This window comes from Acidobacteriota bacterium (genome assembly GCA_016716435.1).
In the GTDB taxonomy this organism is placed as follows: Bacteria; Acidobacteriota; Blastocatellia; order Pyrinomonadales; family Pyrinomonadaceae; genus OLB17.
This window is the reverse complement of sequence record JADJWI010000001.1, coordinates 1-57,671: the sequence shown is the minus strand read 5'-3', so window position 1 is coordinate 57,671 and position 57,671 is coordinate 1. Positions and strand designations below refer to the sequence as shown.

Sequence of the window (57,671 nt, the reverse complement as noted above, 5' to 3'; positions counted from 1 at the left end):
AGCAAATCCTTGTTTTGACCTCGGGAACCAGACCGAGGTGTAGGCAATGCCGATCGAAAAACTTACACCGACAAGCCCAAATCCGAAACTACACAGAGCGAAACCAGTAAATGAATCGACCTTTGAAAGAAGAAACATTGGGACCGCACAGAGGAGCAAGGTCGCCGTCATTACTGGTTTGCCACCAAACTTGTCGGTTAGCATACCCGCAGGCAGACGAAAAATAGAGCCTGCAAGAACCGGTATTCCCATCAGCCAACCGATCTCAGAGGCGGTCCATTTGTAGACCTGGTTTACCGAAAGAAAAGTAACAAGAACGCCGTTTAACATCCACGCCGAAAAACATACGGTGAACGCGAGTGTATTTAATATCAGTATCCGGATTGCCCCAGGAGGCGTGCTCGTTTCCATAATCGCAAAGAACTTCGCAGAGAATGCGGACAAATCGCCGCACAAAGGTAATGGTCTAATACCGTGTCCCTTCTTTGTCCCTTAGAACGTCTCTAAACCACTCTCGGTATCGTATGAAGAAATCAGTGCGCGGCAGCTGTAGCGAGCAGGGTTTTTCCATTTTTAAGCGACAGTTGCCCTTGGCGTGTAAAATTCACAGATTCGCCTAAGATCCTTACCGCCTCGGCGGGAGCGTGAAAACCCATTGAGTTTTCGGCCTCGACAAAATCGAGATAAAACTGTGCTTTCCGCTGAAAGTCTCGTGCCGCTGCGAGGTCTTCGTCTGTCGCGCCCCTTTCCTTCGCTTTCCTAAGATCGTCAATGAGCTGCACAAGAGCGTCCATGGCAATGTTTCGCATATTGAAAGTGCGTTCCTGGATCGCCTCGGCCCGGAATTTGAGCTCCGCTTCGCTCGTACTGTGACAAGTTTGGCAGCTCTGGCTAATGTTCAGGAGCGGGCTCCGAACATGATGGTCGCTGATTTTCATTGCCCCTTCACGTTTATACGGCATGTGACAATCGGCACAGGAAACACCTGCCCTTGAGTGAATTCCCTGGTTGAACATCTCAAATTCAGGGTGTTGAGCTTTCAGAACTTCGGCTCCAGTTTGCTTGTGTGACCAATCTTTGTGTTTTACCTCATCATAGTAGGCCATAATGTTTTCGACTTTTAGCCCCTTTTCCCAAGGATAGGTCAACTGCTTATCGGCTCCCTTGAAATAGTATTCTACGTGGCACTGACCGCAGACGTAGCTCCGCATTTCCTGCCGAGTTGCATCACGATTTACATCATAATTTTGGATCCCTTGAGACGCCTTATACGCTTTTATCCCGTCCATGAATGCGGGCCTGGTAATTCGTAATGCCATCGTTTGTGAATCGTGGCAGTCTATACAAGCAACCGGGTGTGAAATTTCTTTCTTTGCTTCAAAATACGGCAGTTTGTTGAGTGCTTGAAACCCAGCTACGATGTCGCCACCTCCGAGTTTCTTGTAAGCAGCGTACGCGGAGGCGTGACAATTAATACAACTACCAGGCTGTTTAACAACATTCTGCCTTTCAGTAAACATCTGGTCTTCCAGCATGAAAGCGTGGCCCCGCTCTTCCCGAAAGTCGACAGCAAAAGCATAGCCATCCCACATCGTTTTTAATCGAGGGTCCTCTTCCAGACGCGACTGGGCTACCATCGATCGCGGGTCAGAGTCCTTTGGCGTTTTGTGAACCGCCTCACTGCCGCCAAAACGAGTTCGTACCTGATCGACGGTCTTTTTGTAACCATCATACTGGAGAGGAAAATTCTTACCCCAGACCTCTGGGTCGGTCGTATCGTCGGTCAATTCAACCACACGAAAAAAAGGGTTCTTAGCCTCATTTTTCCGCTCAAGAATATTTGTTAGAAGCCCAAGGCCAAGAATGGCCGCGGCAAACGCTAGAAACGCGACCGATACCACGACCTTTCCTCCGTACAACCTCGATTTGGCCGGTGCTTTTTTAGACACCGTGTTTTCTTCGTTTTCCATGCTACCTTCTCCTAGTATTACAACTGAGCCAATTTTTTAATGTAAGTGCCCCACTGAACGATGGCACCTGAGACAAGACACCTCATCCGTATGCTTTTTATCTAATGAAACGGTTATTGCATCAACCATATTCTGATGACAGTGCCGACAGGATTCTTCGGTGATCTGCCGGCTTCGCTCGGTCAACTGAATCGGTTCATGAAAAGTATTAGTGGTGAAATAATAGGAATGCCAAAAGCCGTTCGAGGCTTTGGTCATATATTTTCCAACGGTATCGTGGGGCGTGTGACAATCATTACAGGTCGCGACGTTCTTATGGCTACCCTTCTGCCAACCATCAAATTGTTCATTCATGATGTGGCAATTAGCGCAGTTTCCAGGGTCGTTCGAAAGATACGAATATCCCTTGGCGTACACAAAGGTGTAAACCCCGATCGCAAGTGCTCCGCCTACCGCGATGCCTAAAACGGCTAGTTTTAAGAATTGAAGGTTAATAGCGTCTACCTCCTTCGCCGGCGGGGCGCCACCACAGAAAGATGCTCAGAGCGATCAGCCAGCATATTCCCGATGCAATAACGAGCGGTGCCAACTGCCCATACGACTGAGCAAGAGCCGCCTCGACCGCTGCCGATAGGATCCAGAGCTGAGCCACGTTGATCATTACAAGCATCGCGAGCCGGGCCTGCCAAACGGCGGCAAGTCCGCGGCTCTGGGGTCTTCTCGGCTTGGCGTTATCCTTCATTGCCACGCACCTCTCTTTTAACTGCAAAAATTTCACCATTGATCGTCTCAAGCTCAATTCTGTCGAGCGGACGCGGCGGCGGGCCATACAATACCTCGCCTGTCTTGGAGCTGAAACCACCATTGTGACACGGGCATTCGAGACGGTCGTTTGCTTGTGAATAGTAGACCGGGCAAGACAGATGCGTGCATTTCTGCCCAAAGGCAGCATAGGTGCCGTCGGTGTCGCGTATCAGGATCGCGGTATCTTCCTCCGAGGGGTACGCGAAATTCAAGGCTGATCCGGGTTCGATGCTCATTGCACCATCGATCTTCGCTGGCGTAAAGGTTCTTGGCGATCGGGCATCATACGCAGATTTCCCTGCAAATCCAGCCGCGCCCAAAAACAGTGCACTCGACGTCAAAAAGAGAAAGTTGCAGAACTCCCGCCTTGTGACCTGAGCTTCGCTGTCTCGTTCGTAAGGGAACTCGGCCTGAAACGGAGCCGACGCTGTGCGGACATTTACTTCATCCGATATTTCATTATCCGCGGCCAGTATCTTATTGATCGTATCTTGATGGAATGCTTTAGAATTCATTGCTCTTATTGGATTCCTCCACTTGAGTATCTATCCACGATTCTTCGCTTACGTTAGCTCCGTCAAGCGCTATCTGTCCCTCGAAAACGCCGCACCCGTCGACGCTTACCTCATCAGCATCAGTCGGCAGCATCATGTAGACTTTTGTCTTAACGCTTTGATTGCCAAAAACGTGAGCATTGACGGGCTTAGTTCTACGTAGCGGAACGATCTGTTCATAAGTACCGAACGAAATTGCTCCTGTCGGACAGACGCTTGCGCACATTGGCTTGAGACCCTCGCTCGTTCGGTCGTAGCACATGTCGCATTTCATCTGCAGATGCATCGCGGAATTGTATTTCGGCACACCGAAAGGGCACGCGTTCACACAATTGCGGCAATCGAGGCATCGTGGCTTCAGTGCAGACATGACCACGCCATCTTCATTTTGTTTGATCGCGTCCGCGGGGCAAACCAGCGCACAAGTCGGCTCTTCGCAGTGCATACATATGGTGGGCATGGTAGCGGTCGTCTCGCTGCGGTCGATATAGTCGACAAAGATCATCGAGTAGCCCTTGTGTGTCGAGCACTCGCGGCATGCGGCTACACAGGACCTACATCCTATGCATCGCTGCGGGTCGATAAACATCGTTTCATTCATGCTCTATTTTCCTTTCTGCACTTCATTTTGCGACGTTCCCTTTCGCACCTCGCCCAGTATCGGCAATTCTCTCGTGTGTATTTTCTCTAGACGAGCAGCACATGCTTTGAATTCCGGTATTTTCGAGGTCGGGTCGAGTGCTGCGTTGGTTATCTGATTTGCCGCGAGTTCCTCGCCCCAGTGGTACGGGATAAAGATCGTATCGGGCCTGATGGTTTTTACTACCAGAGCGGGGAATATACCTTCACCGCGACGCGAGATCACCTTGACCCGCTCGCCATCGTTGATCTTGTATCTCATTGCGGTTTCAGGATGCATCTCAACGAATGGCTCCGGACACTGCTGAACAAGAAAGCCAATACGCCGGGTCTGATTGCCCGACAAATACTGGTGAACGATACGACCGCTGGTAAAGATGAGCGGGTACTCCTCATCGGGCTTTTCCGCAGCCCCTTTGTACTCGATCGCGTGAAATCTTGCCTTGCCGTCATCGTGAGCGAAACGTTCCTCGAAAAGACGCGGCGTCCCCGTGCTTTCCTCGGTTGGGCATGGCCAGAACACGCCGTCCTGTTTGTCGATCTTTTCGTAAGTGACCCCGAAATAATCTGCCTTCCCACCCTTGGAAGCGACTCGGAGCTCGTCAAATATCTCCCGAGGAGACTCAAATTGAAAGTACTTTCCGCGACCCATCCTATGAGCGATCTCCTGGAGGGCGCGCCAATCGTGGCGAGCCTCACCGGGCGGGTCTATCGCTTGATTGATCTTTATCACGCGGCCCTCGCCGCTGGTGGTCGTACCTTCGTCTTCGGACCATGTTGTACCGGGGAGGACAACGTCGGCATAACGGGCGCTCTCGGACATAAAGAAGTCGATGCAGACGTTAAATTCGAGTCCCTCGAGCGACTTCCGCACCTGATTGGTATCCGGCAGCGAGACCATCATGTTGCTGCATATCGAGAGAAGGCCTTTGATCTCGCCTTCCCGCATTTTGTTAAACAGCTCGACGGCGGATACGCCAGGTTCAGGCATTTCAGATTCGTCGATGCCCCAGACTTCGGCAATGTACTTCCGATGTTCAGGATTGAGCATCGACCGATAGCCTGGAAGTTGATCGGCCTTCTGTCCATGCTCACGGCCGCCCTGGCCGTTGCCCTGACCGGTGATCGTGCCGTAACCGCGGCCTTCCGAGCCGATCTTACCGGTCGCAAGTGCGATATTGATGTAACTCAGCACGTTCTCCGTCCCGTTCGAATGATGCTCGATGCCGCGGGCATGCATGATCATTCCGGTCTTTGCACGACCGTAGAGGCGAGCGGCCTGAATGATCTTCCCCGCCGGGACACCGGAGATCTCTGAAGCGACATCGGGTGGATAATTCAATGCCGCCGCCCTGGCCGCTTCCCAGTCATTAGTGCGGCTGTCGATAAATGCCTGATCGATGAGGTTCTCATTTATGAGGACATTCAAGATGCCGTTCGCGACGGCGACATCCGTTCCGGGCTTGAGCTGTAAATGCAGATCGCCTTGACGAGCTGTCGCGGTCTCGCGGGGATCGATTACGATCCAGACGCCGCCGTTATCACGTTGTTTCCAAAGAAATCCGTTAAGGATCGGAAACGTTTCGGCACAATTTGCTCCGGCGATTATCAGAACCTCGGCGTGCGGTATATCGCTCCATGGATTTGCCGCCCGGTCGATGCCGAACGCCTTGTTATTGCCGCCTGCAGCGGACGCCATGCAAAGCCGTCCATTGTAATCAATGTATCTGGTCTGCAAACCAAGGCGGGCGAATTTACCGACGAGATATGTCTTTTCGGTCGTCAGCGACGAGCCTGAATAAACAGCGATTGAATCCTTTCCGTATTTTTCCTGCAGCCCCTTAAATTTCGCCACGATCAGATCGAGAGCCTCGTCCCAGCTCGCTCGCTCGAAATTGCCATTTTGTTTTATCAGCGGGTATTCCAGCCGATCGGGATGATGTGTCTGTAGATACGCCGTCACTCCTTTTGGACACAATCGGCCCTCGTTTACCGGAAAATCGTAACGCGGTTCTACGCCAACAACATGATTCTTCTCGACGAGCAGATTCATTCCGCACTGCATTCCGCAATACGGACAGTGGGTGGGCACCATCTTGTCGACTTTTCGTTCGGCGCTCCAACCGCCTATAGGCTCATCGTGCAAATGAGGGCCGAAACGATCAATGATACTTGCGAGATTCTCAACTTTTGACATTATTTGCTATTCGGTGCCGGAGCGTGAGCCGTGAAAGACCTTATCGGGGCGATCCATTAGGACGGAGTATGCAAGGCCCCGGATTACACGTTTGCAACGCGGACAATAATCCTGCAACTTCTCACCATTTTCCATTGTGTAGTCAAACCCGACTTTTTCGACGACGCTCTTCAGATCGCCGAGCCACATAACAGACGCGAATTCTACGCCGCACCGCCGACATTTCGCCTGCTCCATTTCTTTCGCTCGCTGTTGATAGAGCTCAACGCCGATCGACGCCGGACGCTGAACAATATGAAATAGCTTGCCAAACGGTAGGAAGAAAAGCGTCATTATCACTATCGCTTGATGGGTCAGGGCAATGAACGAGTACATATACCCACCGAAATATGTACTCGATGCCGTTAGCATAAGTCCCGAAACACAGATCGCGATCAACAAAAGATGGGGAACAAAATCCAAAAGAAATTGCTGGACCGCAATTGCTCCGCGGTCTTTTAATCGGCGATGGATCGCAATAGCACAGCCCGCTAGCACCATGAGAGCCGTGAAATTGAGAGCCTTGAACGTGAAAAATGCCAGTACGCTGTGGACGTCCATCGATTGCATTGGAAAGCCGAATACGTAGGCCTTGTAGCCTGTTTCGCTCTCAAGTTTGAAGTGTATCCAGCCCCATACCAGCGGGAAGGTGATGGCCGCTGACAAAATACAGCCCCACATGATCAGAAAATGCATCAGCCATCTTGATTTGGCCCGTTTGAAGATAAACTTCTGGGCGAGCATGTTTATGCCAACCGTTTTTGTGGCATCTAGTGTGTTGCGTGCAAATTTCTTTCGCTGGAAAAAAAGCTTCAACCCTCTGGAAAAATATGCCCGCGTCGCCGGACGCTGGAGCCAAAGTGCATAGCGGAAAAATATTGCGCCGAACGCGACGATACTCGCGATCAGATACCCGAATAAAGCCGAATCGAAATGTTCAAGATTTCGCGAACCGACAATAACAAGTGCCGTCAGAGCCATTGATGCCCCGAGCCCGATCAAGGTCGGGTTGCGATAATTAATCGAAGTAGCTGGCTTGGTGATCTCGATGGGCATTCGTTTTTTCTATAGGGCAACCATCTGTCGTCTGCAAAATGAGTGCCAACCTAAAAGAGAATATGGTGCGTACAACTAATGAGCAATTCCTTGGGCTTAGATAGTTATCATATATTCGAAACGTTACAGGCGAAAATACCAGTGCGCGTATTTATGCGGATCGGCAGCGTGAAAACTCGCGGTCAAAGAAGATCCGGATCGATAGCGAGTAATGTAAAAATGAGTAGAAGGCCCTTCGTAAACGGGATAGATCACAGTCGAATTTCCTGTTAGTAAAAGTGTACGGAGAAAATACTTCATGTGAGTCCCCTCGTGCTCCCTTATTAAATATCAAATTCCGGCCGTTCGATTTATGATTTGGCTCATGAAATGTAACTATTGTTTTGGGAATCGCTGGGGGGCTTCATACGTTCATGAGTCAAATATCCGACCATTTTAGTGCCGAACTAACAGAAGGTCTCTTTGCTATTGGACGCAGACGTTCGTTCGGTGGCGGCGAGCACGTTTTTTTCGAGGGTGATCCGGCCACATTTTTGCCGATCATATTGGCTGGAAAGATCAAAATGGTTCGCTATCCTGAGGCGGGTAAGGAGATCATCATTGGCACGTTTCAGGCTGGCGAGATATTCGCAATTCCGCCGGCGATGGACGGAAAGCGATTTCCCGCAACAGCCGTTGCAATCGAGAACAGCTCGCTTCTAATGGTCCCGCGGGGTGAGTTTCTTGCTTTAATGGAATCATCGTCCGAATTTTCTTCCCTGGTGCTTAACCGAATGTGCGGCATTCTCCGTGACCGTGCCGATACCGTTCAGATTTTGGCCACGCCATCCGCCGAGCAGCGTGTTGCGAGCATTATTTTGAGGCTTACGGGTGAAATGAATGCCGGCGAAGTTAAGAAGATCACCCATCGACGGCAAGATATAGCTGAGATGGCAGGGCTTTCGCTCGAGACCACGATCCGGACTATCCGAAAACTCGCGGAAAAGGGATATCTGAAAATAGTCGGCGGAAGAATATTCGTCGAAACGACTGAGCATCTTCGCACTCTTATCCGTTAGCCATATGCAAAAAAAGTGATCTGGATCATATTTCGGCGACCGTGCTTCGTGTTACGTTCCTTATTCTAAGACTTGCGTTGAGGATGGATCATGAAACTTCGAATTAGAGAAAACACTCTTCGTTTTCGGTTGGCCCGTTCCGAAGTCGAGACTTTTGATCAAACAGGAACCATCGGGGACAACGTGCGGTTTGGGCTAGGAAAAAACGACTTTGGTTACTTGCTCGAAAAGACGCCCAACAGTAATTTTTCGGCCTCTTTTGCGGACGGAATAATCGTGGTTCGCGTACCTGCCTCCGACGCCAATAGCTGGGCCAACTCCGACGAGGTTAGCCTTGCCGGAACGTTTCTTGCGGACGAACAAACCGAACTCAGAATATTGATCGAAAAGGACTTTGTTTGTCTAAATGCCCACAACGACGAAGACCAGTCTGACCGCTACCCTCACCCCAAGGGCGACGCCGCGTGCTAAGCCGCATGATACGACCATCTGAGGTAACAACGGATTTTTCCCGGTCCGACCATTGCGGCCCGGCGATTGACCGAATTGCGTTTTTACTGATGAGTTTGATTAGTTTTTGCCCGCTTTGCGCGCGGTTTCGGATTTCAACCAGATGGAAATGATCTGATCGGCTAATCGAGTATTTTTCAACTGTCTGAATCTTAATAAAGTTTCGGAGGCAGGTTGGGGGTTTGTCAAAAATGAAGAGAATTTTGTTTTTAACTGTAGTTTTAGGAGTTGCTCTGATGATTACGTTCATCGGTTTTAATGTCAATAGTCAGGAAAGAAATATGCAAAAGTTGAATTTACAAACTAAAATCGGCGACGGCAAAGATAAAGAGGTTACGCCGCTTTTTGATGGTGATCGCCGAAAAATCGTCCAAATCACGCTACGCAATAAAGCCATTTTGGATGCTCATAAAGCCGCCGAACCGATTACGATTCAATGTGTTGCGGGAAAAGGCCTATTAATTGTCGGCGAGGAAAAGGAAGAGGTTGAACTAAAAGTAGGTGTGTTGGTTACGATCGAACCAAATGTCGTTCACGAAATAAGAGCTTTATCAAAAGTTTCCGTATTATTGACCAAATTCAAGGAGAAGTGATTTTTCGAAAGAGCTTACTGGAAACGATGAGCAGTTAATGAAAGGCGGATACACAAAATCGTTCTTGAGAGTCCTTTTGGCAGTAGGATTTTTGGCTCTGGCCGGGGGGCTTTTGTGGTTTTGGCTGCGCCCGCCACAAGTTACGGTTACAGAAATATCGGAGAGGAGAATCACGCCATCGATTCAAGGCATTGGAACGGTTGAATCAAAAATCGTTGTAAATATTGCTTCGAAAATACCTGGGCGATTAATTTCAATTGACGTGGATCAAGGCGATACGGTCTCAAATGGACAGGTTTTAGCGACGCTCGAAGATTCTGAATTACGGGCTGAAATGGAGCGTGCCGAATCCACATTGCAGCGTTCAAGGTCAACTGCGGAAGTTCGTCGGGCGGAGATTCAACGGGCGCTATCCGCCGTTGAAGTTCAGCGAGCATCTGTTCAACGAATAATGACTAATAGGGAAGTTCCAAGAGCGTCTTTGCGTCGGGCGAAATCTGCCGTAACCTCATTCGATTCAACCATTTCAAAATTACGAACTCTTCGCCTCCAAGCACAAAACAACGCTAGTCGGTGGCAAAAACTTTACCAATCCGGCGATGTTTCAAAAATGGACTTGGAAGAACGTCTGACGCAGGAGAAAGCCGCTGACGATGATGTAAAAAATGCCGAAGCTCAACGAAATACAGCATTGGAAGATGTGAAAAACATCGAGGCTCAAATCAATACAGTCGGCGAAGATGTTAAGCAGGCTCAAGCCCAACTGAAAGTTGCAAATGACGATGTCGCAACGCTAAGAACCGGGTTGAAAGTAATTGAGCAAGATATAAGTGTTGCCGAAGCTGCACTTGCATCAGCAGATGCGCGGAAATCTGAAGGTGTGATCGTCAGTCAAATAAGCGGATATGTGGTCAGTCGTGAACTAGAACCCGGTGCAGTAGTAAATCCCGGAACCCCGATACTCAAAATTGCCGACCCAACAACAATTTGGGCGACTGTTTTTATTGATGAAAGCAATTCAAACTCTTTTGAAGTTGGTGATCTTGCCGAAATTACTTTGCGTTCGATGCAGACGGGGAATTTGCAGGGAAAAGTAACACGGATTCAGCGTGAAAGTGATCGCGTAACCGAACAAATTGCCGTTGATATTTCGTTTGAGCGAATACCCGAACATATCAGGCTTGGCGAACAGCTAGAAGCAATAATTCGACCAAAAACAAGGACTTTGAAGGTTATTCCCGCATCTGCATTGATTCGCTCAAAAGAAGGAATCGGCGTTTGGCTGGTGATTGAAAATCGTTTGCATTTTAGAAAAATACAAACTGGAATGGTTGATGCAAGCGGCTGGGCGGAAGTGATTTCAGGACTTGATAGTGGAGATAAGGTTGTCGTTTCGCCGGGTAAATTATCCGATTTGAGCAATGAAGGTCGGCGAGTTTCAAGCGCTGCCGAAGAAAGTAAAGAAGAGCCGCAGGTGAAACAATGAACCTCGCACTCCATGATGTTGAATATCGGTTGGGTCGGTTTATTTTAACTGCTGTAGGTCTCGGTTTGCTGCTCACAACAGTGATGGCGATGAATGGAATTTACGCGGGTATGGTTGAAGACGCGTTGAGCATTGTTCGTGCCCCCAAAGTTGATTTATGGGTTGTGCAAAAAGATACCAATGGTCCATTTGCGGAAAGTTCTCGGGTTCCCGAAGATCTCTATCGCAATATCCTCACGGTTTCGGGTGTGAGCGAAGCTAGTCCTGTTGCTTATCAATTGTTGCAGATCGAACATCAGGAGAAAATCCTGCGGCTTCAGGTCATCGGTTATCGTTTGGGTGGTCTCGGCGGTCCTCCCGCAATCGCTGCGGGGCGCCCAATTCTGAAGAACCGATATGAGATGGTAGTTGACCGCAAAGCCGGTGTTTCGCTTGGAACTCAATTCGAATTCGGACGAATAACTTTAGAGGTTGTCGGATTGACGGAAGGCGTTGTTTCAAATTCGGGAGATTCAGCAGCGTTTATCACGCTTGAAGATGCACAGGAGCTTCAGTTTCTTAAATCCAATGAAGCGATTCGTAACGACCGGGCACGTCTGCAATCGGATTTGTCAGAAAATCCCAAACTTGCCGGTGTTTCTGCCGATAATCTTTCTTCGTTACTCCAAAGTTCACATATCGCCAATGTTATTTTGGTTCGGCTGGAATCCTGGGCAAATGCCGAAGAAGTGGCAAAAAATATAGCACGCTGGACGCATTACAATGTTTTGACAACCCAGCAGCAAGAAGATTTTTTAGCGAAAAATGTAATCGAAAGAGCGAGACAACAAATCCTTCTATTCCGCATAATTCTCTTGGTCGTGGCGGCTGTGATCATCGCCCTCATCATTTACACGATGACACTTGAGAAAACCAGAGATATTGCAACCCTGAAAATTATCGGGGCCCCAAACTCAAAAATAGTCGGTTTGATTTTGCAGCAATCATTGATCTTGGGATTCCTTGGATTTGTATTCGGAACCATAATTATTAGTTTGACTTACGAGTATTTTCCGCGTCGTCTCGTGTTGCTGGTCAGCGATCAAATAATGGTTTTTGGAATCGTAATTGGTATTTGTATCGCGGCCAGTGGGATTGGCATACACAAAGCTCTGAGTATTGACGCGACGACGGCCATGGCGGGGTAAAATACTCACGCAAATTTCAGACTTTTCGGGCTTGTTGGAGAATAATGCAGCAGGTTTCGGCTCAAAATTTAACCAAGATTTTCGGGGAAGGTGATACGGAGGTTATCGCTCTCAAAGATGCGAGTTTGGATGTTGAAGCAGGTGAAGTGGTCGCCTTAATGGGACCGAGCGGATCAGGAAAGACCACACTTTTACGGGCTGTTTCGCTGATTGATCCACCAACCAGCGGAAAAATCGAAATTGCCGGAGAGACGATTTTTGAAGGAAAGAAAGTGTTGATTGATGATCGATTGCTGCGGCGACAGCGAATGGGAATCATTTTTCAATCCTACAATCTGATTCCGTTTCTAACGGTTGTCCAAAATGTTGCTCTTGTCTTAACCCTCAACGGCGTTTCAAATCGAGAAGCTCTAAAACGCGCCAGAGCATTATTGGAAAGACTTGATTTAGCTCATCGGGCAGATATTTACCCAGCCACGCTTTCCGGTGGTGAACAACAGCGAGTAGCGGTTGCCCGTGCCGTCGTCAACGACCCGGTAGTGATTCTCGCCGATGAGCCAACCGCCGCACTTGATTCCGAAAGAGGCAAAGCCGTTATGGATTTATTACGGCAACTCGGACACGAGAAACGAGCAGCAGTCATTGTCGTAACTCATGACGAGCGCATGGTTAAAGGCTTCGACCGCATTTATCACTTGAACGATGGAATTCTTACGGTTGAACATTTGAATTCTAAAGAAAAGAACGGACATTCGGCGATGGAATGATTTTGCCGAAAATTGAAGAATTATTGATGGCTGTGAGTTGGGGATTGTCCAATATAACAAACGGCGTTTCTTTTAGGGTCGTGTCAGACGGCGAGTGAAGGCCAGTCTGACCGATACCCCCACCCCCAAAGGCGACGCCCCATGCCCCACTCAATGAGTTTTGGAACATGACCGAGATCATATTTCCCCCTGTAAACATAGGCGACAATTATGCTGGAGTATACATTTGGAGGATTAATTAATGATCAGTGTTCAAGGTAAGACAGTACGCGAAATAGCACTTGAGATGCCGTTGACGACCCGCGTCTTTGAGGAATTCAAGATCGACTATTGTTGTCATGGAGACACGCCGTTCGATGACGCCTGTCGAAACGTCGGGGCGAGTCCGGAAATAGTCAAGGAGAAGATCGATGGCGTCCTGGGTGGATCAACAAATAGTGATCAAGAATCGTTCTCCAAAATGGACTTGAGCGATCTCGTCGATCATATTTTGGATAAACATCACGTCTATACACGCGACGAAATGAGCCATTTGACACCGTTGATGGCCAAGGTCGCTAGCCGTCACGGCGATCACCATCCGTATCTCCTTGAGTTAAAAGAGTTTTTTCAGGCACTCTGTGATGATCTGGATCCTCACATGGTGAAGGAAGAAATGGTTCTTTTCCCATACATACAAAAACTGGAGCATAGTTATTCGAATCATCTGAACGTTGCGTTTCCGCCATTCGGAACGGTTCAGCATCCGGTAAATATGATGAACATCGAGCATGAAGAAGTCGGGGAACTACTTGTTAAAATGCGTCGAGTTACGAATGACTACACTTTGCCGGCGGAGGCGTGCCCGAGTTTCACCGCTCTTTATCACAGGCTCGGGGAATTTGAGCGTGATCTGCACCAGCATATTCACCTTGAGAACAACCTGCTCTTTCCACGTGCTATCGAACTCGAACAAAAGGCTCGAGCCTAAGTTCGCTCGGAATGAACCAAAGTATGTCGACTGCCGCACCGATAACAGCACCAATTAGAGTTGTTCGAGTGCGGCAAGTCGCTCTTCCGGTCGAACACGGTGGATGGGTATTTTTGCTCGAACCCATAATCGCCGGTCTGGCGATCGCGTTTTCAACCGGAGCTCCTTGGATCGCCTGTCTTACTATCGGTGCGTTTCTCACACGGCAACCGTTAAAGGTCCTGATCGCGGACCGCTTTGGCATGCGGAACAGGGAGCGTGCGAGCCTGGCCTTTCGATTTTTGCTCTGCTACGGTGCGATATTCTCCATTGGACTTGCTGGTACGCTCCTTTCGGTTGGCGTCCAGTCGTTACTCCCATTTATCTGGGTCTTGCCGCTCGCTATTTTTCAGATATACATTGATGCCTCTAGACAAAGCCGCAAGTTGATACCTGAGTTGACGGGAGCTATCGTTATGTCGGCTTCGATCGCGGCGATCGGACTGGCAGCTAATATGCCGTTGGTAAACGCCGCCGCTCTATGGGCGATCTTTGCGTCAAGGTCAATTGCCTCTATCCTGTATGTTCGCGAGCGACTTCGTCTGGAAAAAGGTAACCGGTACTCCCGGATTATCCCGACACTCGCCCATGTCGCGGCTCTTCTTCTAGTATCAATGTTAGCTTTCTACGGCCTTAGTTCGTTTTTGACGATTATGGCTATGTCGGTATTGGCCTATCGAGCTATAGCCGGGCTATCAGCGGGTCGGAGTAAAATGAAAGCGATGCAGATCGGCGTTTGGGAGATCATTTACGGCGTGCTGGTTGTATTATCGGTCGTGATCGGACATTATTCCGGCTTCTGATAAATAGCTACATTGTAAGACGGCTCCGATCCTCAAATTTATGCACAATGTAGATATCGATCTTGTCGAGATGTCGCTTGATGTTATCAAATACGCGATTGGCCGTATTTCTGATACCGATCCTAAGCTCGGCTTTCCAAAAAAAGCAGAGGAGTTACACTCCCTTGTTGGCGACACGATCACGCCCAAAGGCATTGGCGGCGAGAAGGCATTTGCACTATTCAAGGACGTTTTGGTCAAAGCGAGTGTCCCGATCGATCACCCTCGGCATCTTTCCTTCGTACCCGCATCTCCAACCCGTGCGGCGGTGATGTTCGATCTCGTCACCTCGGCAACCAGCGTTCATGGGGCATTCTGGCTCGAGGGAGCCGGTTGTATTTTTGCTGAGAACCAGGCGATGGCGTGGCTGGTGTCACTGACCGGAATGCCCGCTGGCGCTTTCGGTGTTTTTGCAAGCGGAGGCACTGAGGCAAATCTTTCAGCAATGGTCACCGCCCGCGAATATTGGCGAGACCGGGACGAACGCAATTCTAAAACACGCGGTATCGTCATCGCCTCAAATGGAGCACACTCGTCGATCAAGGCGATGGCGAAGGTCATCGACGCTGACGTCCTTCTGATCGAAACGGAGCGCCGCCTCGAAAGCTCTCATTTGGCTGAAACCCTTGCGGTGATGTCAGCTGAAGATCGCGGCAGGGTCTTTGCTGTGATCGCAACCGCCGGGACGACCAACGCGGGAATAATCGACGATCTCGCGGGAATCGCAGCTATTTGTAAATCCGAGGGCATCTGGTTTCACGTTGATGCCGCCTACGGTGGCGGAGCATTGGCGGCCCGTTCGGTCCGGCATCTTTTTAATGGTATCGAACGAGCCGACAGTGTCACGATCGATCCCCACAAGTGGTTATTTTCACCATACGATTGCGGTGCGGTCATCTACCGGGACCCGGAACTCGCAAAAAAGGCCCACGCTCAGGAAGGTTCCTACCTCGATATCTTCAGCGATGAAGGTGCACAGGGATTTAATCCGTCGGACTATCAGATACAACTAACGCGACGCGTTCGAGGCCTCCCGTTGTGGTTCTCATTGGCATACCACGGCACGGATCGGTACGAAAAAGCCATCGAACGCGGGATCGAACTAGCTCAGATCGCAGGGCGATTGATCACTGAAGCCGAACATACAGAGCTGGTTCGCGAACCTAGCCTGTCCTGCGTTCTGTACCGTCGAAAAGGATGGCAGCCGGAAGACTACCGCGCGTGGACCTACAAGAATCACAAGTCAGGATTCGCTCTGGTCGCTCCCACCAAATGGAGAAACCCGGAAGGTCCTGAAACTGTATCGCGATTTTGTTTCATAAATCCCGACACTACCGAACAAGATATCACTGACATTCTGGCAACGATGGCCTAATCGATCTCTTTCTCCGAATTCGCCGAAACCGATCAGTCGGCGAAACTGATTTCGCCGGCCAATTGCGTCCCTTCGTCCTTAAACTCCGTTACGGGAACTTTTGCACAATGTATCTCAGTCACCTTTCTAAAGTGATAACCCATTGCCGCGAGGGCGATCCCGTTTCCGAGACTGCGCGGGTAAAGCCTGACGACGCGGAATAAATACTTCCAGAATCGAAGGCGTTCCCGGTCGCGTACGCCGAGCCTCAACACGATTTTTATGAAGGATCTGAGAACGCCGGTAACGCTGACTCGCTGCAATGCTGCCGCATCGTTACTTACGCGCGATAAACAAGCGATTGCGCGCTGATAGAATTCCTCCGAGCTGTAAATGGTCCTTAGAATGCGTTTGTATCCCTCGACCAGGCGCCCGCGATCCATTTTTGGAACAAAGTTTAATGAACAATCCGTGTTGTTTCCGCTGCTCTCGTGAACAAGTCGGCCTTCACGCTCTAATCGCTTCCAAAGCTGCGTGTCGGGAAGGGCGGTCAGGAGCCCGACCATTGCAAGCGGAATTGCACTTTCGCGGATAAAGTTGATTTGCCGCTCGAAAATATCCTCCGGGTCGTTATCGAATCCTACAATAAAACCGGCCATGACCTCGATTCCATAGCTTTGGATCTTTCGCACCGATTCAAGCAGGTCGCGTTTTGTATTCTGAGATTTGTTGGCTTCTTTCAGACTTGCGGGCGCGGGCGTCTCAATACCGAGAAATACACGGTGAAAACCGGCGGATTGCATCATCTCGAGTAAAACATCGTCTTCGGCGAGGTTTACGCTTGCCTCCGTCAAAAAAGAGAATGGAAAATTATGTCGCTCAGACCATGCAATAAGATCCGGCAGGAATTTTCTAACCTCACGTTTGTTGCCGATAAAATTGTCGTCAACGATAAATACCGTTCCGCGCCAGCCAGCGACTCGCATCGCCTCTATTTCAGCTAGCATCTGTTCGCTTGATTTGGTACGCGGCGAGCGCCCGTAGATCTCAATGATGTCGCAAAACTCACACGAAAACGGGCAGCCGCGTGAAAACTGGACATTCATGGAGGCGTAATGGTTTATGTCGATCAAACCGAAATCCGGCACCGGCGTGGACAAAAGCGAGGGCCGCTCGGCCGCTTGATAAATGCGTTTGGGTGAGCTGCTTTTCAAATCGTCGATAAACTCCGGCAAGGTCGTTTCGGCTTCACCTACGAAAATGAAATCCGCATCCGGTACGAGATTCGAGCTGGTAGAGACATACGGGCCTCCGACTGCGACTCGCGTGCCAAGTTCCTTGCATAATTTTACGACCTGATCGAGCGACTCCCTCTGGACGATCATCGCGCTGAGAAAGACGATATCCGCCCACTCGATATCGCTCGGGGTTAGCGGCTCGACATTCATATCTACGAGACGCCGTTGCCAGGTTTCCGGCAGCATGGCGGATACGGTCAACAGCCCGAGTGGTGGAAACGCGGCCTTCTTGCCGACAAACGACAGTGCGTGGCGAAAGCTCCAGTAAGTTTCAGGGAAAACAGGATAAACAAGTAATACTTTCACGATTGATGAGGCCTCCCACGGAAAGCCGACTCCTGATTTCAGGACAGCTCTCCCGATTCGAAAACGTCGGGCTTTTCCGTAAGCGTTTTCTTTCCGTAATTCAAATGTTATCAGCTATTTGCGGGGACCGATGTAAGAGTTGTGTAATAGGTAAGAGAGGGGGGTAAACGACAAGAGAGCGCAACGAAAGGCCGTTCCCGACAAGCTTGTCGAACGCAATTAAAACCGGCGTCAGGCTGCCGCGTTCCGAATCGAATCAAGAAGCAGTCCAGCCGCATTCAAGCGTGGACTCGTTCTCTTCGTCGAGTACAGGGAGAAAGATCTGCTTTGATTTGTCCTGATCGGGCCCGACTCGCGCGAACAAAGCGGCTCCTGCCAGATTCAGATATTCGATTCCGGACGCGGCGAGCAATTTGGACAGTTTCTGAGCGTATTTGGAAAGGTGATCGTCGATAAAAGTTACTGAGGCCTTTGAGGTCACATCGGCACTTTCGTTGTCGCCGTTTTCCAAAGCATAAAGTTCTTTTAATCGCAGGTAAGCGACGAATCCGGTCTCGACAGCGACGTGATCAGGCACCTCGTTGGTCGTTGGTTTATACGAGAATGCGTCGTAGAAACTATTCAATTCCGCCAACATGTAACCCGGTTGAACCCAGCCGCGATAACTGACCTCGCGACCCGGGGCTGGTCCGCCCGGCCCGAAGATAGAATGAAATAATCCTTCACTTGCTTGTTTCTGAGCGGCCTTTGCAGCACGTTTCAGTTTCTTGTCGGTGACAGGACCTGCGAGATCTTCGACCTGTCTTAGCCAGTCATTTGACGGACAATCGAATAGTAGGCTAATTAGCCGCCATTCTGCCGCTTCGGCGAGCAGATCTCTAGTACTGTTTCTTTTGGTTTTCATAATGGCCCCATAGTCAATGTCTTTCCCCGCGAAGCCGAACGCGTACGAGCATCTCGTACTTTTCTTCGTCGGCTAGTAGGGCATCCAGTATCGGATAAAGGTAGTCGGCCTCACGCCGGTCGTGATGGCTGCAGAGGCGAAGGTAAAAGGCTTCGCGATCCAGAAGCTGAAGCATGACTCGGTCCAACTCAGGTTCTGAGGGCATGTCGCGGACCGTTTGCTTAAAAAGCCCAAGATGCGAACGCATCTTGGCGTGATCGTCATAGTAGAGCTTTGGAGCTCCAGCCGCCGGGAAGTCGGCCCGCTTTTCGTAAACCGGCAGCAGAATATTTTCTTCGTCAGCCATATGGCTGAAAAGAGTTGACTCATACGCTTTAAGAAGGCCAAGTGCCTTTTCGAAATTAAAATGAAGCAATGCCCGCTGGTGCTCGAAGAACAATCCGTCGATCACCTTATGAACCTTCATAAGATCACTGATCACCGCCATAGTTTCTCCCGATCACTTTAAGATCAACGGCACCCAACCGGTTCGCATCTTTCTTGCTCCAACCTCGATGTGGGAGCCTTCCCAGACAGCAAACGCGATCTGCGATGGCGTCACTGCTGAGAAACCGGCGGGCATCGGCCGCGAGATGACGACGGCCCACCCTTTAGGCGTTTTGACGCCTTTTCCCTTTGAGACAGAGTTCGGGGCCGGCGACAATGTGCTCGGCCCTTCCGCTATCAGGTCTTCGACTGGTTGCTCGCGTGGTCCGGAGCGCCGGCTTCCAAGTGCACGGGCCGGAGCGTACCGAGCCGCAGCCTCGGCCTGAGCCTGCGGGTTATTCTCGAGGGGCTTCGCCTCCGCCGGGTAATGGTCGATCGATGCATTTGGATAGATCGCGTTGATATTATCGGCTCGCCCCTCAACGATCGCCTGCCAATCGGCACGCCAGTATGAGATCTCAACTGTTTTCCCGACCTCACCCATCTGCGGGGCCGGGACATTTGGATCGACCTTTGAAGGAAGCTGTACGGCACAACCATCAATGAAATGTTTAGGCCCTGGAAGATCGCTTTGGCTTTCGTCCAGCCACTCGAGCCTGAATGCTATTTCGCTGCCGTTGGTGATCGCCTTGACCATCACCTCAGACGTCGACGGTTCTAAAAGACGCGGCTCTACGAGATCCTGCAGGATCATTTTCGATGCGTGGAGCGAGACTGCATCCCAGACGGCCGCATTTGGGTCAAGCGAGATCTCCTTGACCTGGGCGACATTGACCTCGGGCGTCGGGACCTGAACCTTATTGCACGAAGTCGCGCATAAAAGAGCCAAAATAGTGAGCGACGTTACGAATCGCATAATGAACCTCCTCACGGACAATTGGTGCGCGTGATCTGATAGAGCTTGTCGTAGGCCGGTCGAATGTGGACCGGTTCCTTGAACGGTACATTGACCAGCTCTTTTCCATTCTCATCCATTCCGATAGCCTTATCGCCGACACGTTTCCATTTGCGCATTATCGCCTCGGTCGAGCCGAATAGGCCTAATAAGCTGGTCAGGTCCGGATCGTTCGGTGCGTTTCGGTAGATCTCGACGGCCTTGTCTGTACCGGGGCCGAACATCTGGCGGGTAAAGGCCGTCGGCACGTGGATCGGCGGAATGTAGTAGACGTTTGGCTCAAGTCCGAACTGCGGGAAGAGCGGCAACGCAACTTTTTTGATATGAACTAGGTAATCGATCGGGTTATCAGCCTCGGCCTTGTCTGGCGTATTGATAAATCCGGCAACGCGGATCTTCCCAATGCAATTTGCGAAACACTGTGGTGACAGCCCTTGCTCGATCTTCGGGTAACACGCGATGCATTTTTCCGATGTCGACGTCATCGGGTTGAAAAACACCTTCTTGTACGGACAGCCGCGAACACATTCCTGATAGCCGCGGCAGCGGTTTTGATCGACGAGAACGATGCCGTCCTCGGGCCGCTTATAGATCGAACCGCGAGGGCACGATGCCAGGCAGCCCGGATAAGTGCAGTGATTGCAGATACGGGCGAGATAGTAGAACCACGCCATCTGATGCGGGATATCGATGCTCGCTCCGTGTTCGATGCCGCCGGCACAGTCGTCTTCGCCAACGTTCGGATAGGCGTAATCTTCATCCTCCGGCCGCCAGCCGAGAACGCGTTCGCCGGCCGGTGCTGACTCAAAAATGGTGCTTCCTTTATAGACAGATTCGCCATTTTCCTCGCCCCAGTTTTGACCATCGAGCAAACTCAATAGATTTAGATCCCAGGCGAGCGGATACGAACCATACGGCTTGCTTTCGACGTTGTTCCAAAGCATGTACTCTTGGCCTTTGCCGGAGGTCCAAGTCGTTTTGCAGGCCAGCGTGCAGGTTTGGCACGCAATACACTTATTTGTATCGAACACGGCGGCAAATTGCTTTTGCGGACGGCTTTCCGGATACCAATAGGACATTTCTCGTCCGAGCTGCCAGTTATTTACGCGTGCCATATGTTTGTTCTCCGTGTCGTTGGTTTGTCGATAACTTCATTGTTTTTGTTCATCAGTAATTTCAATTCCTTACCTTGCTATTGGGGCATCCACCGAGTGAATGGACCTGCCAAGATATGCCGTTCGTGCCGTGAGGCCGACCGATGCGAAAGAGAGCAAAAAGACGATAATGATGAGCCATTTCGTCAGAGCTTTTTTCCGCATCAGGTTGATCAACCCGAAAAGAGCAAAAATGCCGTTAGCCTCGATCACTGCAAAGGCCGGTAGGGCCGATGCCTGGTGGCCCTGAATATTTGTCCACACCTGGCCGATCAAGAGTTCAGAACCCCTTTCCCGCAGCCTCACCCGTCCCGAAAACAACGAGTGTCAGAATCGCCGTCAAGATCAGGATCCCGAGGCCTATCTTTTGAGCCTTCTCACTCCGCCGTCGTGTTCCATAGATCAGAACAATTGGACCGATAACGGTTCCGGCAAACGGGAAATGGTTGAACAGTAAATGCAGTTTCGTTGCGTCCATTTTGGTGTCTAACTTTCGCCCAAAGTCTCACCCGTGAGATATCTCGTCATCACTCTTCTAGTCCTTATCGTCATCGTCGTCCTTTTTTCTTTCGTCGCCGCAGGATTTTCGTTACCAGGTCCCGCGGTGCCTGATCGAATTTCCGCGTGGCGTATCTGCCCGCCGAGATTTGCGGTCCGAGCCATAAGGCCAAACGTGACGACTGAAAGGATCAAGGCCGCAGCGAAGCCGATATTCGCGAATTTCGATGCACGGAATGACACAAAGAGTCCTATCAGCGCTATACATCCCGTAACTTCCATCGCGATTAGGGCAGGCATCGCGGCATCTTCGTGTTCTTCTATGAGAGCCTTTGAGACGCCGGCCGATTTTTCAACTCTCTCTTCTGCCGGCTCTCCGGTCAGGAAGACTGCGATTGTCAACAATGCGAGCACGAAAAACATCGCCAAACTCGCACGTTTTAGTGAATCGCTCTTGCTGACGAAACCGAGCAGAAGCAGGGCAATACCAATGATTGTCCCAATGACGGGAAAATGATTTAACAGCAAATGTAGGTGTAGTAGATCCATATAAACCTCTATTTCTTGCCGATAAAATCTCCAGCGATGTAACGCTTCATGGCATCCGATTCATTTCTCGGCCTGATGCCAAGCTTGGTCGGACGCCATAGCGGCTCGTCGCCGATGCCGCCCGGTTCGGCCTTGGTGATCTTGATAAATGATTCACGCGGAGCACCCGTTGGGCAGTGAATATCTGCCGCAAAACCCTTGCCCATCTCTTGGCCGAACATTCCTTTGCGAACCAGTGAATCGGTCATCCAAGTCGGTTTTAGCCAACCGCGGGTTGCGGATTGGTGTGAGCCCGAGCGAAACATTGCCTGATAGTTTGTCCGTGGATTCTTTGCCAAGCCGTCTTTACGCTCCTGCTGTCCCTGCTGGGAGCCGGGCGTCGCGCCGTACATGTTAAACCACATACGCGTCACGCCGCGAGGGGTGCCCGGATAGTACCTCGCACGACAGAGAAGCCGCGCGAATGCATAATTCTTCTTATCGTTCTGCCAGCCGCGAAACGGCCGGTCTTCCGGGTCGGCGTCTATCCAGACGTAGTCGCCGTCATTGACGCCGAGTTCCTGTGCATCGGTCGGATTGATGTCGACATAACCCTCGGTAACAAACGGCGAACGTTTGTCGTGGCGGTAGATGTCGCCGAACGGTCCAAAAAGCATCGCGTTCATATCCGTGTCGATCGGCGTCGTGTGCGAACCGTGGCGGAATTTCGGCGTGTGGAATATAAACTTGTAATCGTCCTTGATCAGAGGATGAGCCGTCTTTTTCGCTTCTGCCCAGGTATAGATAACGTTACGGCCGCAGCGAGTTTCGCAGCTTAGGTCGTCGCGTTTGACTCCGTAGTCCTCCGGCGTTTTCGGACGCATCGCTTCATGCGGCGCGGAGATAATGATATTTGGTTCGTAAAATGTCGAATCGACTGGTTCGCGGTGAACGGGCAGATTCTCGCCGGCGTCGATAAACTCGTCCTCTTCGCGATAAAATTCAAGCCTGCCGCTCTTTGTGTACCAGGGCGTGGCGTCGACCAATTGATCGTATCCGACATTTTTCGGCGTCGTTCTGCTGTTGATAATCGCCGGGACACCGTTGATCGCCTTTTCGTGAAGATCTTTGAACGAATAGCCTTTGGTGTTTGTCGAATGATCGAGTATCCGCTGCAAGTAGACGTCCGTCCTATCCTCGCGGACAAATTTCCAGTAGTCGTTAAAGCGATTGTCCCCGGTCAGATCGGCGAGTTTTGACGCGACCGTAGCGTAAACCTCGATATCGCCGATCGTATTGAAGATCCGAGGGATCGGGGTTTTTGGGAAAACGAGCAGGAACGGATTTGTTACCGATGCGGTCATGTCCGGATGTTTGAGCTCCGCCCAGGAATCGACGCCGAAAACGACGTCCGCCCATTCGCATGACGTCGACCACCACCACTCGTTGACCGCGATCAGTTCGATCTTGGGCAGTGCGTTGACGACCATGTTGTAGTGCCATTTGACGTTACCGAGGATCGAATTTGCATTCGCGAACCAGAGTGATTTTGTCGGGCACGGCATATGGGTCTTGCCGGTCAAAAGAGCATTGCCCACACGCAGGGGATGGTCTTCGTGATTGTAGTAGTGAGCCGACTCTGCCCGCCAGTACTGCTTTGGCCGAGCTGATTTTGTCTCGTCAAGCTCAATGTCGAACGGATCCTCGTTAATGTATTGCGGTGCCCCGTTAAACAGAGCGGTGCGGTAATTTCCGGCATATGATCCGACGTTCCCGCCGATCTTGCCGACATTTCCGGTGAGGGACGCGAGCAGAAAAACGTCGCGATCCTTGTTGTCGCTATTGAAGAACTGGTTCGGGCCCATTCCAAGTGCAAAAAGCGTCGTTCCCGGCTCTTTGGCGAAAAGCCGAGCCAACTTCTGCACGGCGGCTGCCGGTGCCCATGTAAGTTCCTCAACCGTCTGCGGCGTAAAATGTGCCGCGTACTCTTTGACGAGATCGAAGACTGGACGACACCTGACCTTGCTTCCGTCCGCCAGGGTTACCTCGACGAAGCCTTCGAGCATTGCGTCCACGGCCTTGGAATTCTTGCCGACATCGTCGCGCGTAAGCGGCTGAGCAGCATTCTTTTTCGCATCCCAGAAAACGTAATCGCCCCATTCAAGCCGGAGCTTTTCGGGTACGACATTCTGCACCGTCTGCTGGATCGGCGGCGGGGCCTTTTCACCATCCTTGACGATAAATGTTTGTTTTAGAACGGCAGGATCGCCCCCAAAAACCTCTGCCGCTTTGAGATATTTGAGCGTGTCCATCCGAACGAGGATCGGCATGTCCGTCCACTGCTGCACATATTCCTTGTCATACAGGTTTTCCTGCATGATCACGTTGGCAAAGCCGAGTGCGAGAGCCGGCGTCGTTCCGGGACGGACGACAAGGACATCGTCTCCTTTCGTGGCCGTTGCCGAGTATTCGCAGGCGATCACGACGACCCGCGTGCCTTTCATTCGAGCCTCGGTCAGCCAGTGTGCGTCTGGCATCTTCGTGGTGATCCAGTTCATTCCCCAGACGACAACGGTTTTGGCTTGCTCGACTGAGTTGAGATCGAATTCGACCGTCTGTTGGCCGGTGACCATCGTGTGGCCGGGAGGCAGATCGGTATGCCATGAATAATTATCAAACCCTTTGGGCCCCATCGCCTTGTCGGGCCCGACTCCGCGGATGTGCGAATCAAGCAAGGCGATCGAATTCGCCATTCTGTACATTCCGAAAACACGCGTCATACCAAGTAGCGGCATACCGCCGCGAAACTTCATAACCTGCGTACCGACGCCCTGCGTGGCCTCGATCGTCGCTTCGTCGTAATGCTGTTCCTTGAGCTTTCGCTTGCCCTCGTCGCCGGTGTACGTTTCGGCGATGTTCTTCAGCGCAGCTGCCACTATAACTGCCCCTTCGTCGTGCGACATTCGCACCCATTCATCGCGAGCGCGCTGTAAATATTGTTCAGGCGGACGCCCGTCGGCACCGCGAGGGAAACCTGCTTCGTACCATTTCTTATAACCGGCTCGGACCATCGTTCCGTTTACTCGCCGGTCACCATAAAAGCGCCGCGTCAAGGCGAGGCCCTTTTGGCAGACACGCGGATCCCACCGATGCGAAGTCCCGTTGCCGAGCAGATCGACTGCCTCGCCATATTTCATTGTCGGGCCGATTCGGGTAATGACGCCCTGGCGTACGTGTGCGTTGAGCAGGCAGTTGTGCGTATCGTTAGGAGCACATGTAAAGGTATAACGGGAATCATAAGCCCACAGGTCGCGATAGACCTTTTCCCAGTCACGGTTTGGGTATGTGGCCAAGGGATTTGTTATGGCTTCCAGTCCCCAAGCGTTTGTCGTTGATGCCACCAGTGCCCCAAATCCGGCTGCGGTGATCCTCGCCATAAATTCGCGTCTTGAGATCTCTTTTTTCATATCATTCCTCGTTAAATGCTCAACTATTTCACCTTCAATGAGCGCAGGTAGACCACGATCGATTCGACCTCCGCTGGGGCCAATGCCCGTCGGATCGGCGATGGGAACCCGAAACCTTGCATCACAGTCCCGCTCCGGCCCCGCGTGATCGTCCCGACCAGAAAGGTGTCCGAAACACTCGATAAAAACATTTTGTTGCTAAGCGCCGGGCCATCTGCGCCGACGCCATTCTTTCCGTGACAGCCCGAACAATTTGAAGCAAAGAGTGTCGCTCCGAGTGCTGCATCGCCCGTCGCCCACAGCTGTGGCTTGGCATCGGGCTGTGCTTGGATGTTGCCGCCGAGATTGCGAATGTAGGCGATGACGGCTCGAAGCTCATCTTCCTTAAAGCCATTCACACGGTCACCCCAAGCCAACATCGGCCGTCCGGGCCGGCCATTCCGTATCGTTTGGAAGAGAAAATCGTCCGAGGCGAGCTGCAGGAACTCAGGATTTGTTATCGAAGGGTTCGGAACAAGGCCCGGGAACCGGGTTCCGCGTCCATCTGCCGCGTGACAACTTGAACACACCGCCGTGAAAATGGTCTCACCATCCTTAGCAAACTCGCGTTCGCCGAAACGCATAGCGCGCACGCGGTCCTTCGGAAGATAGACGTCAGGCAAGGTGCGCCGTCTGAGCGAAAGTGTATAGAGCGTCAGCAGGTCGATCTGGTTATCAGACAACCCAAGTACGGGCATCTGCGATCCCGCGACCGTGGACGCAGGTGAACGGAAATGCTGGACGACCCAGTTGGTTAAAGTGTGATCGCCCGGAACCTTAGTGAAATTCAGTTGATTCGGATCTTTGTAACCCGAGAGGGATAGATTGACGCCCGCGTCACCGCCAAAACTTCCGACGGTATGACAACCAGCGCACCCGACCGAATTGAACTGCGCCTTTGCTTCGATCAGTTTCGGCGCACCCATTTGGGTGTCGAGAAAGATCTTCAGAGCCGAGCGGTCTGCCTCGGCTACCTCACGAAATGAGGTTTTCCAGGCCGGGTCCGTCGCCTGCCGAGACTTTTGCAGGTGAGCCGCATACCATTCGGCGTTGTAGCCTTTCAGGCCGACATGTGACAGGTCGGGGCCTTCCATTCCCGTCACATTGCCGCCCGGACGCAGCGTGCCTCCGCGGCCGTCGAGACGATGACAGGCGTAACAGTCGAGCCTTTCAAACGTCTTGCGGGCACTTTCGAGGGTCGGCAGATTGGGAACATTCAGCGGCGTGTGACAGGTTCCGCAACTCGCGTAGGCATACTTCGCTGGTAGCATCGGCTCGGTCCAGAAGTGAACATTTCCGTGAGCGTCGTCTTTCTCGGTCGCCTGTCCCTGCCCGCCGTGACAAGTCGTGCAGCCGATCTCGGTCGGTGAATGGACGACCGGTTTGTGAGCAGCACCAACCTTCTGATCGGTCGTGATCTGCTCTCCCGAAGCCATACCGACATGACACGTAACGCACCGGTCGGTAACTTTCAGGCTTGGATTGACGATCTGCCGCAGCCGCAGATCGATCGGACCTTCTGTGGTCTTGGCGTTCCCCTGAATGCTGTGCCAGTCCTTCATAAAGTTCTCGGACACAGCAGCGGCAGCGAGGAGCAGGAAAACCCCGATACTTGAGACCATCAACAGATACTTATTCTTGTTCATAGCGTCAATGGCCTCCCCAGTCAGATGGCGACCAGAAGAAATCCCAGTTCGGGCCGCGGAAATAGGTTCCGATGACCGTCAGGACGATGAACCCGCAGAGAAAGCAGGTGAACAAAGCGAGAGCACCTGCACGGGTTGAGTTGTACTTTCGAACGGCCCATATCGAATAAGCCGCGTAGATCGCCGTCAGGACAGTACCGGGATTGATGAATGTAATAAAAAGCTGGGGAATATCGGGGAACGCCTCGCGAAGCCAACCGAAATGTATAGCAAATGCCTCGACACCGATCGAGCCTGCAAATCCAACGACAACTGACCATTTCACCAGCTTCCATCCGCCTGGTCCGCCAAACCATTCGCCTGTTCCTTCCTTTTCGCGGTCGAGGAACGGTATCAACCCCAATCCGATCACGCACAACATCGGAATGCCGATGCCGCCCATAAAAGCCGAGAACGAAACGATCTCCTGCAGACCGAGGAAATACCACGGCGCCTTGGCCGGATTCTCGGGCACGAGCGGATTTGCTAGCTCTTTTAACGGTGCATCAGAAACAAAAGCCAGCGCGACACAGATGAGCGTTGTCAGCATCAGCACGCCGAGCTCGGCGTAAAAAAGGTGCGGCATCGAGGGAACGGTATGCTCCGGCCCGCTGCCGACCGCCGGAGTTTTGCCCTTTACAACAGCGGCAAGATGGTATGTCTTCGTAGGAGCATCCGTAAAGACCGGATAGAATTCCTTGGCTTCTTCGGCGACCATCTCATCGGCATTCCCCGGTTTTGCAAGCCCACCATCCTTTCGTATCCGCCAGAAATGCACCGCCATTAACATTACAAGTGCCAGCGGCAAGATCATTACGTGGAGCAGATAAAATCTGATCAGAGCCTCTTCGCCCACCTTGTCCGATCCCAGCAGGATCTCACGCTGCAGACCGCCGATATCTGCCCAAGCCGTGATCCCAAGTGCATCCGTGATCTCGCGAGGACTCTGGGCGATATTGGCTCCGATCGTGATCGCCCAGTATGCGAGTTGGTCCCAAGGAAGCAGATAACCCGTAAACGACAGGCCCAAAGTCGTGACAAGCAAACCCCATCCGATGAACCAGTTGAATTCCCTCGGCTTTCGGTACGAGGCGGTGTAGAACGCCCGTGCCATGTGCAGTATCACGGCGACTACCATTACATTGGCCGCCCAGCGGTGAATGTTCCGCATAAAGCGGCCGGTCGGCACGATGAAATGAATGTCCTTGATCGATTGATAGGCTACGTCCGGATACGGCTTGTAATAGAACATCAGCAGGATGCCGGTGACCAGTGTTATCAGAAATGCCGCGGTCGTCATTATGCCGAGCCCCATGGTCGTGCTCCAACGCAGGCTCCAGAGATGTGTGCGAACCGAATGAAGATGCAGGAAGACGTTGCCGAAGATAAACGACGACCGCGTGCGATCGGTCTTTGGCGGACCGCCGCGAAACATCGCCCGATAAACGTGATTAGGGATGCCCCGCAGATTGATCCAGAATTCGTGTAATGCTGAATAGCCTTCTGCTTTCATGGTCTACACCTTTGTTCCAGTTTTTACAGTTGCTTCCTCGTCGATCGTAAGAAGAGCTCCGTTTTTTGAGACCTTAAGCCAAGGTAGCGGTGTCGGAGCAGGCCCTTTTCTTACAGTTCCATCTTTCTGAAAGCCCGACCCGTGGCAGGGACAGTCAAACCCGGCGGCGCTCGTCTTAACGATGCATCCCAAATGCGTGCAAACGGTCGAGATAGCAAATACGCCATCAGCATCGCGAAAGACCGCAACGTTTCGCCCCGGCGGTACGAACGCTTCGCCCTCCGGATGGGTGTCCGGTAACGCCACATTAAATTTCTTTGCTGGAGAAGCCGACACGGCTGCCTTTGGAAGTTTCAGCATTCCGAAGATCGAGAGTGCAAATGCCGCCGCCATCGAACCCAGAGCGGCGAGCCCCAGAAAATCCCTCCGCGGCATCGGTTCCGGATCAAAACGTGATTTCTTTTCACTCGGATGTGTCGTCATAAAGAACTCCAATTTGTTGAAAATGTGACTCGTTCCATCGAGATGGCATCGACCGGGCAGCGGATCGCGCAGAGAGCACAGCGAATACAGCGGTCCTCGTCTTTCAGGATCGCCGAGTTCTCAGTCAGATCTGCGTCCTCTCCAAGTGAGGCACCTGTCATCGAGTCGACCTCGGTATCGAACTCAAGCCTATCGAGCGAGATCAGCTTCAAACATTCGGTTGGGCAAACGTCCGCGCAGCCACCACACAGTACGCATCGGCTGCCATCAAACACCGGCGTTACTCCACAATCAAGGCAGCGTGACGCCTCGCGCATGGCCTCTTCACGGCTGTAGCCGATCTCAACGACGTTTTCGGGATGCTTGAGCCGCTCGGCCGGTTCGATCGTGGGCACCTCAACGCGGCGGATCGATTCGAAGCCGCGTTCACGACGGTATCGGTCAAGAACGACATGTGTTTTGACCAATTCATGCTCGAGCGCATTACCGGTCAGGTATTGATAAACGGAACGCGCTGCTGCCTTGCCGGACGCGACGGCGTCGATCAGCAAACGCGTTCCGTGAGCGAGATCACCGGCGACAAAGACGCCCTTTGCAGTGGTCTGCAGCGTGATGGGGTCAACCTTGAGCCAGTCGCCTCGCATTCGCTCAACGTCCTGTCCGCCGTCCTCCAAAAATGAAAGGGCTGGTGCTTGGCCAACAGCGAGAAGGACGGTGTCGCAGGGAATTAATTTCTTTTCATCATCATCGTAGAGCGGTGAGAATTTTCGATCTTCGTCGTAGACCCGCAAGCATCTGCGAAACGCGACGCCGGTGACTCTGCCTTTTTCGTCGCGAACTACCTCCGTCGGTCCCCAGCCATTGCTGCGCTTGATACCTTCTTCGTCGCCCTCAACGATCTCGATCGTGTCCGCAGGCATTTCTTCCGCACCTTCAAGCGAGATCAGGTGAACGTTTGCCGTTTCGGAAAGCCGTGCGGCTGTCCGAGCGGTATCAAAAGCGATCTGACGGACGACCGACCTCGCGACGTCATAAGCGACATTTCCGCCGCCAATGACGACGATCTCACTGCCCATATCTAGGTCTTCGCCGAGAGAGACCGCCCGGAGCAGATCGACGCCTCCAATAACGCCCGGGCCATCCTCGCCGGTCAAACCGAGGCCGCGTGATGATTTGGCACCGACCGCGATGATCACCGCCGCAAAATCCTCGCGGAGCTCGGCAAAAGTAATATCTTCACCGACTTTTACCCCGCAACGGATCTCAACACCGAGAGCCTCGATAACGGCGACTTCTTTTTCGATCAGTTCACGGGGCAGTCGATATGCCGGTACGCCGACCGCGAGCATTCCCGCTGCGACAGGCTCGATCTCAAATACGACGGGCTTGAATCCCATCAAAGCCAGGTCGTGAGCGGCCGATAGGCCGGCGGGGCCGGCTCCGATGATCGCGATCTTTTCGCCATCGCCTTTTTCGATCGAAGTCGCAGTCGCGGATCTCAAGAGCGCCGCCATTTCCTCGGCATCTCCGGCGACGGGCGGTGTAAAGTTCCTGATCGAGTCCAACACCTCGCTCGTCGGCCTCGCCTCCGGCCCGAACTGATCGCAAGCAAATCGCTTGAGCGCTCGAATTGCGATCGGTCGGTCTTGGCCGACGAACATGCCGTCGTCATTTACTTTGGGGATCTTTCCGCGGCGGCAGGCGATCTCGCAAGGGGCTCCGCAGATGCGACCGCAGATCGAGGCAAACGGATTGGGGCCGCGCGCTATTAGATATGCTTCTTCAAACCGTCCATCCGCGATGGCCCGAACATACCCGCGTGCGTCCGTGTGTACCGGGCACGCCACTTGGCACGAGATCAGGTTTTGATGGTAGTTCGCGTCCGGGACGTGAACATTTAGCCGCATCATAGTTTTCCTTGTCACATAATGTTTGAAACTGCTGGAATGCTATGCGGGTTGCGGTTGCCAAAATATGACTTAAGTCATATTCTGAGCAATATTTTTAGCCGCCGATCGAACTCATCGACCGCGAGGAATACTCGAATGTAGGGGAACCAATGGTATGGCCGGATGTTTTTCTTGCGACAGCAAAATGAATAAGGTCGGCGACTTCGGTTCGCGATCCTCCGCTTCTTAGCAAACGTCGTACATCATATTCTTCAGTAGAGAAAAGACACGTTCTGATATGCCCATCGGCCGTCAGGCGAATTCGCGAACAGTCGCCGCAGAAGGCATTCGTCACCGGAGCGATCAGGCCGATCTCGCCGCTTGTGCCGTCAGCAAAGCGATACCTCCACGATGTCTCACCTCTGCGGGACTGGTTTATAAGGATTATTGGAAAAGCCGAATTTATTTTTTCCCGGATCTCGGCAGCCGAGACGAGATGTTTTCGATCCCACATATGCCCGCTATCGAGGGGCATGAATTCGATGAATCTGACGGTTAAACTGTTTCTTCTTGCAAATCGAGCAAGGTCGACGATCTCATCGTCGTTTCGGCCCCGGATGATAACAGCGTTGACCTTTATATTAGGATAACCGACAGATCGTGCGGCCTCGATCGAGTCGAGCACGTCAGAGAGTTTGTCGGAGCCCGTAATTGAGCGAAAAGTGCCTGGTTTCAGACTGTCCAGCGAGAAGGTTATCCGGTTTAGACCACTTGATCGTAGCTGGGCAGCTTTATTTGCGAAGCTACTGCCGTTCGTGATCATCGCGAGTTCTTGAAGTCCAAGGGGTTTAAGGCATGCAAGTTGAGCTATAAGTACTCCAAGGCCTTTCCTGGCCATTGGTTCGCCGCCGGTCAGTCGTATCTTTTCAATACCCAAGGAGACGAACACCTCGCAGATAGAGTGTATCTCGTCGAAGGTCAGAAGATCCGGATCATTTGAGGTGCAAGGGGCCGGATCAGGATCGCAATAGAAACATCGAAAATTACAGCGATCCGTTACTGATACGCGCAGGTCCTTGATTTTTCGATTGAAGGAATCAAACAACATTTCTTGTTCTTCCGCCGCTGTTCTTAGTATGAGACTACTTACGGTCTTGACTCTACTTGCGGTGCCGTTTGCCAATCTCCTTGGCCGAAGTTCTATTTCGGTCTCGCTCGACAACATTAAAAGTCTCACTCTGCACGGCGAGAAAACATGATCTGCGTCATACTGCCGCAATCGGGTGAACGATATATTCAATTGGTGGTACTACACGCGGAAAAATTGTGAGCGACCGAGTTGATCCAGTAGAGGTATTCATATGTATATCAAGTTCTTAAAGTTCATACTTATAGCAGCAATACCGTCCATTCTCAGCCTTACAGTCGTTGCCCAGACGCCCAGTGGCACACCGTCGGCAGATGAGATGAGTGCTCGTGTAAAGCACCTGGAAAGTGAGGTCGAAACAATGCGTCGCGAAATGGCTGAGCTGAAAGCGATGCTCGGGAAGAACGCGGCAGATAAGCCAGCCGATCCGCCGGCAAAGCCTGATATTAAGCCAGCGGATGTTGCGAAAACAGATGTAAAACAAGCTCCTCAAGCGAAAAAAGATCTGGGTGTCGATGTCGGATCCGCGCGCATCACCCCATACGGGACTATCTACTTCAATGCGTTTGGCAACAGTGGCGGAACTAATAATGCGGACGTTCCGCTGTTTGCCACGCCAACGGGCAGCGGAAATGTAAGTGCAAGCGTCAGGCAAACTCGCTTGGGGGCGAAGGTCGAGGGGGCTAAGGTTGGAAACGCACGGCTCTCGGCGATTCTCGAAGCCGATTTCTTCGGCGGTTTTCCATCGGTCGGGATCGGCGAGAACTTTGGCGTTGTTAGGTTGCGACTCGCAAACGCAAGGCTCGACTGGGAGAAGACATCAGTAACGGTCGGACAGGACTGGATGGTCTTTGCTCCCGTTAATCCGACCTCTCTCGCCGCCGCGGCAATACCGCAAATGGCCGGAGCGGGAAACAATTGGGCGCGGCTGCCTCAAATCAAGATCGAAAGAAAGATCACGCCGAACATAACCTGGCAAGGAGCCGTGCTTGCGCCGCAGACTGGCGACTTTGCGACAAACGCCGCGTTCTTTATCCAGCCGACGACGGGCGCGGCATCGCGTGTTCCATTTCTACAAAGCAGGATCGCGTTTAGCGGGAAAAATTGGCTTGGCAGCAAAAAGTCAGGAGCCATAGCCCTATCGGGACACTACGGGCGATCGCGCGTATTTACGGGTGCGGCCAATGTAAGAAATGACATCGACACATACGGTCTTGCCGCCGACTGGAATTTTCCGCTTGCAAAACGAATCGGTGTCTCCGGGGAAGCGTTTTTTGGCAAAAACCTCGGCGGCTTTCAGGCCGGTGTCTTTCAAAGTTACAACAATGATTTTGCCTATAGCCAAGGCGTCGCATCGACGGCCGGTGGTGTTCGTGCGATCAGGACCCGAGGCGGATGGGCTCAGGTCGGTTTGACTCCGCCGACACTGAACGATCGATTGACTTTTTATGGAACGATCGGAATTGATGACCCTGAGAATCGAGACCTGACAAGCGTCACACGTCGCGACTGGCGTACTCGTAATCTGGCATTTGCCGGCGAGGCGATCTTTAAGTGGACTCCACAATTTTCGATCGGCCTTGAGCTTCGTCGCTTCTACACGACTTATCTATTCAGCGGGGTGCAGCACGCAAATCACGTAAATCTCGGGGCGGCGTATTCGTTCTGATAATTAAGGTTGGCCGATAAACCCTGCCTCTGTTTTGAGCCTTGATGTACAGGAAGTATCACGATCACTGAACGAGACTGCGGGTCTTGTTGCTTCGGATCCAACCGCAAGGCGAGTATTTTGAGGTTATGGTGTTTGTGCTTTAACCGGTGGAATATGTTCTTCACAGTCAGTCCTCAGTTCTGCTTCCGCGAGTTTTTGATTGAGAAGCCGGCAGAAATGTCCGTTGTCTGAATTGTAAAATTGGCAGGTTGAACACATTCTTTGGATGGTGATGATTCCGGTTTGATTCAGATGACGGATGATGTCCATCAAGCCTGAGAGCAAAATTTCTTTGGCGGACGCAGGTAATTTATCAATCGGAATTTGTATCTGATCGGCGAAAAACGAGGTTTTTTTGGCGATTCCCTCGCCGCTTTCGGTTAGTTGGATAATGTAGCTTCGGGTGTCGTGCGGTTCGTATTCTTTTGCGATAAGTTGTTTTTGTTCGAGCGTTTTAACGCAATCGCTGATGGTCGCTTTGGTCATATTGAACTCATCGGCTAAATAACTGACCTTTCGTTTTTCGCTCGAATGATGGAGCAAGAAGATCAGCACTTGAACCTGGATCGGACTGAGCGAAAACTCTTTGCTTTGGTTCCAGAGCAAAACCCGAAACGCCTGCGACACTCTTTCCAATGAAGCGACAATTTTACCTTCAACGCTTTTACTTTGATTGCTGAGATCAAACGGCGAGCTTTTCATTAGTTACAATTTTCCATCTCAAGAATAAAATAACCTTTTTGTTCGATTGCTTCCGCCCATTGCGGTCGGACGGTTTCAACGTGGCAAAAATTGCATTCGCTGGCGGTTAACGGCTGATTGTCCTGACCTTTCTCTTTCAAATATTCCAGGCCGTAATTATAGATCACGCTGCTGTCCTTTATTTCCGCCGGAGCAATAATGTCGAAGTGCATAATGCTTCCGTCTTTTTTTGTAACGTACGTATCCCAAACTGCTGCTTGCATAATTTTCCAGTTCCTTAGAAATCGAACGCCCTATTGAGTTGCTCAATGCCGTAACTCAATAGGGCGAACTCACTAGCCTTTGACATCAGCCATAGACGCACCGAAATTGATGTGAAGAACATTCCCGTCTGGCGTAACCAAAGCCGGAACCGATTTCACGCCGGCTTTTTCCGCTTCGTCAAATCTCGACATATCTTCTCCAAAATGAACGATCTCCACCTTGTCCGCACCAACCAAATTAACGATGTCGTGTTCCGCGCTAACGCAAACAGGACATCCCGCATGATAGAAAATTGATTTACTCATATTTTTTACTCCCTTTTAATTGAATTGCTTACTCGTCAGCTTGATAGTAGTTAGGACTCCTAACGATGTCAAGGGCTGGTGGGATTGCGTAAAAAGAGCGAACGAACCTAAACTGCGAAAATGAGCTTCGACCCGCGGAAGGTTAGAAAACGCCTGAAATGTCCCAAGAATGCGGTGACGTTCTTCCAAAGATCGTCAGGAACGACCGCGGCCTTCTTCGACGACGCTACGCTAGATCACGTGCATGATCTCGTCGAGGGGTTTTCGGTGGATGTCGGGGACTTTTGCGTTGTCGGCGGGACAGCCAACCGGTATTAACGCGAAGGGAACCTCGTTCTTGGGTCGTTCGAGGATCTCCTGAAGAAACTTCATTGGCGAAGGCGTGTGTGTGAGGGTTGCGAGCCCCATATTGTGAAGGGCGGCGAGCAATAGTCCGACAGCGATCCCGACTGATTCTTGCGAATAATACGTCGGTTCGCTTTCGCCATCCTCCACTATCGTCGTGATCCGAAATACGACAATCAGATACGGTGCGATCTCGAGAAACGGTTTGTGTTCGTCGGTGCCGAGCGGTGGCAGACGACGGAGCCATTTGTCGCTCATTCGATTGTGATATCCGCAGCTTCACGTATCTTTCGCTTGACCTCAGCGTCACGAACTACGACGAACCGCCACGGCTGTAAATTCGCCCCCGAAGGCGCCGCCCCCGCCGTCGCGATAGCCCGTTCGATCAGTTCGATCGGCACATCCCGATTCGAATACTCGCGCACCGTTCGCCGCCGAGCGATCAATTCAAAAAAACGCTGCCCACGGTCAAACTGCTCTTCGGGCTCAACCCCTTCAAATTCAAGCGGAATGAATTTTGGTTCAATACTCTCCATAAAAACCCGTCATTTAGCAAAAAGCCGGCATAGTTCCAAAAAAACTTGGCGATTCCACGCCGACAGTCGTTGTCCATTCGACTTCGCCATCGGCCATGACATCGCGTCCGATGACTGGTCTGCTCAACGCCGTAGATGATCGGGGAGTCAAACTTCGCGATCTAATTTTTACACCAATTGCCGATAATAACGAGCTGCAACTATATGAAAAATCTAATCTTTCTACCGCCCTGATCCCAAATCTGCTGTTCCTGATGATATTCGCTTCGCCGCTCTCTGCTCAGAAGCTATGCCCGTTGCTATCAGCCATCGAGCCTTTCGGTTAAACGCCTTGAGTTCGGCCCTTTTCCCGGGCCTTCCGACTTTCAGCCAAATTTCCTGGTAGTACCCTCGGGCCGACACTTGCCGAGCCTGTTTGCTCTCAGATGGGGACAAAGACCTTTACATTTAGCAGGATAAATACTGGACCCAGCTTGCTGCTGATGTTTCCGAGGCCGAGACGACGTTGGTGGCAACCGCGCAACGTCCGGTCACCGAGGCAACCCTCAACGGCCCACCACGCGAACCGGCGTGTTCCGTAGTGGTTCGTCCACGGCGACAAAGATAAGAACATTCTGCCGAAAGCATTGGCATTCATGGCTGAACGGCCAAATCGAAAGGGACTGTCGTCATCACAGGGGGGCACATGTCGCGATCATCTAAAATGCTTCCGCCGTCGCGGGATTGATCAAACGAGCGGAATGGATGATCGGCGGTAGTAATTTGTCAGATTGACGACAACTCCAAACGCAGATTCTCTTGGATCTGCGTTTTCCACGATTCGGTAACTTTTGCGGTTTCGGCAAAATCCGGCCATCTTTCGACTGCCTTTCGGACGTCAGCAACGATTGACTCTGCACGACCGCGTTTAAGGGAAACCGCCTCGGCGCAAGCCCTAAAATCACTAATCGAAAAACCATCCCGTTTACCGTTCATGGTCATCTGGTGACTCGATGTCCATACTCCGGACGGATTAAAGCTGTAGGCTACATCAAAAGCGGGAGCAAGAGACCATTTGCCCTCTTTATCCATCAGAAAAGCAATATTCTTGACATGATCGTCCTGATTTCTAGCAAGAATGTTAAATGCCATTCGACGAAACATCTCCTCGATAGCTGATGTCGGGAGTTTAAGTTGACGCATGATCAGCATGGCTTGTTCGTAGCCATAGGCACCGGCATTGTTGAAGTCAAAATGAGCTAGACCGCTCAATGACAACATGTGAATCTTTTCGCCGTTCTCGAGACGGTCGAATCGCTTTGTCATGAAATGCCGTCTGCCGTTTTCTTCGAGCAAGCGGCATTCGCTCATCTGTATTCCTGCCTCGAGTGCCATCAGATAGTAGGCATACTCGATCGCTCCATAGCCCTGTGGATCGGCAAGTTCTTTGTCGCGGTTTCCTGTGACGCCGTCGAACTTTAATAGCCAATATTCAAATCCGTCGCCGGCTTTTCCTTGTCCAGACCTCACTTCATTAGTTTTTCGATTCCACGCGATCACCGCTTTGGCCCGGGCACCACCCGCGGAGGTTCCTACGCGAAGGATATCCCTGAGAGAATCAGGATCGTCAAAAGTAGTATCAAGATTGTTTCGTTGGTTCAAAACGTCGGAAGCCAGATTGACTAAAGCGTCAATCTCGATCTTACGAGAGGCCATCTCCTTGGGGCCTTTGCTCGGGAAAAACTCGAGGGCGCCCATACCACGTGAGCCCGTGTAGCAGAGCCTTTCCACCGCATTAAAACTATCAGGGGATCGGCCTTGCGTCGCGAGCCAGGCGTCCATGAGTGCGTTGCCAAACTTATCCGGGAGTGAATCAGCTAGCAAACCCGGTAAGCCGTGAAAGGTCGCTCGTGGCAGTTCCGGGAACACGTATATGGATCCAGTCAGCGGCATCACGATCGGTGAGACCTCGATGCCGCTTTTCATAAATTCCGGTGCGTACTCAAAGGCAGCCACATCGCTGCCGTCCTCAAGCGAAACAGCCCCGATGGTGCGGCCCCAAAGCTTGACCTCAGCCAGCGTTGTCATGACTCATCCCTCCAACTCCAGCCCGTTCCTTTCGAACTTCGTGACTCTTTGGAGGAAGCTCGTCGTCGCTTTTTCCCTTGAAGTTTCAGTTGAGCAATTGGGCTTGGAACGGGTTCTGGGAAAAGTGCCTCTAAACGTTGCTGTAGTCCTAATGAGCGCAGGAGCCGAATTAGGCTTGTAACTTGTACCGATTCGCCTGCCTCTAGCCGTTCAACGGTTCGCTTAGACACGCCCGCTTGCTCCGCAAGATTTGCTTGGGTGAAGTTCTGATTCAATCGAATCATTGCAACACGTTCTCCGATTTCTTTAAGTATCGCTTGATCGGTCGTGTTTGTGTCGAATCTCATAATACGTCAATTATGGCGAGTAACTATGGTAGTGTCAATATATATCGGCAAATATGGCGAGTAAAGTGCCACGCATCTTCAGGAGTATGATATCGTCATTAATAACGAGTTAGGGCCGATTTTAGAGGCAGCTCGCTAATTTCGGCGAAGTGTAGCAAATATTCGACTATCTGGTTTCTGACTGAGATTATGTGGAAACCGGATCGCCAACTGGAAGTGCCTTTTCTTTGGTGGTCAGGGCACGATGACCTCCAGATACTTGGCTAGTACCGATTCAAGCTCAAGTTCTCTTGCTGCTTTTGCAAGTTTTGCTTCCGTAGTTCTTCTTGTTGCAAGAGCTTCTTTGGCGGCCTTTATTGCTGTTCGTTCACCTATTTTTGTGATGAATTTAAGAGCCTCTAGTGCCGCCCTTTCGACTGTGACGATTCGATAGCCCTTTTCATCTATGATCTGTTTGTCGAGCCTTGTTTTTGTTCGAATCAGTCTATAACCATTTTCTCGGGTTCTTTTCTCCGGAGGGACCATCATCCATATTTCTCCCGGAACCTGCTCGGCAAGGTTGTAATGATATAGAGCTGAAAGACCACCGATTGCTGAACCGAACCAAACTTTGAATATGCGATCTGGAATCCTACATCTTTATCGAGCGACGTCTTCGGATGAAGGTAGATTCCACGATCAAGACGAACGAGGTCCTTTGCAGCGACAAGCCTGGATATGTCTTGCTGACTAATTCCCGCAGCCTTGCCCTGAGCCAGTGTAAAGACCCCAAGTTTCTTTAACTTTAGTACCTGATCCTTACCCACCATTAAAGTATTGTGGTGCAACGTGACATTTGTCAATGAATAATGTCGCGATGCACCCATCTGAGAAAGGTTGGCAGTTCAGATAACATCGCTCAAATATATAAAATAGCGGTAGGCGAGAGGGGCAAAAGTAGTGAAAACCGGATATCAATTTATTGGTGTGTTAATAAGCCAGAATGACTTAGGAGACGGGGTTTCGTCACATTTGTTTCCCGAAAATGTCGCAAAACACTAAACAGAAAAATTAGTGTTTATTTTCGATCAGAATGTGTTATTTTGTTGTTCTCGCCAGTGTTATTTATCGACGTTCTAATTGGGAATAATCTTGGTAAGTTGGTTGCAAGATGGTTGCACTTTTCCCGACGCAAACCTACTTAAAGCTTATAAGCGACAAGCAAGTTGCCGATTTTGATTGGTTTTGAGCGATTGTGAGAACTTGCGATTAACCCTCAGGTTGGTTGGGGTGCGAGAGGTCGTGAGTTCAAATCTCGCCGTCCCGACCAAACTCATATGCCCGCTGCCGTATCGAGGCTGCGGGCATATTTCGATAGGACGCAGCAGTGCTATATCGATGGGTTGTTTTCTTCTGCTGATTCCGGCATTTCAGCAACGTCGTTCTTAGCCCCGTCCTTCGGCGGATAGATCCTGTTCGATATCTTTACCAATACAAGCTGGTCAAGGAAAACAACGGCGCCGAAACCGACACAAAGCATCAGCGCCAGAAACGGGCCAAGTATATAACTGCCGGAATCGAGATCGTTTGCGCGTAGGAACGACGTCGCAGAGACCGAAAGCCAAAAATACTTGATGACGACAAAGACACCGAAGTACAAGAACGTTGTCCACAATGCCCAAGCCCGCAACGTGCGGGCAAGAACGAAATTCGCGATCACGAGCAAAACGACCGTCGTTAACCAAAGAAAGGTCCAGCCGATCGCATCAGAAGTATCAAAACCGGCAATTGCCGCGGTCGGTGAACCGATACTTCGCAGCCAGCTCCACGAATAATAGGTGATAGATGCGAGTATCAGCGTAAACGCAGCCAAAGCGGTGATATAGACCCTGTTCCACATATCCGAGATATTTAGCACATAAGGGGCGAGAAAACAAAAAAGCCGTCGATCTGACGGCTAAGAGAGCGATCGTGAATTTGTACTTCCCCGATCAACGCGGCCGAACGGTCATGAATATCGTCGATCCTTTTCGCGAAACAAGGAGCAAGACCGGCTTGGCGCCGGCATTCTGCAACGCCGACTCGACCGCCTCGGGTGTCGTAACCGGCTGACGGTTCACTTCCAGCAAAAAATCCCCCCGGCTGATGCCAGCGTCGGCCGCAACGCCGTTCGGGTCGACCTCGAGGACGACAAGGCCTTCGGTCTCAGTACCGGAACCGAATTGTTTTGCGATCTGCGGCGTGATCGGCTGCAGCGTCAGCCCGAGCTTTCCTCCCGGAGCCGATCGTTCCGGTGCATTGTTCTCGTTGTTCTGCATCAGGGCGACCGATGATGTTTCAGTGTCAAATTCGTCGAGAGTGGCGGTCAGATCCTGGCTGGTTCCGTCACGCAGGATCGTTAACTTGATCTCGGTTCCCGGCAGAGTTCCGGCGACCTTATTGCGGAGCACGTTACCGTCATCGATCTTGTCACCGTTGACGGCCGTTATGATGTCACCCCGCTTGACGCCCGCTTTCTCGGCCGCACTTCCGGGCCGAACGTTGCTCACGAGATGCCGATCAATTCGGCATTAAGATTGACCAATGCTCCGCCCGAATTCCCACGATTGATCGGGGCATCGGTCTGCAGAAAATCTTCGAAACTTCCGTCGCTCAGGCCGGTACGTCGGCCTTTGCCGAAATTATCCCGGCCGTCACGGTCTGTCCGATGCCGAGGGATTTCCAATCGCAAGCACGATATCGCCGACGCGCACCGAATCGGAATTCCCTAGAGTCAGGAACGGCATGTTCTGAGCCTCGATCTTCAGAACCGCGAGGTCGCTTGGCTTGTCGAGACCGACAAGCTTCGCCTCAAACGTCTTGTTGTCATTCATCAAGACTGTGATGCTGTCGGCACCATCAATGACGTGAGCATTCGTTAGTATCGTGCCGTCCGCACTTACGATCACGCCCGAACCCATGCCGCGTTCGACCGGCGGACGCTGTCCGCCGCGAGGCGATGGAAGCTGTCTGAAAAACTCGTCGAAAGGCGACTGTGGTTGCGGCTGTTGGGCCTGAGGCGGGCGATTGCGTTGTTCGGCTTCGATACGGACAACGGCCGAAGATGTCTTTTTCAACGACGTCCGCGTACGATGTCCGAACGCCATCCACGACCAGCGGCGGCGGTGGAGCTGAAGGCTGAACAGGAATTTCTCCGGTTTCACCACCGCTCAGCAGACCGGTCTTGCAAGAGACCGTTAATACAACCAAAACAAGAACTGAAAGCGAAAGGAACCGATTAAAACTCATTGATTCTTCTCCAAATAACTGTAGGCAGGATTTTACCGCATCCCACGGTAGCTTTTAAACTCTCGTCCTGCTTTACGACGCGCATTCACAAAGTTTCGCGAAAACTTGATCCGCAAGAGCCGTTCACATCATTCCGGTGACCTTTGGCGTTTCACCATCGAAGATATAAGCAAGCGTTTTGTATACCAGTTTTGAACAAAGGAACGCAGGAGAATCGTATGATTCGACGTAGGAATATTCGACGAGATCCATACCGACGACGTTCTTCTTTTCGGCAAGCTTGCGTATCAACGCCAACGTTTCGTACCAGCCTAATCCACCCGGTTCCGGTGTTCCGGTCGTAGGAACAATGCTCGGATCCAGTCCATCTATATCGATCGTCAAGTAAACGTTTTCGGTCAGGCCGTCGATCGCTTCATCGATCCAGTCCATTTTTCCAACGATGTCGCGAGCCCAAAAGATCTTTGTTGGCAAACCATCTGCGATCGCACGGGCTTCGTCGGCCGAAATCGAACGAATCCCGACCTGCACCGAAGGGATACGGAGATCTTTCACGACGCGGGCCATGATCGAAGCATGCGAGTGCGGTGTGCCGTCATATGTATCGCGGAGGTCAGCATGGGCGTCGATCTGCAAAACACTCAGGTCATGATATTTCTCGGCATGAGCCTTGATTATCGGAGCCGAAACCGAGTGCTCTCCTCCAAGCATGCAGACGAATTTTCCGTCGCCGAGCAGTTCTTTGGAGAACGAATAAAGCTCGTCCATCATCACTTCCGGTGAGGGCCGCGGTTTGAATTCGTCAAGGGTATGGATACCGATCTTATATACTTCGGAATCGGTCTCGTCGTCGTAAAGCTCCATATTACGAGAGGCATCGACAATGGCCATCGCTCCGGAGCCTGTACCGGTACCGTATGAGACCGTACCCTCATACGAGACAGGGAGAATCAGCACACGTGCAGAATCAAAAGACGAGAATTGCTCCTCGTCTATTCCACCGAAATTCATTGGCAAGCTGGCACTTTCAGACATATCTTATGGCACATCTATCGAAAGGTCTTTGCCCGCAAAGCTGAAATTCGGCCGTTTGCGACCTTTCATGAATTTTGCTGCTGTTTGCGAAAGAGCGGTAATTATCATCGGCAATGCGATCGATGGGTCACTTGGGGACGTAGGCGGTCGTGGCTCCACGATGGAGTTTGCCGAAAACCTCGCGGTGTGTGCCGCCGAACGATGGTGTACGCGTTTCCAGCGGAGCGGAATCGGTCGTGATCGAGATCGCATATTTGTGGCCGCGGGCGGTTGTCCGAGTAATGTAAGACGACACTTCGCCGATATTGACCATGTTCTGAGCGTTAATGCTGCCTAGCGTGATGATGCCCGAATTCCGCGTTTTTGCGATCTGCATCATTTCCATCGTATCCTGCGTCGTATCAAAAGTTAACTGCAGTTTCTTCTCAAACTTTGCACGTGCGATCCCAACCGAAAGCTCGGTTCCGGCGATGTCGGGGCAAAAGACCGGGATCCGGGATTTGTAAGCAGCGGTCATAATGCCGTCTTCGTGTGCGATCTCAGCCAATTCTCGGCCCATCAGGTGAAGAAACTCACGAACGGAATACGACCGCGTCGTTTCCAGCTGATTGATGACGCTGCCGATCCATTCATCGGCTTCCTGGTACTCGTCTCGATTAGCAAGCGTGTCACCGATACGTGCTACATCAGCAGCTTCAAGTTCTTCATCGCTCATACTCGGATGCGCCTGATAATGATTGCGTCCAAGTGTTTCGTGTATGTCGTGGTACAAAACGGTGCCGGACATCACAATGACGTCGACGAAACGGTTCTTGATGACATAAGCCATCAACCGCCGCATTCCGGAAGGGATCAAGTTTCCCGAACCGCAAAGGTAAATCGTCGAGTTGTCGTCGAGCATATCGAGCCAGATCCGGTGGGCTTCGGCCAACTGGTTTTGCACCAAAGCCTGCTCCTTCCATTTTTTCCAAAGGCCCGCGACCGAACGGTCACGGTCGATGGGAACCGGCTTTGTCGGCACGGTCAGGAATTTTGAGGCCTTGGTCTTCTTTTGAGCTACCATATTTTCTCCAAATCAATAAGTTTGCAAATATTCAAAAAATCGTTCGAACGGTACCGATCTCATTCAGTGCCGTTAGGCAAAAGGTATGTGTAACTTTCACCTTGAGTTTCGTAAAACTCGATAAGCTGATTGCCCTCTTTTGTCGAGAGGTCGCCGTCTTTGATCCTTTTCATCACCGCCCGGCGAAACTGGTCGTGCAGCTGGTCGGTATCATAACGCACAGCGCCGAGTGCATCCGCAAGCGTCGCTCCGTAGATCACTTTGCGGATTATGCGCCATCTTCGCCGATAAAGATGTGAGCTTCGTGCGGGACGCCAAAAAGGTTGTGATTATTGCCCATCACTTCCTGGTAGGCCAACGAGCATCATTGCCAAATAATACGGCTCGTTCGGAGTTAGCTTGTGAAGCTCGAGGACCGGCTTTACGTCATGAAGATCCACGAATTTGTCCACAATGCCGTCAGAATCGCACGTGATATCACAAAGGGTAGCATATTCCGTCGGCTTTTTGTTGAGTTTATGTATTGGGATTATTGGGAATAGCTGTTCAAGGTTCTAATTATCAGGCATCGAACGGAAAACTGAAAAGTTGGCCAGATACTTGGCGCACATCAGCTTCCTAAGGTCGTTGAACTCTTCGGATACATACTTTTTCAACTGGGCAAATTGATCTGCCTTTTCGCAAATATCCCAAAACAGAACTTCGCCTTTTCCCTTGTCCTCAAGAGTGATGAGACCGAGATTGAACATCGTGAAAAGCTCCTCACGGTGTTCGAGAGCGTCATGATAGTATTCGCGATAGTTCTTGCTCGTGATCGTTTCGCGTAAGTCATGCAGTTCCTTAACGACCTGAGGATCGTCGAGATCAACGGTCATCGGTGAAATATCTTCAACGACAGTCTCGATCTCGTCCTGAATGTTGGTCACAAGGATCGCGTGATAAGCAGAAAGGTATCTCCCCGATTCCTGGATTATTGTCGGGTGAGGTACATTCTCGTCTTCACAGACCATCTTGATCATGTAAATCACGTCGTTGGCAAACTCCTGAGCATTGTAATTTGCCGAGGATTCGAATGATGTTCGCGAACCGTCGTAGTCCACGGCCATACCGCCGCCAACATCGAGATATTCGATCGGTATACCCATCTGATGGATCTTAGCGTATGTCCGCAGCCTCTTTCATCGCATTTTTTATGCGTTTGATATCGGTAAGTTGCGATCCGATGTGAAAGTGGAGCAGGCGGAGCATGTCGACCCTGCCGGCTTCCTGTAATTGCCGAATCACATCAAGGATCTCTGTGGTGGTAAGACCAAACTTAGCGGCTTCACCGCCGGATTTCTCCCACTTTCCCGATCCTTTCGAATAGAGTTTGACACGGACACCGATCATCGGCAGTTTTGTTTCCGGGTTCTCGTTCGTTTCTTCCGCAACAAGCGAGGGTATGGGTCAACTCGCTCATCTTCTCAATGACGATGACCACGTTCTTGCCTGCTGCCGCTCCCGCGAAAGCAAGTTTGACGAAATCACGGTCTTTGAACCCGTTGAGAACAAGAAGGCTGTCCTTAGATTGCTCAAGCGAAGAGCCGCATACAATTCGGCCTTCGAGCCAGCCTCAAGCCCAAAGTTATATCGCGAACCTTCGCGAAGGTACTCTTCTACGACTGCACGATTCTGGTTTACCTTCATCGGATATACGCAGAGGTGGCCGCCTTCATAATCAAACTCCTTGATCGATTTCTTGAACGCTGACTGAAGTTTCCGGATCTGACCAAAAAGCAGTTGTGGAAACCGAAGCAGTACCGGTGTGTTTACGCCCCGTTTACTTAGGTCGTCAATTATCTCCTTTACGTCCGCGGTGAGGTTTTCGTTTTCAGGTGATCTGACTACGAGGTTGCCTTTTCGATTTACGCCAAAATATCCGGCGCCCCAATTATCGATTCCGTAGGTCTCGATCGTCTGTTCGATGATTGAACTCACTTTTAGTTACTCCGGACGAAAATCTAAGTTGTCTGAAAAAGCAATAAAAACTATAAGTGTATGAAAAAACGAACAAAAAACAAATAGGTCAACGAAACAAAGTTTTTACGCCGATAGTTGCGTGCCTTAGGCGTTCGAAGTTCTGGCACGTCCCTTGCAAACTCGACTGATCTGAGTGCGGTCGTTAGTGGAAATCACCGCCAAAAGTCAGCAAATATGGGACTTCTTGTAGATATTTTCAGAAATTGATAATCATTCTGGCAAAAATGGTGGCAAAAAGTGTCACACGATTTATTCGGAAGGAATTTGAGGTTGTTATGAAGAATAGTCGAAATGAAGGGTTTTCATTGATCGAATTATTGATAGTGGTGGTTATTGTCGGCGTGATTGCGGCTTGCTGTGCCGTCACTCCGACGGGGTATCCGTGCGGCCGAGAACGGGACCACGTTCGCAACAATGCGGACGATCTCGTCGGCTCAAGTTGGATTCTTTTCGCGGAATGGCCGATTTGCCCGTGTATCCGAGCTGAACAACCAGAGTTCGACGGTATTCGGTACCACAGCCGGCGATAGGGTCGTCCGGGGACGTTATACATTCGAGATGACACCCGTTACTCCGACCGATGCCGAGTTACGAAACTCATTTACTCTGACCGCTACTCGAATGGTCACCGATGACACGATCTACAAATACGAGTTGACGCAATCAGGGGAAATTGTACAAATTTTGCCTTAAGTCCTCACACCGTGTTCTCCCACACCCTTATTTCCCGCCGTAAGACCCCGCCCCACCAAGGTGCAAAAAATGAATGTTTTCGAAGACCTCATTGAAGAACTAAAAGAGGAAAACCTGCTCGAGGAGACTGTGATCGACATCGAGCGGTCGAAAGTTAGACCTCTCGCGATCGAAGAGGTGCCCGCGGAGACCGACCCGATAGCTGATACGGAGGAAGACTCGTTCGCATTTGCAGAATCTGACGGTTCTCGGATCAGACGTTCAGCCCGACATTGTTCCAGATCCGATCATTGAGAGCGGGAAGTTACACCGGATGACGATGACGACGACGTGGTAGAACCGGCTATTGCCGATGCCTGAAATCGCGAGATCGCTGAATCCGCGAGACTTTTTCCGTAAACGAGCGGTCGACGAAGTCTCGAGCATGCAGATGGTCGAAGACGTACTCTCCGGCGTTGAACGCGAACACATGAAGGTCGTGCCGAACCTTACGACGATCTCGAAGCAAAAAAGGCCTTACATCGATTTCTTCAGGTAACCGACGATCCGCAATCGGCGGCTTCGGCTGAAGCGGAATATCAGTTACTTCAGGAAACGCAGAATTGGTATTCTGCGCTCGCTGAACGTGACAAAGCGATATCCGTAGCGAATATCAGACGCTTTTGGAAAACTCACGCCCGGTGCTGAGTTCGCAGGCATTGATGGCGCTTGCCCGGTTTTATCGAAATTCGCCTTTCAACGAATCTGTCCGAGGAAGTTCGATTTCGTGATGACACGCCTTTTGCACGCGAGGTCGATAGCGAAAAAGCGTCTGCTGTTGTTTGGCCGTAAGGAAATGATCGGCCACATAAAGACACTCTACGAAAACTGGTCGAGCATCGAGCTTTTTCACACGAAGAGAACCAAGCCGAGATCGCACCCGTTGTTGCGAAATTCACCCATTTTGCTGGCGAGGCAGAACATTCCGAGTCGCTCGATGCGCTGCTGAAAACCGACATTTTTGAACGTATCAGGGTCTTCAAAGAAGACATCGGCGAACTGTTCTTTGCACCGGAGGTCGCTGCGGCCGCGATCGATTGTAATGTGCGCGTAGGAATCGATTCATCGACCTTATCGCCGCAGCGCGCGGAAGTCAGCCGGTTGCCGAGATCGAGGAAAAGTACGGATATAGCTACGACCAACTGATCTCGAACACGACGGGCAAGACCCTGCTTCTCGTTGATCTCCTCCGCGGGTCGGACGACTTAGACGCGGACATGGATGAGATCGATTTTACGTCTGCGATCCCTAATACTCCGGCTAAGCAGGCGACCAAAGCCAGTTCAGATCGGTCAAGCTTGAAATTTGAGCTTTTCGGTGTGAACAAGTGGTTTCTTGCAGCCACGATCCTGATCCTTCTCGTAAGCGTTGGAGTTTACGTATGGGCCGATATGTTCGCGGGAAGCCAGGCCAATGCGGTGGTCGCGAAAGACATTGATATCTCCGCCACCGAGCTCAAACAACACCTGCGGATGGCACGGGCGACAAATGAGACGCTTTACTGCGTGATCGAACCGTCGTGGGATGGCCTTAACGAGGACGCACAAAAGAATTTCTAAAGAAGGTTCTCGATTTCGCGGGGAAAAGAGGATTGAAAAAAGTGAACCTTCTTAACTACAAAGGACGATCGGTAGCATATGCTGCAGAAGACAGGCTCGAACTCCTCGGCCCATCTTGATGCTTTTGTTGCGCAATATTGAAGTCCCACACTCGGAGGCGGCAATTTGCCGCCTCATTTTTTTAACTGCTTTGAGTAGATGTGCGATCGTTGAAACCCGTGAGATCCGACCCACCTTGTAGGATCTGTGCTTCAACAATTCGCTCGAAAAAAGAAAATTTGTCCGAATCGTATTTTACTTGAGCGAACACCGGAATTCCGATGCTTAACCGCGACCACTTTTATTGCAATTCTTTTTGGATTTTGCGTAAATAGAGGTATTGCAAAGTTATTCGCCCGAGATCAACCGTACACTCAGATATTCCGATTTTGTATGCAGGAATTCACCGACCAAATGCCCTCGGACATCAAGCTCATCCGATGGTTCCGATTCGTGACGTAGTTATTTTTCCCTTATACCAAGGTTGCTTTCAAAATAGGGCGACCAAGCAGCGTGAAAGCTCTTGAAGAAGCAATGACGGGCGAGCGTGATATTTTCTCGCGACCCAACACGATGCGACGATCGACGAACCGCAGGCCGACCAGATCTATCCGGTCGGGACGCTTGGCAGAATACTCCAGGCTCAGCGACAGGAAAATGGTCAGATCAAAGTCGTTGTAGAGGGTCGCGAACGAGGTCAATCGGTCAGGGTCGAGCAGGATTCCGAGGGTATGTTCTTTGCCCATGTCCGAAAGATACAATCGACCGATGAATCGGGATTCAGGACCGACGGACTGCTGCAGAAGATCCATACATTGGTTGAGCAGTTTCTGCGTGTTTCGCCCGATGCTTACACCGACGCTTTACACGCATCGCTGCGAGGAATTTCGGCAGCACAAATCGCCGACGCGATGTCTTCACATCTCCGCATCGGGGTCGAAGAGAAACAGGAACTGCTCGAGACGTTCTCGGTGTCGGCGCCTTCAGAAACTGATCGACATTCTTGAGGCCGAGATCGAGAAACGTCAGCTAGATCGCACGATCCATTCGCGAACGAAAAGCAGATGGACAAACATCAGCGTGAGTACTACCTCAACGAGAAGATCAAAGCGATCCACAAGGAACTCGGCCGAAAGGACGAAAAAGCCGAACTCGAAGATCTAAAGAAAAAGATCGAAGATGCTGGCATGACCGAAGAGGCACGTGATAAGGCCCTGCAGGAATTCGCACGACTTGAAGCTATGCCGCCGATGTCGGCCGAAAGTACGGTCTCGCGGACGTACCTTGATTGGCTGATAAACGTGCCCTGGCAAACGAGATCTGATGAGATCGACGATCTGATACAGGCCGAGAAGACGCTGAACGAGGATCACTACGGTCTTGAGAAGATCAAAGAACGGATCTTGGAATTTCTCGCCGTTCGTCAGCTTGTGAACAACCCGAAAGGAACGATCCTGTGTTTTGTTGGGGTTCCGGGCGTCGGAAAGACGTCGCTCGGAAAATCGATCGCAAATGCGACCGGACGAAAGTTCATGAGACTCGCACTTGGGAGGCGTTCATGACGAGGCCGAGATCCGCGGACATCGTCGGACGTACATTGGTGCATTACCTGGCCAGATAGTTCAGCTGATGAAGCGTGCGGGAACGGTTAACCCGGTGATCCTGCTAGACGAGGTTGACAAGCTAGGCCGCGATTTCCGCGGAGATCCGAGTGCAGCACTGTTGGAGGTCCTCGATCCGGAACAGAACAACACATTTCGTGATCATTACCTTGATGTCGACTACGACCTCTCGAACGTGTTCTTCATAGCCACAGCGAATGTTTTGCACACCATTCCACCCGCTTTGCAAGACCGTCTTGAGATACTCAACCTATCGGGGTACACCGAGCGTGAAAAACTTGAGATCGCAAAACGCCATTTGATCTCCAAGCAGTGCGAGAATACGGGTATCGATCCTGAAAAGGTAAAATTTACTGATGACGGCATCCTGGAAACGATACGTCATTACACACGTGAGGCCGGAGTTCGAAATCTCGAACGTGAGATCGGTTCTTGTCTTCGAAAGATCGCGAGGAAATATGTCGTCTCTGACACTAAGGACGATTTTAAGGTCGTCATCGACGCCGAAAAAGTTCGCGAACTGCTCGGGACCATCCGTTTCCGCAAACAGGACATTGCCCGAAAGAGCGAGATCGGGCTCGTGAACGGACTCGCCTGGACCGAGGTAGGCGGCGATGTTCTCCAGGTCGAGGCGACGCTTGTTGCCGGTAAAGGCGAGGTTACTCTAACCGGTAAACTCGGCGAGGTGATGCAGGAATCTGCACGTGCTGCTCTGACGTGTGTTCGTTCGAGGGCCGAGGAACTTGGGATCAACCCGAACGATTTTCGCGAAAAAGATCTACACATCCACGTTCCGGAGGGTGCGATCCCGAAGGACGGCCCTAGTGCCGGCATCACGATCGCGACGGCGATGGTCTCGGCGCTGACACGTACCAAAGCGCGCCACGATGTTGCGATGACGGGAGAGATCACGCTTCGCGGTAAGGTGCTCCCGATCGGCGGTGTGAAAGAAAAGCTGCTCGCGGCCCATCGATTCAGCCAAGACGCTGATCCTATCTAAAGAGAATGAAAAGGATCTTGCAGACGTTCCAGAAGAGGTTCGCGAAGACCTTACGATCCACACTGTCGATACCGTCGACGAAGTACTCCGGTATGCACTTGAACCGACGACATCCGAAACAGTCATTACTGCGGCACCGGTTTGGGAAGTAGATAAGAACCCGGCAGATATTTCACGAATGTAGAGTAAGCTTGATCGGGAATGAAAATAGCCTCAGCCGAATTTGTCAAAAGTGCCTTCGAACGCAGCCACTGGACGGATGACGGACTTCCAGAGATCGCATTTCTTGGACGGTCTAACGTTGGAAAGTCGTCGCTCCTTAATTCGCTATTGCAGCGAAAAGGGCTTGCAAGGACATCCAATACGCCCGGCCGGACCCAAAGCATCAATTTCTTTTTGGTCAACGGATCGTTCTATTTCGTCGACCTTCCCGGATATGGTTTTGCGCGCGTTTCGAAAACAATGCGTTCCGACTGGGGCAAGATGGCAGAGGACTACCTCTCCGAACGCGAAAACCTCGCTCTCTGTATCCAGTTGGTCGATTCGCGACACGATCCGACGCAGCTTGACCTGCAGCTCTACGAATGGCTGATGCATCGCGAAACGCCATACCTGGTCGTAGCGACAAAGGCCGATAAGCTGTCGAATAATCAATTCGCGAAGCAACTGCAGATCATAAAGGCGAAGATGCCAGGGCCTGAGGTGATCGGGTTCTCAGCTGTCTCAGGTAAGGGCCGCGAGGCACTTTGGTCAGAGATCGATTCGTCCGTAAAAAGTTAAAAAAAGAGTTGCTTTCTTGCTGTTAATGTAGTAATAAATAGGTATTCCCTAAAACTCGAGGGTTGACGGAAGAGCGCGTCGCTCATTTCTGTTGCAATACTACATACATATCCATACGAATTTCTCCGCGTTTGATTTTCAAATCATTTCGAATGGCATTCCGGTTTGATTTAGTTTGAAACTACAAAGCGTTGGAACTCAACAACGTTACTCCGACACAAAACGGAAACAAAAATGGCAACCAAAACCACCACATCCCGCAGGTCGAAACCGGAAAGGCCGGACGAAGAATCGACCGAGTCTGAATCGGTCAAATCGACCGAAGAAACCAGTCGATCAAAACAGCTCAAAGGCGTCGAACAGCAACAACAATGCTAATGGCGACCTTCTGAACCTTGCCGATCTAAAGGACATGTCGATCAGCGAACTCACCCATATCGCCAAAGAAATGGGCATCGAAGGAGCGACCGGCCTGCGAAAGCAAGAGTTGATCTTCAAGCTGCTCGCTGCTCAAACCGAGAAAAAGCGGGCTGATCTTTTCGGAAGGTGTCCTTGAAACGCTGCCCGACGGCTTCGGATTTCTTCGTCGCCCTGAGTATAACTACCTCCCGGGCCCTGACGACATCTATGTAAGCCCCTCGCAGATCCGCAAGTTCGATCTTCGAACCGGCGATACGGTCTCTGGCCAGATACGTCCGCCAAAAGAAGGCGAGAGGTATTTTGCATTGATCAAGGTCGAGGCGATCAATTTCGAAGCTCCCGAAACATCGCGTGAAAAGATCTTTTTCGACAACCTCACACCGCTTTATCCTGATGAGCAGTTGAAGATGGAGGTCGGTCCGGAGAATATTTCGGCCAGAGTGATCGATCTCGTCACGCCTATTGGTAAAGGCCAGCGTGCCCTGATCGTTGCACCTCCGCGTACGGGTAAGACAGTTCTGCTTCAGACAATTGCGAATTCGATAACCGAGAATCATCCTGAGGTCACGCTGATCGTTCTCCTTATCGACGAGCGACCGGAAGAGGTCACCGACATGCAGCGTTCGGTCAGAGGCGAGGTCATCTCGTCGACCTTTGACGAACCGCCGACGCGTCACGTCCAGGTTGCAGATATGGTGATCGAAAAGGCCAAGCGTCTTGTCGAACATAAACGCGATGTCGTCATCCTTCTCGATTCGATTACGCGTCTCGCACGTGCCCATAACGCTGTTGTCCCGCCATCCGGCAAGATCCTTTCAGGCGGTATCGATTCCAACGCCCTTCAGCGTCCCAAGCGTTTCTTCGGAGCGGCCCGCAATATCGAAGAAGGCGGTTCGCTGACGATCATCGCAACGGCCCTGATCGATACCGGCTCGCGTATGGACGACGTGATCTTTGAAGAGTTCAAGGGTACGGGCAACTCTGAGATCCATCTTGACCGCCGTTTGTCCGACAAGCGTCTCTTCCCGTCGATCGACCTCCAGCGTTCGGGTACGCGTAGGGAAGAACTGCTCTTGAGCAAAGAGGATCTCAACCGCATTTGGGTCATGCGTCGGGTTCTCAATCCGCTTTCGCCGGTCGAGCAGATGGAAGTGGTTCTGGAACGCCTAAGCAAGACGAAGACCAACGCCGAGTTCCTCGCGTCAATGCAGACCTAGTGGCCTGCCGCGTCATTATGGCCTTCCTGATCTTGCGGGCCAGGTCAACGAAACGGAGAATGCGGTACGTCCGGGTTCTCCATTTTCAATTTTCGGTTCGAAATTCGTATGCGTGTAGCGGTCATATCTGCCGAGGCGGTTCCTTATTCAAAGACCGGCGGTCTTGGCGACGTTGCGGGTGCATTGCCCAAAGCGTTGAAAGCCGTAGGCATCGATTCGGTGCTCATCACGCCCTGTTACTGGCAGACGAAAGGCGAACATCTCTGGAACACTGCGTTCGATGATCTGGCGGTCGACTGGAAAGGTGGAATTTATCCCGCCAAGGCGTTTCACAGCGAAGCGAATGGTTCACCGACGTTCCTGATCGACGCTCCGTCGCTGTTTCACCGCGATTCGATCTACGGTTTTCGGGAGGATCACGAGCGTTTCGCGTTTTTTAACCACGCCGCGCCTGTCCTGCTCAAACGCCTCGGCACACCGCCCGATATAGTCCATTTGAACGACTGGCATTGCGGATTCGCGGCTGTCGAGCTTGCTTCGGCGAGACGGCACGATCCCTTTGGCGAAACACGCGGACGGTCTTTTCGATCCACAATATGGCTTACCAGGGCGGCTTCAGTTCCGAAGAGCTTTTTAAGTTCGGCTTTAGCAGCGACCTCGCACGCAACGCTTTCGCATTTAACGGTTACGCTTCGGCGATGAAGGCCGGCCTCGCGGTTTCTGATACGCTCTCGACCGTTTCCCGCCGCTATGCCCAAGAGATACAGACGCCTGAGAATGGTTATGGCCTCGATTGGCTTACCCGGCAGCGTGCATCGAGGCTGATCGGCATCACCAACGGCGTCGATTACGAGGTCTGGGATCCCGCGACCGACGCCGAGCCCCGGCAAATTACAGTATCGACGACCTCAGCGGCAAGCTTGTATGCAAACGCGTCCTGCTCGAACGCTTTTCGCTGCCTGTCGATCTCGAACGCCCGATCTTTGCCAATATCACCCGCCTCACCGCACAAAAGGGTATCGATCTGATGATGCAGGCCGCCGGCGAGATACTTGCTGCCGGTGCGTATATCATCTCGCTCGGTTCAGGCGAAAAGCAGTACGAAGATTTCTGGCAGCGTCTGCGTGATCACGCTCCGCATCAGGTCGGTGTCTATCGCGGATACAGCGAACCGCTTGCCCATTTGATCGAGGCCGGAGCCGACCTCTTCATGATGCCGTCCAAATTCGAGCCATGCGGCCTCAACCAGATGTACAGCCTGCGTTACGGCACGATACCCGTCGTTCGTGCCGTCGGCGGCCTTGACGATACGGTCCAAAATTGGGACGCCGTCCATTCGACCGGCAACGGCTTCAAGTTCGGCCCTTACAACGCTCAGGCATTTGCCGAAAGCATCTACGAAGCCCTCTTCGCCTACGCCGATCCCGAATCGCGTCTCCGCATCCAACGAAACGGCATGGCGATCGATAATTCATGGGAGAACGCGGCCCGTAAATATGTCGAACTATATTCATGGACGCTGAGCTGATCAATTTACTCGTGGTCGATCACGAGATCACACTACGTCGCCTGGAAGAGACCGACGTTGATCAAATGTTCGGTCTGGTCGACAGCAACCGCCAACATTTGCGGGATTTCATGCACTGGATGACACCGGACTATTCGATAGAATCGGCACGTGAGTTTATTCAGAACGCAAAAGATGCAGTCTTGGCACGTAAGGCATTGAGCTTTGGTATCTTTCGAAAAGACAAATTGATCGGTGCTGTCGGGTTTGTACAGTTTGACTGGAATTCACGCAAAGCGAGATCGGGTACTGGATCGACAAGGCTGAGGAAGGTCAAGGTATCATTACGAGATCCACTGCTCTTTTGATCGAATATGCATTTGAAGAATTGAAGCTAAATCGCATCGAGATCCGTTGCTGGCCGAGAACACTAGAAGTGCCGCGATCCCAGAGCGGCTTGGATTTCTACGGGAAGGCCGGTTGCGCCAATCCGAGTATCGCAACGGCAGGCTTCACGACTTCGATGTGTACAGTCTCCTCGCGGACGACGAACGTGTTTGGTAGAATGAGGGGGTGATCCCTAAAAGGCGTACGCGTTCAAAGGTTTTGGAGAGAATGATTTCGCCCTGACCGAGGTCTGGGCTGCTGCAAATATGATCATTGTGATAATCGGTGCCCAGTGGGGCGACGAGGGAAAAGGAAAGGTCGTCGATCTGCTCGCAGATCGCTTTGACATCGTTTCGCGGTATCAGGGCGGACACAATGCGGGGCACAGCGTCTATGTCGGCGATAAGGCGTTCGTGCTACGGCTGCTGCCTTCGGGCATCATCCACCCAGACAAAACGTGTGCTTGGCAACGGCATGGTCATTGACCCGAAGGCATTTTTCGAAGAGGTCGATCAGATCGGCGAGCAGGGCATCGAGGTAACACCCGAAAGGCTGAAAGTCTCGGGCCGTGCGCACCTCGCAATGCCTTATCACCGTGCATTGGACCACACATCCGAAGAACGCCTCGGCAATGAAAAGATCGGGACGACGCTTCGAGGGATCGGGCCGGCTTACGAGGACAAAGCGGGCCGCCGCGGCATCCGTGTCGCCGATGCGATGTCGCCCGAACTGCTGAAACTTCGAGTCGAACGCATCTCGAAGAAGCCAACCGCATTATCGTCCTTTCGGCAATCAGCCGCTCAGGGCTGACGAGATTCTCGACGAGATCACGCCGCTCGTTGAAAGGCTCAGGCCGTTCGTCTGCGAAACCTCGCACTTCCTTGCCGAAGCCGTAAGCGAACAAGAAGATACTTCTCGAAGTACGGCGACGCTGCTTGACGTAGATCATGGGACATATCCGTATGTCACATCGTCAAACCCGACGGCCGGCGGGGCTTCGGTAGGTGCGGGCATTCCTCCGCACCATATCACCGGCGTGCTCGGCATGCGTTCGTACATATGCGACACGCGCGTCGGGTGAAGGGCCGTTCCCGACCGAAATGATCGACGCCGAAGAAGGCGTGGCAGATCTCATCAGGCAGCGTGGGAACGAATATGGTTCGGTGACCAAACGTCCGGAGGCGTTGCGGTTGGTTCGACGCGTTGCTACGCGATATGCTGCAGAGCTGGTACGGTTTTGATTCGATCGCCCTTACAAAAGCTCGACGTGCTGGACGAACTCCGGATGAGATAAAGGTCTGCATCGGTTGTGAGATCGACGGACGCCGTGTGGACACCTTTCCGGCCGTTTCGCACGACCTCAGGAACATCAAACCGGTTTTTTGAGACGTGTAAGGGATGGCGATCTGACACCGTCGACGACCGAGTTCGATGGAAAACTGCCGGGCAAAGCAGGAATACGTAAGGTGTCTTTCGGATCAGATCGGCGTTGAGGTCGGCCTTCGATCTCGACCGGTCCCGAACGCGATCAGACGATAATACTTCACGAATCAGTGATGGAAGGCTGGTTCAAGACTGAGATGAGCGAGGTTCTCGAGGTGAGGATCGTGACGTTTGACCAGTCGCTGGCAAAGGCTTCGCCGACCTCAATTACGAGTGGATCGAGCGATTCTTCGTCGTTCAGAAACACGACCGCGAGATACTCGAACGCCCAAAAGAACTCGTTATCGACCGAGGAGGGCAAATATTCTTCGCAATGATCGGCGACCAGGTCGCGGGAACGGTCGCGTTGATAAATGCGGACAGCGGTCGTTTGAACTTGCCCAAATGGCCGTCTCGCCTGCCTTTCAGGGCAATGGGATCGGCGACCGTCTGATCGAAGCCTGCGTTGGAGACGCGAGCATCGGGCAAGCGGCGGCTATTCCTGCTTTCGAATACCAAACTCCGGCCTGCCATCATTCTCTATCGCAAACATGGCTTTACCGAGACGATGCTCGACGAACGTTCGCCCTACGAACGAGCCGATATTTGCATGGAATTAGACCTCGCGACCCATTGATTTACAAAATCATCTAACCACAGACGATGACCGACACCTTCTAACGATAGTTACTTGCCATCGAACGGCTCAGATTGTACAATTTCGAATTCGGTCGGGAACGACCCGGCAAGAACGTGGTCCGATAGCTCAGTCAGTGAAACAAATGGCTTTTAACCATTGGGTCCCAGGTTCGAGTCTGGTCGGATCACCATTATCTACAGCAGTTGACCAACTTCGGCGCCAGCCTTTCTGCTTTACGCACCATTTACTCACCTTTTCGAATCAATACGGGTTTTCTTCGGCAAAGTCTGCGTTTTAACGATCTTAACGCTGCGATTTCAGATGCGAC

The 57,671-nt window shown here is 51.7% G+C and carries 63 protein-coding genes and 4 pseudogenes (1 of these 67 running past the window's edge); 28 read left to right on the top strand and 39 right to left on the bottom strand.

What is annotated here, in order from left to right; all coding sequences use genetic code 11:
- The 8 genes from IPM21_00335 to IPM21_00300 form a co-directional block, all read right to left on the bottom strand.
- Positions 1-411: the beginning of an MFS transporter gene (locus IPM21_00335; protein ID MBK9162376.1), read on the bottom strand. 1,077 nt of this gene lie to the left of the window's left edge; 411 of the gene's 1,488 nt are visible here — the first part of the coding sequence; its start codon is at positions 409-411; its stop codon lies off the left edge, out of view.
- Between the two features lie 122 nt (positions 412-533).
- Complete coding sequence (locus IPM21_00330; GenBank protein MBK9162375.1) at positions 534-1,970, bottom strand: ammonia-forming cytochrome c nitrite reductase subunit c552; 1,437 nt, start codon at positions 1,968-1,970, stop codon at positions 534-536.
- Between the two features lie 36 nt (positions 1,971-2,006).
- Positions 2,007-2,465 carry a cytochrome c nitrite reductase small subunit gene (nrfH, locus tag IPM21_00325; protein MBK9162374.1) on the bottom strand — a complete coding sequence of 153 codons (459 nt, stop codon included), beginning with the start codon at positions 2,463-2,465 and terminating at the stop codon, positions 2,007-2,009.
- Positions 2,461-2,712, bottom strand: a complete 252-nt coding sequence (locus IPM21_00320; protein ID MBK9162373.1) for a hypothetical protein — start codon at positions 2,710-2,712, stop codon at positions 2,461-2,463. The genes nrfH and IPM21_00320 overlap by 5 nt, the downstream gene beginning before the upstream one ends.
- Positions 2,702-3,289 (bottom strand): Rieske 2Fe-2S domain-containing protein, encoded by a 588-nt coding sequence (locus IPM21_00315; protein MBK9162372.1) that lies wholly within the window; start codon positions 3,287-3,289, stop codon positions 2,702-2,704. Before IPM21_00315 ends, IPM21_00320 begins: the two co-directional genes overlap by 11 nt.
- On the bottom strand, positions 3,279-3,929 hold the full coding sequence (locus IPM21_00310; GenBank protein MBK9162371.1) for a 4Fe-4S dicluster domain-containing protein: 651 nt from the start codon (positions 3,927-3,929) through the stop codon (positions 3,279-3,281). The genes IPM21_00315 and IPM21_00310 overlap by 11 nt, the downstream gene beginning before the upstream one ends.
- A gap of 3 nt (positions 3,930-3,932) precedes the next feature.
- Complete coding sequence (locus tag IPM21_00305) at positions 3,933-6,164, bottom strand: nitrate reductase (GenBank protein ID MBK9162370.1); 2,232 nt, start codon at positions 6,162-6,164, stop codon at positions 3,933-3,935.
- 6 nt (positions 6,165-6,170) lie between these two features.
- Complete coding sequence (locus IPM21_00300) at positions 6,171-7,259, bottom strand: MFS transporter (GenBank protein MBK9162369.1); 1,089 nt, start codon at positions 7,257-7,259, stop codon at positions 6,171-6,173.
- Positions 7,260-7,672: 413 nt separating this feature from the next.
- Between IPM21_00300 and IPM21_00295 the strand changes: the two genes are divergently transcribed.
- The 9 genes from IPM21_00295 to IPM21_00255 all read left to right on the top strand — a co-directional run bounded on the left by IPM21_00295 (position 7,673) and on the right by IPM21_00255 (position 16,086).
- Positions 7,673-8,317 (top strand): Crp/Fnr family transcriptional regulator, encoded by a 645-nt coding sequence (locus IPM21_00295; protein ID MBK9162368.1) that lies wholly within the window; start codon positions 7,673-7,675, stop codon positions 8,315-8,317.
- A gap of 90 nt (positions 8,318-8,407) precedes the next feature.
- Positions 8,408-8,788, top strand: coding sequence for a hypothetical protein (locus IPM21_00290; protein ID MBK9162367.1), 381 nt, complete (start codon positions 8,408-8,410; stop codon positions 8,786-8,788).
- 230 nt (positions 8,789-9,018) lie between these two features.
- Positions 9,019-9,420 (top strand): hypothetical protein, encoded by a 402-nt coding sequence (locus IPM21_00285; GenBank protein ID MBK9162366.1) that lies wholly within the window; start codon positions 9,019-9,021, stop codon positions 9,418-9,420.
- Positions 9,421-9,457: 37 nt separating this feature from the next.
- Positions 9,458-10,906, top strand: coding sequence for an efflux RND transporter periplasmic adaptor subunit (locus tag IPM21_00280; GenBank protein ID MBK9162365.1), 1,449 nt, complete (start codon positions 9,458-9,460; stop codon positions 10,904-10,906).
- The gene (locus IPM21_00275) at positions 10,903-12,093 is read left to right on the top strand and encodes an ABC transporter permease (protein ID MBK9162364.1); all 1,191 of its coding nucleotides are present in this window, start codon (positions 10,903-10,905) and stop codon (positions 12,091-12,093) included. Before IPM21_00280 ends, IPM21_00275 begins: the two co-directional genes overlap by 4 nt.
- Before the next feature lie 44 nt (positions 12,094-12,137).
- Entirely contained in the window at positions 12,138-12,860 is a 723-nt protein-coding gene (locus IPM21_00270) for an ABC transporter ATP-binding protein (GenBank protein MBK9162363.1), read from the top strand.
- A 241-nt stretch (positions 12,861-13,101) separates the two neighbouring features.
- Positions 13,102-13,830 carry an iron-sulfur cluster repair di-iron protein gene (ric, locus tag IPM21_00265; GenBank protein MBK9162362.1) on the top strand — a complete coding sequence of 243 codons (729 nt, stop codon included), beginning with the start codon at positions 13,102-13,104 and terminating at the stop codon, positions 13,828-13,830.
- Positions 13,831-13,898: 68 nt separating this feature from the next.
- Entirely contained in the window at positions 13,899-14,672 is a 774-nt protein-coding gene (locus tag IPM21_00260; GenBank protein ID MBK9162361.1) for a YwiC-like family protein, read from the top strand.
- Positions 14,673-14,712: 40 nt separating this feature from the next.
- Positions 14,713-16,086, top strand: coding sequence for an aminotransferase class V-fold PLP-dependent enzyme (locus IPM21_00255; protein MBK9162360.1), 1,374 nt, complete (start codon positions 14,713-14,715; stop codon positions 16,084-16,086).
- Between the two features lie 32 nt (positions 16,087-16,118).
- On the opposite strand, the gene IPM21_00250 is transcribed toward IPM21_00255, so the two are convergent.
- The 14 genes from IPM21_00250 to moaA form a co-directional block, all read right to left on the bottom strand.
- Positions 16,119-17,669, bottom strand: coding sequence for a B12-binding domain-containing radical SAM protein (locus IPM21_00250; GenBank protein ID MBK9162359.1), 1,551 nt, complete (start codon positions 17,667-17,669; stop codon positions 16,119-16,121).
- A gap of 256 nt (positions 17,670-17,925) precedes the next feature.
- A complete protein-coding gene (locus IPM21_00245; protein MBK9162358.1) occupies positions 17,926-18,573 on the bottom strand; it encodes a molecular chaperone TorD family protein in 648 nt (215 codons plus the stop codon).
- Positions 18,574-18,586: 13 nt separating this feature from the next.
- On the bottom strand, positions 18,587-19,054 hold the full coding sequence (locus tag IPM21_00240; GenBank protein ID MBK9162357.1) for a hemerythrin domain-containing protein: 468 nt from the start codon (positions 19,052-19,054) through the stop codon (positions 18,587-18,589).
- Between the two features lie 18 nt (positions 19,055-19,072).
- Entirely contained in the window at positions 19,073-19,915 is an 843-nt protein-coding gene (locus tag IPM21_00235) for a hypothetical protein (GenBank protein MBK9162356.1), read from the bottom strand.
- Positions 19,916-19,926: 11 nt separating this feature from the next.
- Positions 19,927-21,069: a dehydrogenase gene (locus tag IPM21_00230; GenBank protein ID MBK9162355.1), complete on the bottom strand. Its 1,143-nt coding sequence runs from the start codon at positions 21,067-21,069 to the stop codon at positions 19,927-19,929.
- Between the two features lie 69 nt (positions 21,070-21,138).
- Positions 21,139-21,372 (bottom strand): hypothetical protein, encoded by a 234-nt coding sequence (locus tag IPM21_00225; GenBank protein MBK9162354.1) that lies wholly within the window; start codon positions 21,370-21,372, stop codon positions 21,139-21,141.
- Between the two features lie 16 nt (positions 21,373-21,388).
- The gene (locus IPM21_00220; GenBank protein MBK9162353.1) at positions 21,389-21,586 is read right to left on the bottom strand and encodes a hypothetical protein; all 198 of its coding nucleotides are present in this window, start codon (positions 21,584-21,586) and stop codon (positions 21,389-21,391) included.
- Between the two features lie 8 nt (positions 21,587-21,594).
- Positions 21,595-22,155, bottom strand: coding sequence for a hypothetical protein (locus IPM21_00215; protein MBK9162352.1), 561 nt, complete (start codon positions 22,153-22,155; stop codon positions 21,595-21,597).
- 8 nt (positions 22,156-22,163) lie between these two features.
- Positions 22,164-25,601, bottom strand: a complete 3,438-nt coding sequence (locus IPM21_00210) for a molybdopterin-dependent oxidoreductase (GenBank protein ID MBK9162351.1) — start codon at positions 25,599-25,601, stop codon at positions 22,164-22,166.
- A gap of 23 nt (positions 25,602-25,624) precedes the next feature.
- Complete coding sequence (locus IPM21_00205; GenBank protein ID MBK9162350.1) at positions 25,625-27,286, bottom strand: c-type cytochrome; 1,662 nt, start codon at positions 27,284-27,286, stop codon at positions 25,625-25,627.
- A 4-nt stretch (positions 27,287-27,290) separates the two neighbouring features.
- Positions 27,291-28,838: a cytochrome b N-terminal domain-containing protein gene (locus tag IPM21_00200; GenBank protein ID MBK9162349.1), complete on the bottom strand. Its 1,548-nt coding sequence runs from the start codon at positions 28,836-28,838 to the stop codon at positions 27,291-27,293.
- Between the two features lie 3 nt (positions 28,839-28,841).
- Positions 28,842-29,321 carry a Rieske 2Fe-2S domain-containing protein gene (locus IPM21_00195; GenBank protein MBK9162348.1) on the bottom strand — a complete coding sequence of 160 codons (480 nt, stop codon included), beginning with the start codon at positions 29,319-29,321 and terminating at the stop codon, positions 28,842-28,844.
- Complete coding sequence (locus tag IPM21_00190; protein MBK9162347.1) at positions 29,318-31,231, bottom strand: FAD-dependent oxidoreductase; 1,914 nt, start codon at positions 31,229-31,231, stop codon at positions 29,318-29,320. Before IPM21_00190 ends, IPM21_00195 begins: the two co-directional genes overlap by 4 nt.
- A 94-nt stretch (positions 31,232-31,325) precedes the next feature.
- Positions 31,326-32,318: a GTP 3',8-cyclase MoaA gene (moaA, locus tag IPM21_00185; GenBank protein MBK9162346.1), complete on the bottom strand. Its 993-nt coding sequence runs from the start codon at positions 32,316-32,318 to the stop codon at positions 31,326-31,328.
- A 253-nt stretch (positions 32,319-32,571) separates the two neighbouring features.
- Between moaA and IPM21_00180 the strand changes: the two genes are divergently transcribed.
- A complete protein-coding gene (locus tag IPM21_00180) occupies positions 32,572-34,026 on the top strand; it encodes a hypothetical protein (protein MBK9162345.1) in 1,455 nt (484 codons plus the stop codon).
- A 126-nt stretch (positions 34,027-34,152) separates the two neighbouring features.
- Here IPM21_00180 and IPM21_00175 read toward each other — a convergent pair whose 3' ends face one another.
- From IPM21_00175 to IPM21_00155, 5 genes are all read right to left on the bottom strand, one after another.
- On the bottom strand, positions 34,153-34,770 hold the full coding sequence (locus IPM21_00175; GenBank protein ID MBK9162344.1) for a winged helix-turn-helix transcriptional regulator: 618 nt from the start codon (positions 34,768-34,770) through the stop codon (positions 34,153-34,155).
- Entirely contained in the window at positions 34,770-35,033 is a 264-nt protein-coding gene (locus tag IPM21_00170) for a DUF2024 family protein (GenBank protein MBK9162343.1), read from the bottom strand. Before IPM21_00170 ends, IPM21_00175 begins: the two co-directional genes overlap by 1 nt.
- 72 nt (positions 35,034-35,105) lie before the next feature.
- Positions 35,106-35,339: a thioredoxin family protein gene (locus IPM21_00165; protein MBK9162342.1), complete on the bottom strand. Its 234-nt coding sequence runs from the start codon at positions 35,337-35,339 to the stop codon at positions 35,106-35,108.
- A gap of 231 nt (positions 35,340-35,570) precedes the next feature.
- Positions 35,571-35,942 (bottom strand): nitroreductase family protein, encoded by a 372-nt coding sequence (locus tag IPM21_00160; protein MBK9162341.1) that lies wholly within the window; start codon positions 35,940-35,942, stop codon positions 35,571-35,573.
- Positions 35,939-36,220, bottom strand: a complete 282-nt coding sequence (locus IPM21_00155) for a nitroreductase family protein (protein ID MBK9162340.1) — start codon at positions 36,218-36,220, stop codon at positions 35,939-35,941. Before IPM21_00155 ends, IPM21_00160 begins: the two co-directional genes overlap by 4 nt.
- Before the next feature lie 110 nt (positions 36,221-36,330).
- Between IPM21_00155 and IPM21_00150 the strand changes: the two genes are divergently transcribed.
- On the top strand, positions 36,331-36,546 hold the full coding sequence (locus IPM21_00150; GenBank protein MBK9162339.1) for a hypothetical protein: 216 nt from the start codon (positions 36,331-36,333) through the stop codon (positions 36,544-36,546).
- 439 nt (positions 36,547-36,985) lie between these two features.
- Here the strand turns inward: IPM21_00150 and IPM21_00145 are convergent, their stop codons facing one another.
- The 11 genes and pseudogenes from IPM21_00145 to speA form a co-directional block, all read right to left on the bottom strand.
- Entirely contained in the window at positions 36,986-38,287 is a 1,302-nt protein-coding gene (locus IPM21_00145; GenBank protein ID MBK9162338.1) for a type II toxin-antitoxin system HipA family toxin, read from the bottom strand.
- Complete coding sequence (locus IPM21_00140; protein MBK9162337.1) at positions 38,284-38,634, bottom strand: helix-turn-helix domain-containing protein; 351 nt, start codon at positions 38,632-38,634, stop codon at positions 38,284-38,286. The genes IPM21_00145 and IPM21_00140 overlap by 4 nt, the downstream gene beginning before the upstream one ends.
- A 234-nt stretch (positions 38,635-38,868) precedes the next feature.
- Complete coding sequence (locus IPM21_00135) at positions 38,869-39,162, bottom strand: hypothetical protein (GenBank protein MBK9162336.1); 294 nt, start codon at positions 39,160-39,162, stop codon at positions 38,869-38,871.
- Positions 39,159-39,443, bottom strand: coding sequence for a type IV toxin-antitoxin system AbiEi family antitoxin domain-containing protein (locus IPM21_00130; GenBank protein ID MBK9162335.1), 285 nt, complete (start codon positions 39,441-39,443; stop codon positions 39,159-39,161). Before IPM21_00130 ends, IPM21_00135 begins: the two co-directional genes overlap by 4 nt.
- Before the next feature lie 560 nt (positions 39,444-40,003).
- Positions 40,004-40,531: a hypothetical protein gene (locus IPM21_00125; protein MBK9162334.1), complete on the bottom strand. Its 528-nt coding sequence runs from the start codon at positions 40,529-40,531 to the stop codon at positions 40,004-40,006.
- A 73-nt stretch (positions 40,532-40,604) separates the two neighbouring features.
- Positions 40,605-41,162 (bottom strand): PDZ domain-containing protein, encoded by a 558-nt coding sequence (locus IPM21_00120; protein MBK9162333.1) that lies wholly within the window; start codon positions 41,160-41,162, stop codon positions 40,605-40,607.
- Positions 41,159-41,338, bottom strand: a complete 180-nt coding sequence (locus tag IPM21_00115; GenBank protein ID MBK9162332.1) for a trypsin-like peptidase domain-containing protein — start codon at positions 41,336-41,338, stop codon at positions 41,159-41,161. Before IPM21_00115 ends, IPM21_00120 begins: the two co-directional genes overlap by 4 nt.
- Positions 41,307-41,816, bottom strand: a complete 510-nt coding sequence (locus IPM21_00110; GenBank protein MBK9162331.1) for a trypsin-like peptidase domain-containing protein — start codon at positions 41,814-41,816, stop codon at positions 41,307-41,309. Before IPM21_00110 ends, IPM21_00115 begins: the two co-directional genes overlap by 32 nt.
- Before the next feature lie 208 nt (positions 41,817-42,024).
- Complete coding sequence (speB, locus tag IPM21_00105) at positions 42,025-42,858, bottom strand: agmatinase (protein ID MBK9162330.1); 834 nt, start codon at positions 42,856-42,858, stop codon at positions 42,025-42,027.
- A gap of 205 nt (positions 42,859-43,063) precedes the next feature.
- Positions 43,064-43,999 carry a deoxyhypusine synthase family protein gene (locus IPM21_00100; GenBank protein ID MBK9162329.1) on the bottom strand — a complete coding sequence of 312 codons (936 nt, stop codon included), beginning with the start codon at positions 43,997-43,999 and terminating at the stop codon, positions 43,064-43,066.
- A 59-nt stretch (positions 44,000-44,058) separates the two neighbouring features.
- A pseudogene (gene speA / locus IPM21_00095) lies at positions 44,059-45,976 on the bottom strand (biosynthetic arginine decarboxylase).
- 317 nt (positions 45,977-46,293) lie between these two features.
- Between speA and IPM21_00090 the strand changes: the two are divergent.
- The 16 genes and pseudogenes from IPM21_00090 to IPM21_00015 all read left to right on the top strand — a co-directional run bounded on the left by IPM21_00090 (position 46,294) and on the right by IPM21_00015 (position 56,667).
- Positions 46,294-46,711 (top strand): annotated as a pseudogene (locus tag IPM21_00090) (prepilin-type N-terminal cleavage/methylation domain-containing protein).
- 69 nt (positions 46,712-46,780) lie between these two features.
- Positions 46,781-47,005 (top strand): hypothetical protein, encoded by a 225-nt coding sequence (locus tag IPM21_00085; GenBank protein MBK9162328.1) that lies wholly within the window; start codon positions 46,781-46,783, stop codon positions 47,003-47,005.
- Positions 47,006-47,063: 58 nt separating this feature from the next.
- Positions 47,064-47,249: a hypothetical protein gene (locus IPM21_00080; GenBank protein ID MBK9162327.1), complete on the top strand. Its 186-nt coding sequence runs from the start codon at positions 47,064-47,066 to the stop codon at positions 47,247-47,249.
- Positions 47,250-47,967: 718 nt separating this feature from the next.
- Entirely contained in the window at positions 47,968-48,309 is a 342-nt protein-coding gene (locus IPM21_00075) for a hypothetical protein (protein MBK9162326.1), read from the top strand.
- Between the two features lie 479 nt (positions 48,310-48,788).
- Positions 48,789-51,154: pseudogene (gene lon / locus IPM21_00070) on the top strand (endopeptidase La).
- A gap of 17 nt (positions 51,155-51,171) precedes the next feature.
- Positions 51,172-51,750: a YihA family ribosome biogenesis GTP-binding protein gene (locus IPM21_00065; GenBank protein MBK9162325.1), complete on the top strand. Its 579-nt coding sequence runs from the start codon at positions 51,172-51,174 to the stop codon at positions 51,748-51,750.
- Positions 51,751-52,138: 388 nt separating this feature from the next.
- Positions 52,139-53,387 (top strand): annotated as a pseudogene (rho, locus tag IPM21_00060) (transcription termination factor Rho).
- A 108-nt stretch (positions 53,388-53,495) separates the two neighbouring features.
- Positions 53,496-54,089, top strand: coding sequence for a glycogen/starch synthase (locus IPM21_00055; protein ID MBK9162324.1), 594 nt, complete (start codon positions 53,496-53,498; stop codon positions 54,087-54,089).
- Between the two features lie 91 nt (positions 54,090-54,180).
- A complete protein-coding gene (locus IPM21_00050; GenBank protein MBK9162323.1) occupies positions 54,181-54,915 on the top strand; it encodes a glycosyltransferase in 735 nt (244 codons plus the stop codon).
- Complete coding sequence (locus IPM21_00045; protein MBK9162322.1) at positions 54,900-55,262, top strand: GNAT family N-acetyltransferase; 363 nt, start codon at positions 54,900-54,902, stop codon at positions 55,260-55,262. Before IPM21_00050 ends, IPM21_00045 begins: the two co-directional genes overlap by 16 nt.
- Entirely contained in the window at positions 55,175-55,471 is a 297-nt protein-coding gene (locus IPM21_00040) for a GNAT family N-acetyltransferase (protein ID MBK9162321.1), read from the top strand. The genes IPM21_00045 and IPM21_00040 overlap by 88 nt, the downstream gene beginning before the upstream one ends.
- Before the next feature lie 76 nt (positions 55,472-55,547).
- The gene (locus IPM21_00035) at positions 55,548-55,766 is read left to right on the top strand and encodes an adenylosuccinate synthetase (protein MBK9162320.1); all 219 of its coding nucleotides are present in this window, start codon (positions 55,548-55,550) and stop codon (positions 55,764-55,766) included.
- Complete coding sequence (locus IPM21_00030) at positions 55,741-56,091, top strand: adenylosuccinate synthetase (GenBank protein ID MBK9162319.1); 351 nt, start codon at positions 55,741-55,743, stop codon at positions 56,089-56,091. The genes IPM21_00035 and IPM21_00030 overlap by 26 nt, the downstream gene beginning before the upstream one ends.
- A gap of 4 nt (positions 56,092-56,095) precedes the next feature.
- Positions 56,096-56,362 carry an adenylosuccinate synthetase gene (locus IPM21_00025; GenBank protein ID MBK9162318.1) on the top strand — a complete coding sequence of 89 codons (267 nt, stop codon included), beginning with the start codon at positions 56,096-56,098 and terminating at the stop codon, positions 56,360-56,362.
- On the top strand, positions 56,286-56,522 hold the full coding sequence (locus IPM21_00020) for an adenylosuccinate synthetase (GenBank protein MBK9162317.1): 237 nt from the start codon (positions 56,286-56,288) through the stop codon (positions 56,520-56,522). Before IPM21_00025 ends, IPM21_00020 begins: the two co-directional genes overlap by 77 nt.
- Positions 56,497-56,667: an adenylosuccinate synthetase gene (locus IPM21_00015; GenBank protein ID MBK9162316.1), complete on the top strand. Its 171-nt coding sequence runs from the start codon at positions 56,497-56,499 to the stop codon at positions 56,665-56,667. Before IPM21_00020 ends, IPM21_00015 begins: the two co-directional genes overlap by 26 nt.
- Positions 56,668-56,824: 157 nt before the next feature.
- Here the strand turns inward: IPM21_00015 and IPM21_00010 are convergent, their stop codons facing one another.
- Positions 56,825-57,025 carry a hypothetical protein gene (locus IPM21_00010; protein ID MBK9162315.1) on the bottom strand — a complete coding sequence of 67 codons (201 nt, stop codon included), beginning with the start codon at positions 57,023-57,025 and terminating at the stop codon, positions 56,825-56,827.
- 144 nt (positions 57,026-57,169) lie between these two features.
- On the opposite strand from IPM21_00010, the gene IPM21_00005 reads away from it, so the two are divergent.
- The gene (locus IPM21_00005; GenBank protein MBK9162314.1) at positions 57,170-57,340 is read left to right on the top strand and encodes a hypothetical protein; all 171 of its coding nucleotides are present in this window, start codon (positions 57,170-57,172) and stop codon (positions 57,338-57,340) included.
- Positions 57,341-57,671 lie beyond the last annotated feature (331 nt).

Coding starts and splice junctions, on each gene's coding strand:
- IPM21_00280 (MBK9162365.1), top strand. CDS start 9,458: ATGAAAGGCGGATACACAAAATCGTTCTTGAGAGTCCTTTTGGCAGTA.
- IPM21_00275 (MBK9162364.1), top strand. CDS start 10,903: ATGAACCTCGCACTCCATGATGTTGAATATCGGTTGGGTCGGTTTATT.
- IPM21_00085 (MBK9162328.1), top strand. CDS start 46,781: ATGAATGTTTTCGAAGACCTCATTGAAGAACTAAAAGAGGAAAACCTG.
- IPM21_00210 (MBK9162351.1), bottom strand. CDS start 25,601: ATGAAAAAAGAGATCTCAAGACGCGAATTTATGGCGAGGATCACCGCA.
- IPM21_00205 (MBK9162350.1), bottom strand. CDS start 27,286: ATGAACAAGAATAAGTATCTGTTGATGGTCTCAAGTATCGGGGTTTTC.
- IPM21_00160 (MBK9162341.1), bottom strand. CDS start 35,942: ATGAGCGACAAATGGCTCCGTCGTCTGCCACCGCTCGGCACCGACGAA.
- IPM21_00285 (MBK9162366.1), top strand. CDS start 9,019: ATGAAGAGAATTTTGTTTTTAACTGTAGTTTTAGGAGTTGCTCTGATG.
- IPM21_00170 (MBK9162343.1), bottom strand. CDS start 35,033: ATGCAAGCAGCAGTTTGGGATACGTACGTTACAAAAAAAGACGGAAGC.
- IPM21_00080 (MBK9162327.1), top strand. CDS start 47,064: ATGCCTGAAATCGCGAGATCGCTGAATCCGCGAGACTTTTTCCGTAAA.
- IPM21_00045 (MBK9162322.1), top strand. CDS start 54,900: ATGGACGCTGAGCTGATCAATTTACTCGTGGTCGATCACGAGATCACA.
- IPM21_00215 (MBK9162352.1), bottom strand. CDS start 22,155: ATGGATCTACTACACCTACATTTGCTGTTAAATCATTTTCCCGTCATT.
- IPM21_00190 (MBK9162347.1), bottom strand. CDS start 31,231: ATGATGCGGCTAAATGTTCACGTCCCGGACGCGAACTACCATCAAAAC.
- IPM21_00300 (MBK9162369.1), bottom strand. CDS start 7,259: ATGCCCATCGAGATCACCAAGCCAGCTACTTCGATTAATTATCGCAAC.
- IPM21_00200 (MBK9162349.1), bottom strand. CDS start 28,838: ATGAAAGCAGAAGGCTATTCAGCATTACACGAATTCTGGATCAATCTG.
- IPM21_00270 (MBK9162363.1), top strand. CDS start 12,138: ATGCAGCAGGTTTCGGCTCAAAATTTAACCAAGATTTTCGGGGAAGGT.
- IPM21_00135 (MBK9162336.1), bottom strand. CDS start 39,162: ATGATGGTCCCTCCGGAGAAAAGAACCCGAGAAAATGGTTATAGACTG.
- IPM21_00320 (MBK9162373.1), bottom strand. CDS start 2,712: ATGAAGGATAACGCCAAGCCGAGAAGACCCCAGAGCCGCGGACTTGCC.
- IPM21_00315 (MBK9162372.1), bottom strand. CDS start 3,289: ATGAATTCTAAAGCATTCCATCAAGATACGATCAATAAGATACTGGCC.
- IPM21_00220 (MBK9162353.1), bottom strand. CDS start 21,586: ATGGACGCAACGAAACTGCATTTACTGTTCAACCATTTCCCGTTTGCC.
- IPM21_00180 (MBK9162345.1), top strand. CDS start 32,572: ATGTATATCAAGTTCTTAAAGTTCATACTTATAGCAGCAATACCGTCC.
- IPM21_00065 (MBK9162325.1), top strand. CDS start 51,172: ATGAAAATAGCCTCAGCCGAATTTGTCAAAAGTGCCTTCGAACGCAGC.
- IPM21_00100 (MBK9162329.1), bottom strand. CDS start 43,999: ATGGTAGCTCAAAAGAAGACCAAGGCCTCAAAATTCCTGACCGTGCCG.
- IPM21_00255 (MBK9162360.1), top strand. CDS start 14,713: ATGCACAATGTAGATATCGATCTTGTCGAGATGTCGCTTGATGTTATC.
- IPM21_00035 (MBK9162320.1), top strand. CDS start 55,548: ATGATCATTGTGATAATCGGTGCCCAGTGGGGCGACGAGGGAAAAGGA.
- IPM21_00130 (MBK9162335.1), bottom strand. CDS start 39,443: ATGGTGGGTAAGGATCAGGTACTAAAGTTAAAGAAACTTGGGGTCTTT.
- IPM21_00310 (MBK9162371.1), bottom strand. CDS start 3,929: ATGAATGAAACGATGTTTATCGACCCGCAGCGATGCATAGGATGTAGG.
- IPM21_00305 (MBK9162370.1), bottom strand. CDS start 6,164: ATGTCAAAAGTTGAGAATCTCGCAAGTATCATTGATCGTTTCGGCCCT.
- IPM21_00295 (MBK9162368.1), top strand. CDS start 7,673: ATGAGTCAAATATCCGACCATTTTAGTGCCGAACTAACAGAAGGTCTC.
- IPM21_00175 (MBK9162344.1), bottom strand. CDS start 34,770: ATGAAAAGCTCGCCGTTTGATCTCAGCAATCAAAGTAAAAGCGTTGAA.
- IPM21_00330 (MBK9162375.1), bottom strand. CDS start 1,970: ATGGAAAACGAAGAAAACACGGTGTCTAAAAAAGCACCGGCCAAATCG.
- IPM21_00165 (MBK9162342.1), bottom strand. CDS start 35,339: ATGAGTAAATCAATTTTCTATCATGCGGGATGTCCTGTTTGCGTTAGC.
- IPM21_00245 (MBK9162358.1), bottom strand. CDS start 18,573: ATGAAAACCAAAAGAAACAGTACTAGAGATCTGCTCGCCGAAGCGGCA.
- IPM21_00195 (MBK9162348.1), bottom strand. CDS start 29,321: ATGACGACACATCCGAGTGAAAAGAAATCACGTTTTGATCCGGAACCG.
- IPM21_00075 (MBK9162326.1), top strand. CDS start 47,968: ATGGATGAGATCGATTTTACGTCTGCGATCCCTAATACTCCGGCTAAG.
- IPM21_00150 (MBK9162339.1), top strand. CDS start 36,331: ATGACTGGTCTGCTCAACGCCGTAGATGATCGGGGAGTCAAACTTCGC.
- IPM21_00155 (MBK9162340.1), bottom strand. CDS start 36,220: ATGGAGAGTATTGAACCAAAATTCATTCCGCTTGAATTTGAAGGGGTT.
- IPM21_00145 (MBK9162338.1), bottom strand. CDS start 38,287: ATGACAACGCTGGCTGAGGTCAAGCTTTGGGGCCGCACCATCGGGGCT.
- ric (MBK9162362.1), top strand. CDS start 13,102: ATGATCAGTGTTCAAGGTAAGACAGTACGCGAAATAGCACTTGAGATG.
- IPM21_00015 (MBK9162316.1), top strand. CDS start 56,497: ATGCTGCAGAGCTGGTACGGTTTTGATTCGATCGCCCTTACAAAAGCT.
- IPM21_00055 (MBK9162324.1), top strand. CDS start 53,496: ATGCGTGTAGCGGTCATATCTGCCGAGGCGGTTCCTTATTCAAAGACC.
- IPM21_00290 (MBK9162367.1), top strand. CDS start 8,408: ATGAAACTTCGAATTAGAGAAAACACTCTTCGTTTTCGGTTGGCCCGT.
- moaA (MBK9162346.1), bottom strand. CDS start 32,318: ATGTTGTTTGATTCCTTCAATCGAAAAATCAAGGACCTGCGCGTATCA.
- IPM21_00235 (MBK9162356.1), bottom strand. CDS start 19,915: ATGCGATTCGTAACGTCGCTCACTATTTTGGCTCTTTTATGCGCGACT.
- IPM21_00230 (MBK9162355.1), bottom strand. CDS start 21,069: ATGGCACGCGTAAATAACTGGCAGCTCGGACGAGAAATGTCCTATTGG.
- IPM21_00140 (MBK9162337.1), bottom strand. CDS start 38,634: ATGAGATTCGACACAAACACGACCGATCAAGCGATACTTAAAGAAATC.